This is a genomic window from [Clostridium] citroniae WAL-17108 (assembly GCF_000233455.1).
GTDB lineage: Bacteria > Bacillota > Clostridia > Lachnospirales > Lachnospiraceae > Enterocloster > Enterocloster citroniae.
In genome coordinates this window covers 115343-173013 of the sequence record NZ_JH376421.1, presented here as the reverse complement: position 1 = coordinate 173013, position 57671 = coordinate 115343, and the positions used below count along the sequence as shown (strand labels likewise).

At 50.7% G+C, this 57671-nt stretch carries 53 protein-coding genes (2 of these 53 running past the window's edge); 43 read left to right on the top strand and 10 right to left on the bottom strand.

What is annotated here, in order from left to right; genetic code table 11:
• The 5 genes from HMPREF9469_RS10800 to guaA form a co-directional block, all read left to right on the top strand.
• On the top strand, window positions 1-112 hold the 3' portion of the coding sequence (locus HMPREF9469_RS10800) for an arsenate reductase family protein (RefSeq protein WP_007861858.1). Its footprint begins 230 nt before the window's first position; 112 of the gene's 342 nt are visible here — the last part of the coding sequence; the start codon falls outside the window, past its left edge; the stop codon is at window positions 110-112.
• 102 nt (window positions 113-214) lie between these two features.
• Window positions 215-826 (top strand): 5-formyltetrahydrofolate cyclo-ligase, encoded by a 612-nt coding sequence (locus HMPREF9469_RS10795; protein ID WP_007861857.1) that lies wholly within the window; start codon window positions 215-217, stop codon window positions 824-826.
• A 309-nt stretch (window positions 827-1135) separates the two neighbouring features.
• The gene (locus tag HMPREF9469_RS10790; RefSeq protein ID WP_007861856.1) at window positions 1136-3745 is read left to right on the top strand and encodes a cation-translocating P-type ATPase; all 2610 of its coding nucleotides are present in this window, start codon (window positions 1136-1138) and stop codon (window positions 3743-3745) included.
• A gap of 89 nt (window positions 3746-3834) precedes the next feature.
• A complete protein-coding gene (locus HMPREF9469_RS10785; protein ID WP_007861855.1) occupies window positions 3835-4440 on the top strand; it encodes a cytidylate kinase-like family protein in 606 nt (201 codons plus the stop codon).
• A 162-nt stretch (window positions 4441-4602) separates the two neighbouring features.
• Complete coding sequence (gene guaA, locus HMPREF9469_RS10780) at window positions 4603-5901, top strand: glutamine-hydrolyzing GMP synthase (RefSeq protein WP_007861854.1); 1299 nt, start codon at window positions 4603-4605, stop codon at window positions 5899-5901.
• Between the two features lie 249 nt (window positions 5902-6150).
• Here guaA and HMPREF9469_RS10775 read toward each other — a convergent pair whose 3' ends face one another.
• Window positions 6151-6465 carry a winged helix-turn-helix transcriptional regulator gene (locus HMPREF9469_RS10775; protein WP_007861852.1) on the bottom strand — a complete coding sequence of 105 codons (315 nt, stop codon included), beginning with the start codon at window positions 6463-6465 and terminating at the stop codon, window positions 6151-6153.
• Window positions 6466-6585: 120 nt separating this feature from the next.
• On the opposite strand from HMPREF9469_RS10775, the gene HMPREF9469_RS10770 reads away from it, so the two are divergent.
• Window positions 6586-7134 (top strand): nitroreductase family protein, encoded by a 549-nt coding sequence (locus HMPREF9469_RS10770; RefSeq protein ID WP_007861851.1) that lies wholly within the window; start codon window positions 6586-6588, stop codon window positions 7132-7134.
• A 74-nt stretch (window positions 7135-7208) separates the two neighbouring features.
• Here HMPREF9469_RS10770 and HMPREF9469_RS10765 read toward each other — a convergent pair whose 3' ends face one another.
• Entirely contained in the window at window positions 7209-9614 is a 2406-nt protein-coding gene (locus HMPREF9469_RS10765) for an ATP-binding protein (protein ID WP_007861849.1), read from the bottom strand.
• Window positions 9615-9884: 270 nt separating this feature from the next.
• On the opposite strand from HMPREF9469_RS10765, the gene HMPREF9469_RS10760 reads away from it, so the two are divergent.
• From HMPREF9469_RS10760 to HMPREF9469_RS10710, 12 genes are all read left to right on the top strand, one after another.
• A complete protein-coding gene (locus tag HMPREF9469_RS10760; protein ID WP_007861845.1) occupies window positions 9885-10580 on the top strand; it encodes a FadR/GntR family transcriptional regulator in 696 nt (231 codons plus the stop codon).
• 295 nt (window positions 10581-10875) lie between these two features.
• Window positions 10876-12597 carry a dihydroxy-acid dehydratase gene (ilvD, locus tag HMPREF9469_RS10755; protein WP_007861843.1) on the top strand — a complete coding sequence of 574 codons (1722 nt, stop codon included), beginning with the start codon at window positions 10876-10878 and terminating at the stop codon, window positions 12595-12597.
• 109 nt (window positions 12598-12706) lie between these two features.
• Entirely contained in the window at window positions 12707-13780 is a 1074-nt protein-coding gene (locus HMPREF9469_RS10750) for an AI-2E family transporter (RefSeq protein ID WP_007861841.1), read from the top strand.
• A gap of 293 nt (window positions 13781-14073) precedes the next feature.
• Complete coding sequence (locus HMPREF9469_RS32000) at window positions 14074-14253, top strand: hypothetical protein (RefSeq protein ID WP_147329427.1); 180 nt, start codon at window positions 14074-14076, stop codon at window positions 14251-14253.
• Window positions 14254-14288: 35 nt separating this feature from the next.
• Entirely contained in the window at window positions 14289-15728 is a 1440-nt protein-coding gene (gene proS, locus HMPREF9469_RS10745) for a proline--tRNA ligase (RefSeq protein ID WP_007861838.1), read from the top strand.
• Between the two features lie 218 nt (window positions 15729-15946).
• On the top strand, window positions 15947-16501 hold the full coding sequence (locus tag HMPREF9469_RS10740; protein ID WP_007861837.1) for a cupin domain-containing protein: 555 nt from the start codon (window positions 15947-15949) through the stop codon (window positions 16499-16501).
• A 214-nt stretch (window positions 16502-16715) separates the two neighbouring features.
• Window positions 16716-18182: a Na+/H+ antiporter NhaC family protein gene (locus HMPREF9469_RS10735; protein ID WP_007861836.1), complete on the top strand. Its 1467-nt coding sequence runs from the start codon at window positions 16716-16718 to the stop codon at window positions 18180-18182.
• Window positions 18175-18939 carry an alpha/beta hydrolase family protein gene (locus HMPREF9469_RS10730; protein WP_007861835.1) on the top strand — a complete coding sequence of 255 codons (765 nt, stop codon included), beginning with the start codon at window positions 18175-18177 and terminating at the stop codon, window positions 18937-18939. Before HMPREF9469_RS10735 ends, HMPREF9469_RS10730 begins: the two co-directional genes overlap by 8 nt.
• 82 nt (window positions 18940-19021) lie before the next feature.
• Entirely contained in the window at window positions 19022-20380 is a 1359-nt protein-coding gene (locus tag HMPREF9469_RS10725; protein WP_007861834.1) for a D-serine ammonia-lyase, read from the top strand.
• 148 nt (window positions 20381-20528) lie between these two features.
• Window positions 20529-21818: a CCA tRNA nucleotidyltransferase gene (locus tag HMPREF9469_RS10720; RefSeq protein ID WP_007861833.1), complete on the top strand. Its 1290-nt coding sequence runs from the start codon at window positions 20529-20531 to the stop codon at window positions 21816-21818.
• A 152-nt stretch (window positions 21819-21970) separates the two neighbouring features.
• Complete coding sequence (locus HMPREF9469_RS10715) at window positions 21971-22339, top strand: RidA family protein (RefSeq protein ID WP_007861832.1); 369 nt, start codon at window positions 21971-21973, stop codon at window positions 22337-22339.
• A gap of 116 nt (window positions 22340-22455) precedes the next feature.
• Window positions 22456-23190 (top strand): SanA/YdcF family protein, encoded by a 735-nt coding sequence (locus HMPREF9469_RS10710; protein WP_007861830.1) that lies wholly within the window; start codon window positions 22456-22458, stop codon window positions 23188-23190.
• A gap of 160 nt (window positions 23191-23350) precedes the next feature.
• Here the strand turns inward: HMPREF9469_RS10710 and HMPREF9469_RS10705 are convergent, their stop codons facing one another.
• Window positions 23351-23980, bottom strand: a complete 630-nt coding sequence (locus HMPREF9469_RS10705; protein WP_007861828.1) for a flavin reductase family protein — start codon at window positions 23978-23980, stop codon at window positions 23351-23353.
• A gap of 256 nt (window positions 23981-24236) precedes the next feature.
• Between HMPREF9469_RS10705 and HMPREF9469_RS10700 the strand changes: the two genes are divergently transcribed.
• Genes HMPREF9469_RS10700 through HMPREF9469_RS10690 form a run of 3 tightly spaced genes read left to right on the top strand, consistent with a single transcriptional unit; the run spans window position 24237 to window position 27160 of the window.
• The gene (locus HMPREF9469_RS10700; RefSeq protein ID WP_007861826.1) at window positions 24237-25100 is read left to right on the top strand and encodes a hypothetical protein; all 864 of its coding nucleotides are present in this window, start codon (window positions 24237-24239) and stop codon (window positions 25098-25100) included.
• A gap of 22 nt (window positions 25101-25122) precedes the next feature.
• Complete coding sequence (locus tag HMPREF9469_RS10695; RefSeq protein ID WP_007861824.1) at window positions 25123-25830, top strand: gamma-glutamyl-gamma-aminobutyrate hydrolase family protein; 708 nt, start codon at window positions 25123-25125, stop codon at window positions 25828-25830.
• A gap of 1 nt (window position 25831) precedes the next feature.
• Complete coding sequence (locus HMPREF9469_RS10690; RefSeq protein WP_007861822.1) at window positions 25832-27160, top strand: MATE family efflux transporter; 1329 nt, start codon at window positions 25832-25834, stop codon at window positions 27158-27160.
• Window positions 27161-27183: 23 nt separating this feature from the next.
• On the opposite strand, the gene zwf is transcribed toward HMPREF9469_RS10690, so the two are convergent.
• From zwf to HMPREF9469_RS10675, 3 genes are all read right to left on the bottom strand, one after another.
• On the bottom strand, window positions 27184-28578 hold the full coding sequence (zwf, locus tag HMPREF9469_RS10685; protein WP_007861820.1) for a glucose-6-phosphate dehydrogenase: 1395 nt from the start codon (window positions 28576-28578) through the stop codon (window positions 27184-27186).
• Entirely contained in the window at window positions 28568-29986 is a 1419-nt protein-coding gene (gene gndA / locus HMPREF9469_RS10680; RefSeq protein WP_007861819.1) for an NADP-dependent phosphogluconate dehydrogenase, read from the bottom strand. The genes zwf and gndA overlap by 11 nt, the downstream gene beginning before the upstream one ends.
• A 91-nt stretch (window positions 29987-30077) precedes the next feature.
• Complete coding sequence (locus HMPREF9469_RS10675) at window positions 30078-31049, bottom strand: beta-propeller fold lactonase family protein (protein ID WP_007861818.1); 972 nt, start codon at window positions 31047-31049, stop codon at window positions 30078-30080.
• Between the two features lie 360 nt (window positions 31050-31409).
• On the opposite strand from HMPREF9469_RS10675, the gene HMPREF9469_RS10670 reads away from it, so the two are divergent.
• From HMPREF9469_RS10670 to HMPREF9469_RS10640, 7 genes are all read left to right on the top strand, one after another.
• Entirely contained in the window at window positions 31410-32816 is a 1407-nt protein-coding gene (locus HMPREF9469_RS10670; RefSeq protein WP_007861817.1) for a deoxyguanosinetriphosphate triphosphohydrolase, read from the top strand.
• A 47-nt stretch (window positions 32817-32863) separates the two neighbouring features.
• On the top strand, window positions 32864-33298 hold the full coding sequence (locus HMPREF9469_RS10665) for a ribosomal maturation YjgA family protein (protein ID WP_161797494.1): 435 nt from the start codon (window positions 32864-32866) through the stop codon (window positions 33296-33298).
• Between the two features lie 6 nt (window positions 33299-33304).
• The gene (locus tag HMPREF9469_RS10660; protein ID WP_007861815.1) at window positions 33305-34252 is read left to right on the top strand and encodes a sugar-binding transcriptional regulator; all 948 of its coding nucleotides are present in this window, start codon (window positions 33305-33307) and stop codon (window positions 34250-34252) included.
• Between the two features lie 216 nt (window positions 34253-34468).
• Window positions 34469-35089: a DAK2 domain-containing protein gene (locus HMPREF9469_RS10655; protein WP_007861814.1), complete on the top strand. Its 621-nt coding sequence runs from the start codon at window positions 34469-34471 to the stop codon at window positions 35087-35089.
• Between the two features lie 16 nt (window positions 35090-35105).
• Window positions 35106-36104 (top strand): dihydroxyacetone kinase subunit DhaK, encoded by a 999-nt coding sequence (locus HMPREF9469_RS10650; RefSeq protein WP_007861812.1) that lies wholly within the window; start codon window positions 35106-35108, stop codon window positions 36102-36104.
• Window positions 36105-36134: 30 nt separating this feature from the next.
• Window positions 36135-36455, top strand: coding sequence for a VOC family protein (locus HMPREF9469_RS10645; RefSeq protein WP_007861811.1), 321 nt, complete (start codon window positions 36135-36137; stop codon window positions 36453-36455).
• 12 nt (window positions 36456-36467) lie between these two features.
• The gene (locus tag HMPREF9469_RS10640; protein ID WP_007861810.1) at window positions 36468-37310 is read left to right on the top strand and encodes a class II fructose-bisphosphate aldolase; all 843 of its coding nucleotides are present in this window, start codon (window positions 36468-36470) and stop codon (window positions 37308-37310) included.
• A 115-nt stretch (window positions 37311-37425) separates the two neighbouring features.
• Here HMPREF9469_RS10640 and HMPREF9469_RS10635 read toward each other — a convergent pair whose 3' ends face one another.
• Entirely contained in the window at window positions 37426-38106 is a 681-nt protein-coding gene (locus HMPREF9469_RS10635; RefSeq protein ID WP_007861809.1) for a GntR family transcriptional regulator, read from the bottom strand.
• A 464-nt stretch (window positions 38107-38570) separates the two neighbouring features.
• On the opposite strand from HMPREF9469_RS10635, the gene HMPREF9469_RS10630 reads away from it, so the two are divergent.
• From HMPREF9469_RS10630 to HMPREF9469_RS10595, 8 genes are all read left to right on the top strand, one after another.
• Complete coding sequence (locus tag HMPREF9469_RS10630) at window positions 38571-39254, top strand: ribulose-phosphate 3-epimerase (RefSeq protein ID WP_227162123.1); 684 nt, start codon at window positions 38571-38573, stop codon at window positions 39252-39254.
• A gap of 38 nt (window positions 39255-39292) precedes the next feature.
• Complete coding sequence (locus HMPREF9469_RS10625; RefSeq protein ID WP_007861807.1) at window positions 39293-40384, top strand: TRAP transporter substrate-binding protein; 1092 nt, start codon at window positions 39293-39295, stop codon at window positions 40382-40384.
• A gap of 88 nt (window positions 40385-40472) precedes the next feature.
• A complete protein-coding gene (locus tag HMPREF9469_RS10620; RefSeq protein ID WP_007861805.1) occupies window positions 40473-40952 on the top strand; it encodes a TRAP transporter small permease in 480 nt (159 codons plus the stop codon).
• Between the two features lie 3 nt (window positions 40953-40955).
• Window positions 40956-42227, top strand: coding sequence for a TRAP transporter large permease (locus HMPREF9469_RS10615; RefSeq protein WP_007861803.1), 1272 nt, complete (start codon window positions 40956-40958; stop codon window positions 42225-42227).
• A 28-nt stretch (window positions 42228-42255) separates the two neighbouring features.
• Window positions 42256-43149, top strand: a complete 894-nt coding sequence (locus HMPREF9469_RS10610) for an SDR family NAD(P)-dependent oxidoreductase (RefSeq protein ID WP_007861801.1) — start codon at window positions 42256-42258, stop codon at window positions 43147-43149.
• Window positions 43150-43177: 28 nt separating this feature from the next.
• Complete coding sequence (locus HMPREF9469_RS10605) at window positions 43178-44200, top strand: zinc-binding alcohol dehydrogenase family protein (protein ID WP_007861800.1); 1023 nt, start codon at window positions 43178-43180, stop codon at window positions 44198-44200.
• A gap of 100 nt (window positions 44201-44300) precedes the next feature.
• Window positions 44301-45059 (top strand): hypothetical protein, encoded by a 759-nt coding sequence (locus HMPREF9469_RS10600; RefSeq protein WP_007861798.1) that lies wholly within the window; start codon window positions 44301-44303, stop codon window positions 45057-45059.
• Window positions 45056-45388, top strand: coding sequence for a CGGC domain-containing protein (locus HMPREF9469_RS10595; RefSeq protein ID WP_007861796.1), 333 nt, complete (start codon window positions 45056-45058; stop codon window positions 45386-45388). The genes HMPREF9469_RS10600 and HMPREF9469_RS10595 overlap by 4 nt, the downstream gene beginning before the upstream one ends.
• Window positions 45389-45421: 33 nt before the next feature.
• Here HMPREF9469_RS10595 and HMPREF9469_RS10590 read toward each other — a convergent pair whose 3' ends face one another.
• Together HMPREF9469_RS10590 and HMPREF9469_RS10585 are read right to left on the bottom strand one after the other, a co-directional pair.
• Complete coding sequence (locus HMPREF9469_RS10590; protein ID WP_007861794.1) at window positions 45422-46096, bottom strand: GntR family transcriptional regulator; 675 nt, start codon at window positions 46094-46096, stop codon at window positions 45422-45424.
• Window positions 46097-46144: 48 nt separating this feature from the next.
• Window positions 46145-47167: a zinc-binding alcohol dehydrogenase family protein gene (locus tag HMPREF9469_RS10585; protein ID WP_007861793.1), complete on the bottom strand. Its 1023-nt coding sequence runs from the start codon at window positions 47165-47167 to the stop codon at window positions 46145-46147.
• Between the two features lie 260 nt (window positions 47168-47427).
• Here HMPREF9469_RS10585 and HMPREF9469_RS10580 point away from each other — a divergent pair, with 260 nt between their 5' ends.
• The gene (locus HMPREF9469_RS10580) at window positions 47428-49038 is read left to right on the top strand and encodes a mannitol dehydrogenase family protein (protein WP_007861792.1); all 1611 of its coding nucleotides are present in this window, start codon (window positions 47428-47430) and stop codon (window positions 49036-49038) included.
• Between the two features lie 182 nt (window positions 49039-49220).
• On the opposite strand, the gene HMPREF9469_RS30645 is transcribed toward HMPREF9469_RS10580, so the two are convergent.
• Window positions 49221-50147 carry a helix-turn-helix domain-containing protein gene (locus HMPREF9469_RS30645; RefSeq protein ID WP_007861790.1) on the bottom strand — a complete coding sequence of 309 codons (927 nt, stop codon included), beginning with the start codon at window positions 50145-50147 and terminating at the stop codon, window positions 49221-49223.
• Window positions 50148-50313: 166 nt separating this feature from the next.
• Between HMPREF9469_RS30645 and HMPREF9469_RS10570 the strand changes: the two genes are divergently transcribed.
• The 6 genes from HMPREF9469_RS10570 to HMPREF9469_RS10545 all read left to right on the top strand — a co-directional run.
• A complete protein-coding gene (locus tag HMPREF9469_RS10570; protein WP_007861788.1) occupies window positions 50314-51234 on the top strand; it encodes a dihydrodipicolinate synthase family protein in 921 nt (306 codons plus the stop codon).
• A gap of 39 nt (window positions 51235-51273) precedes the next feature.
• Entirely contained in the window at window positions 51274-52377 is a 1104-nt protein-coding gene (locus tag HMPREF9469_RS10565) for a sialic acid TRAP transporter substrate-binding protein SiaP (protein ID WP_007861786.1), read from the top strand.
• Between the two features lie 83 nt (window positions 52378-52460).
• Window positions 52461-52958 (top strand): TRAP transporter small permease, encoded by a 498-nt coding sequence (locus HMPREF9469_RS10560; RefSeq protein WP_007861784.1) that lies wholly within the window; start codon window positions 52461-52463, stop codon window positions 52956-52958.
• 1 nt (window position 52959) lies between these two features.
• Window positions 52960-54246: a TRAP transporter large permease gene (locus tag HMPREF9469_RS10555; RefSeq protein WP_007861782.1), complete on the top strand. Its 1287-nt coding sequence runs from the start codon at window positions 52960-52962 to the stop codon at window positions 54244-54246.
• A gap of 43 nt (window positions 54247-54289) precedes the next feature.
• Window positions 54290-57382 carry a glycosyl hydrolase gene (locus tag HMPREF9469_RS10550; RefSeq protein WP_007861779.1) on the top strand — a complete coding sequence of 1031 codons (3093 nt, stop codon included), beginning with the start codon at window positions 54290-54292 and terminating at the stop codon, window positions 57380-57382.
• Between the two features lies 1 nt (window position 57383).
• Window positions 57384-57671 carry the 5' portion of a NanQ anomerase/TabA/YiaL family protein gene (locus HMPREF9469_RS10545; protein WP_007861777.1) on the top strand. 171 nt of this gene lie beyond the right edge of the window, so 288 of the gene's 459 nt are visible here — the first part of the coding sequence; the start codon lies at window positions 57384-57386; the stop codon falls past the right edge of the window.

Sequence of the window (57671 nt, the reverse complement as noted above, 5' to 3'; positions counted from 1 at the left end):
CAGGGAAGAGAAGGTGTTTGAGAACCAGAAGGTGTTGAAAACCCCCATTGTGAGAAACGCATCCCAGGCTACGGTGGGATATCACCCGGAGATATGGAAAACCTGGGAATAGGGCGTATATAAGAAATGTACAATGCTGGGAGACGGTTTTGGAAAGTGATGCCAACAGGATGATGGTTCGCAATATCGGGATGTGAGGCGGAGGTATGGGAAAATGGAACGCTGTGATGCAAAGGAACTGAAAAAGATCCTGCGAAAAGAAATCAGGGCAAAGATAGAAAGTTTGGATCCTGAATACTGTATACAGGCGGACCGGGACATTTTTAAACAGGTGACAGAACTGGAGGCATACAAACAGGGGAAGGCTATTTTCTGTTTTGTGGGCACCAAGGGGGAGATCGACACGGCCCCCATCATAAACCATGCCCTAAGCCTGGGCAAACAAGTGGCTGTGCCAAAATGCAGGTCCAAAGGCATCATGGATGCACGCCTGATCCAGTCCCTGTCAGATCTCAGGGTTGGGTTTTACGGGATTATGGAGCCGGACGAATATGCTCCCTGTCTCGGGCCGGAGAAGGTGGACCTGGCCATCATACCCTGCCTGTCCTGCAGCAGCAGTGGAAAGCGCTTGGGTTACGGCGGCGGATACTATGACCGGTACCTGGAACATGTGACAGGCCTGAAGGCTGTTATATGCAGGAGACAGATTATGAGGGATGATATTCCTGTGGAGGACCATGACCAGGATGTGGACCTGGTGATCTGCGAAGAAAATATATGGAGACTAGGGGAAAATGATCTTTTTGTGTCAGGGGGAAATAGTTAAATAGTTAAAATAGTTAAAGTTCTATGAAATCACGGATTTCCCCTTGACAAGTTGAGAAAAAAGGGATAAACTCATTAAAACTTCATAAGCATTGCGACACAGCTCGAAAGGGAGTAGTTTAGATATATTGTCAACATACTCGATTCGTAAGGAATCTGGCAATATATACCGTCATGGTTACAAGACTTTTATGTGTGGTTTGCAGATATTTACATATTCTGGCAAGCCATTCATGGAAGTCTTTTTTAATGCTGACACTAAAAAGACGGTTGCTGGCGCAGAAGATGGACTGATCAAGGAGGAGAGCATATGAAAGAATTTTATCAACAAACAAAAGAAGAGTTGCTGCAGCAGTTTCATGTCACGGGACATGGACTGTCCGGTGAGGAGGCGAAAAAGCGCCTGGTTGAATACGGGGAAAATGTCCTGGAGGAGGGAAAGCGAAAAAGCACCCTTCAGGTATTTTTTGAGCAGTTTTGCGACCTGCTGGTGGTGATCCTGATCATTGCCGCTCTTATTTCCATGGTGTCCGGCAATGTGGAGAGCACCATTGTCATCATTGCAGTCATTGTACTTAACGCGATCCTGGGAACCGTGCAGCATGCAAAAGCGGAAAAGTCACTGGACAGCCTTAAATCCCTGTCATCCCCCAACGCAAAGGTACTAAGGGACGGGCAAAAGATTGAGATCCCTTCCGCCCAGGTGGTTCCCGGTGATATCCTGTACCTGGAGGCAGGCGATCTGGTGGTGGCGGACGGCAGGGTCCTGGAAAATTATTCCCTTCAGGTGAATGAAAGTTCCCTTACCGGTGAGTCCACCAATGTAGATAAAAGCGATGGGCTGATCCATGATGACTGTGCCCTGGCCGACCGCGCCAATATGGTGTATTCCAGCGGTCTTGTAACCTACGGAAGGGCGGTGGTTCTTGTAACCTCCACCGGCATGGGGACGGAAATCGGAAAGATCGCGGCTCTTATGAATGCAACCAAGGAAAAGAAAACACCCCTTCAGATCAGTCTGGACCAGTTTGGAAGCCGTCTGGCCATGGGCATTATGGTCATCTGCGGCCTGGTATTCCTGCTGAGCCTGTACCGTGATATGCCTGTTCTGGATTCCCTGATGTTTGCAGTGGCCCTTGCAGTGGCTGCCATTCCGGAGGCCCTGAGCTCTATTGTCACCATTGTGCAGGCCATGGGAACTCAGAAAATGGCAAAGGAACACGCCATCATCAAGGAACTGAAGGCAGTGGAGAGCTTGGGCTGTGTATCGGTCATCTGCTCTGATAAGACAGGGACGCTGACTCAGAACAAGATGACTGTACAGAACATTTATATTAACCAGGAGATCATTTCCATAAACCAGCTGAATCTGCGCAACCAGCTTCACCGCTACTTGCTTTATGATGCGATCCTTACCAACGATTCCTCCATTGTGGACGGCAAGGGGATTGGCGATCCCACGGAGTTTGCCCTTGTGGAAATGGGCCGCAAAGCCACGGTGGATGAAAACCTGCTTCGGGAACTGATGCCCCGTCTGGAGGAGATTCCCTTTGACTCCGACAGAAAGCTGATGAGTACTAAATATGAGCTTCACAACATTCCAACCGTACTTACAAAGGGTGCCCTGGATGTGCTTTTGGACCGGACCGTCAAGATCCGCATGGAATCCGGGGTCAGGGACATTACCCAGGAGGATAAGGATGCCATCCTGCAGAAAAACCTGGAATTTTCCCAGGAAGGCCTTCGGGTGCTGGCTTTTGGTTATAAGGAAGTTCCTGAAAATTATACCCTGTCCCTGGACAATGAAAATGACTTCATTTTCCTGGGCCTGATCTCCATGATGGATCCTCCAAGGGAAGAATCCAAGGCAGCGGTTGCTGACGCCAAAAGAGCCGGTATCAAGCCTGTGATGATAACCGGAGACCACAAGATAACGGCCACGGCCATTGCAAAGCAGATCGGCATATTTGAGGACGGCGATATTGCCATGACAGGCCGTGAACTGGATGCCATGACAGAGGAGGAGTTAGACCGGAGCATTACCAGTATTTCCGTGTATGCCAGGGTTTCACCTGAAAATAAGATCCGTATTGTGGATGCATGGCAGAGAAGAGGATCCATTACAGCCATGACAGGCGATGGGGTCAATGATGCGCCCGCACTGAAAAAGGCGGATATCGGCGTTGCCATGGGCATCACAGGAACGGAAGTTTCCAAAGATGCGGCTGCCATGATCCTGACTGATGACAATTTTGCCACTATCATCAAGGCCGTGGCAAATGGACGTAACGTGTACCGCAATATTAAGAACGCCATCAAGTTCCTGCTGTCAGGCAACATGGCAGGCATCCTGTCCGTTTTGTACACCTCACTGGCAGCATTGCCCGTGCCCTTTGCACCGGTCCACCTGCTGTTTATCAACCTGTTGACAGACTCACTGCCCGCCATTGCCATCGGTATGGAACCGGCTGAGAAGGATCTGCTGGCAGAGGCACCCAGAAATCCAAAAACCGGCATCCTTACAAAGGACTTTATGATCACGATCCTGACACAGGGCGGAATCATTGCAGTCTGTACCATGATCGCTTTCCATATGGGACTTTCCGGCGGGGATACGGGAATTGCCAGTACCATGGCATTCTCCACCCTGACCCTGGCGCGTCTGTTCCACGGATTTAACTGCAGAAGCAAACACAATATCTTCAGGCTGGGCTTTTCCAGCAACTGGTACAGCCTGGGAGCGTTTGCAGCCGGTGTCTGTCTGCTGGGGCTTGTAATGTTCGTACCGTTTCTACAGAAACTGTTCTCAGTCACACCGCTGTCATCCGCACAAATGGGAGAGGTATGCCTGCTGGCTGTGATCCCTACCGTGATCATCCAGGTATCGAAAATCTTAAGAGATTTTAGCCATAGGAATTAACCGGTATATGTGATATAATGTCCACATAGGCAAACGCAGTGCCGGAAGTTCGGGCGCTGCAGACCAGCAGGAGAAAGGGGCGGTGCTTTATGGATAAGGTTATTACAATAAGCCGTGAATTTGGAAGCGGAGGCCGTGAATTGGGAGTAAAGCTGGCGGATAAGCTGGGGATTCCCTTTTATGACAAGGAACTGATTTCCATGGCAGCAGACGATATCAACATTGCGGAGGAAGCATTCCGCCACTATGACGAGCATATCGTGGTGTATGATCCCCTGGACAGACAGTACTACCATGCATTTTCAGATGTGTATCAGATTCCCATGTCGGACCAGATATTTGTGGCCCAGTCCAATGTGATCAGAAGGCTGGCTTCCCATGGTCCCTGCATCATTGTGGGACGCTGTGCGGATATGATCCTTACGGACAGCCTGAACCTGTTCATCTATGCCAAGATGAAGGACAGGATCAAGAGGATGCTGGAACTGGAATCAGAGGCGGAATCAGACGGGAAAGAGATGGAACGCCGGATCCGTGAGGTGGACCGAAAGCGCAAGGAATATTACCAGTATTACACGGGCAACACCTGGGGACGTGCCCAGAATTACCATCTGTGCCTGGACAGCGGTCCGGTTGGAGTGGATGGATGCCTTAAAGCTGTTCTGGCTTACCTGGGCGAAGAAGATAAGATATAGTTTAATATGGTTTAAGACGCAGTACAGGGCGTCCTGCCGGTTAAAAGGCAGGGCGCTTTTTGTGCGCGCAGCAGGGACATTCCTGCTTGTGTCCCAGGCCTGTGCATAGTATAATGTAGGAAACAACGCTCTATTCTATAAAATACCATTAGGAGGCAAAAGATGAAACAGGATATGATAGTGATTCTGGATCTGGGAAGCTCTGAGAACACCAAGCTGGCCAGAGACATCAGGGAGATGGGAGTTTACAGTGAGATTTATCCCCACGATATTACAGCAGAGGAACTGAAGGCACTGCCCAATGTCAAGGGTATCATCATCAATGGAGGTCCTAACAATATAGTGGATGGAACAGCTATTGACGTGCTGCCGGAGATTTACGGGGCAGGCTATCCCGTGATGGCGGCAGGTCATGGGCCTGCGGCCTGTGAACGTTCCATTGGCAGCTGGGATGAGAATGGTGATCAGGTGCTCCGCTCCTTTGTCTTTGACACATGCGGCGCCCAGCCTAACTGGAATATGAAAAACTTCATATCTGACCAGGTGGAACTGATCCGCCAGCAGGTGGGAGACAGGAAGGTCCTCCTGGCGCTTTCGGGCGGGGTGGACAGTTCTGTTGTGGCCGCTCTTCTGATCAAAGCCATTGGGAAGCAGCTCACCTGTGTCCATGTAAATCATGGCCTGATGAGAAAAGGAGAATCTGAGAGCGTGATCGAGGTGTTCAAGGATCAGATGGAGGCCAACCTTGTGTATGTGGATGCCACAGAACGTTTCCTTGGAAAACTGGACGGAGTAGCTGACCCTGAACAGAAGCGCAAGATCATTGGCGCCGAGTTCATCCGCGTGTTTGAGGAGGAGGCCAGGAAACTGGAGGGAATTGATTTCCTGGCACAGGGGACCATTTACCCTGATATTGTAGAGAGCGGAACCAAGACCGCCAAGGTGGTCAAGTCCCACCACAATGTGGGCGGCCTTCCCGAGGACCTGGATTTTACCCTGGTAGAGCCGCTGCGCCAGCTGTTTAAGGACGAGGTCCGTGCCTGCGGCCTGGAACTGGGACTTCCCTATGCCATGGTATACCGTCAGCCATTCCCCGGACCGGGACTGGGCGTGCGCTGCCTTGGGGCCATCACAAGGGAACGCCTTGAGGCAGTCAGGGAATCTGATGCCATCCTTCGCGAGGAATTTGCAAATGCAGGCCTGGACAAGAAGGTATGGCAGTACTTTACCATTGTTCCCGACTTTAAATCCGTGGGCGTAAGGGACAATGCCCGCTGCTTTGATTATCCAGTGATCATCCGGGCTGTAAACACGGTGGATGCCATGACAGCCAGCATTGAGCGGATCGATTATGAGGTTCTGCAGAAGATTACGGACAGGATCTTAAATGAAGTAAAGAATGTGAACCGGGTGTGTTATGACTTGAGTCCGAAGCCAACGGCTACGATTGAGTGGGAATAATTATTCATCGTCCCTATCCCCTTTATTTTAAGCAATGTTATTAACAGGTGAGATGCCAGTATTCAGTATTGGATATATGGCATCTTTTCTAAAATACAACCGTTGGGGAGTATGGGTTGGCTTAAGCACATTGTCGGCACCAGGGAACAGCACCCCTTGCCTTTGCTCCGCCCGCTCGTCCCTGACAGGGAGTCATCAGTTGGCAGGAAAGAAACAGGGAACAAACGGCCCTTTACAATGGACCTAAGTTCATGGATGGATCGTATGATAAGCCTGTTCCCCCCACTGGCCTAACTCCTTCAGGGCAGGGTGGATAGCTTTTCCCAGCGGGGTGAGGGAGTATTCTACCCTGGGTGGGATCTCATTGTACTGTACCCGGTTTACCAGCTTGCTTTGTTCCAGCTCCTCCAGGCTTTTGGAGAGCATGACGCTGGAGATACCGGTCAGGCGCCTCTGTAACTCATTGAAACGAATGGTTTCCTGCTGGTTCAGTTCCCAGATGATTCGTAGCTTCCATTTTCCGTTTAGCAATCCTAAAGCATACTTTACAGGACACTCTTCCATTATAATACCCCTTTACTTAGTTTTTGCTTAGTAAATTAATAAAAATTGCGTACTTGAACTTTATTTACCATTATTTATAATCATAAGTATAAACTGAAAAAAAGTAAAGGAGATCTGCTTATGAATATTCTAAAAGCAATTGAAATGAGAAAAAGTGTGCGGTCCTACACGGAGGAGAGAATTGAAGAAGAAAAGTTAAAGGCCATGATCCGGGCAGGTAATCTGGCGCCGGTATTTGGCCGGTTCCATATCACTGTGATCGAAAATCAGGATCTGCTCCGGGAAATCAATGATATTACTCTGGATATGATGAAACACTCCGGAAACGGGTTCATGGAAAATCAGGCAGCCATAGAGGGCTATCAGCCTCTCTACGGCGCCGGGGTAATGTTTGTCCTGTCAGTGCCTGGCGGTAATGATGAACATGGTTTTCAAATGGCTAATGCTGCCTGTGCGGCGGAGAATATGATTGTGGAGGCCACGGAACTGGGTTTGGGTTCATGCTTTATCATGGGCCCTATGATTGCCTTTTCCAAGGATGAAGTGGCTGAAAAAGCTCAGATTCCTGAAGGGGATGTTCCTCTTGTGGGCATACTGGCAGGTTACCCGGCGCAGCCTCTCTCCGTAAATGAGCGGAGGGAACCTGACAATGTGACCTGGCTGAAATAAAGAAAACAGTATCCCTCAACATGCAGAAATCTCCCGCATACGCCTGCGCATCTCCCCGGAATATGTTAGTGCAGCTACTGTACCCGGTTTTCCCGCTTCCAAACAAGACATCTGGAAAGGGCCTGCTTCAGCTGGTCGATGGAAACAGGCTTGGCCAGATGACCGTCCATACCGGCCAGATGGGCCCGATTTGCATCCTCGGCAAATGCGTCCGCTGTCATGGCGATAATGGGGAGTTCATTGATGCGTTCCATTCCTGAACTGCGGATCTCCCTGGCGGCATCATAGCCGTTCAGTACAGGCATTTGTATGTCCATGAACACGATATCGTAGTACAGGGCGGGGTGGGAACACACGGCATCCACGGCCTGGCGCCCGTTCACAGCAATTTCCACGGTGGCGCCCAGCATTTCCAGCATCTCTGTCGCGATCTGGCGGTTGATCTCATTATCTTCCACCAAAAGCACACGGAATTCAGGGAAGGATTCCACGGGGGGAATTTCCTTTTTCCGGGTCAGGGAATAGCCTGTACCGCATTTGGCCAGGTAAAGTGTTATGATAAATCGTGATCCTTTTCCATATTCGCTTTCCACTGAAATCTCTCCGCCCATCATGGAGATGATATTCTTTACAATGGTCATCCCCAGCCCGGTTCCGGGAATTTTACTGGTCCTGCTGTCATCCGCCCGGCTGAAGGGTTCAAAGATATGCTTTAAATACTCGGGTTTCATTCCGCTGCCCGTGTCCTCAATAACAAAGCGGTAGGTTCCCGCGTGCTGGTCCAAAGGCTTGATCTCACTTAGGAAAATGGAGATTCTGCCGTTTTGCCCTGTGTATTTGGAGGCATTTTCAAGGATATTGACCAGTACCTGTTTGAGGCGCATCTCATCCCCTGTTACATGGGGATAAAGTTCTTTATCTATATGGACGGACAGGGTCTGATGTTTGTTGTCCATGGGAATGCGCACGATTTCCACCGCATTCATCACAAGGCTTCTCAGGTCAAGTTCACGTTCCGCAAGTTCCGCGGCGCCGCTTTCAATCTTGCTCACGTCCAGCACCTCATTGATCAGGCTGAGAAGATGGGCTCCGGAGCTGGCTATTTTTTCAAGGTAATCCCGTATCTTTTCTTCCTCATCCGCATGGAGGCGGGCCAGCTCGGTCATTCCTACAATTGCGTTCATGGGGGTGCGGATGTCGTGGCTCATCTTAGACAGGAAGTCGCTTTTGGCCTGGCTGGCTTTTTTTGCCTTTTCCAGGGCCTCCTCCAGAAGCTGTTTGGCCTGACGCTCTTTTTCCAGGGCTTCCTCCTGCATACGGCGTTCATCATCAATATTCCTGGAAAGAGTGATTTCAATGATGTCGTCCGTATAAGGACTGATCACCCGCACCACCTGGGTGAAATTCCAGTGATAGATTCCGTCCTCACCCAGATGGGGGACTTTCATGGAGACAATGCGTTCGCCCTGAAGAAAGGTCCGGGTCAGATGGCTTCGCAGGAATTTGTCCAGGAATTCCTGGCGGTAATCCGGATGGACCGTGGCACATTCAGATTGGATCAGATCATCAAAGCAACCGTGGCTGCCGGGGCGCTTTACCGGAAAACGGTTGTACTCCAGCATTTTATATGTATTCTGGGTCAGGTTCACAGCGATCAGCATATGATAGGCAGCCCGGGCAGCTGTGGCCAGCTGGCTGACTTCAAGATTCCGCTGTATTTCCAGCAAAAATTCGTCCTGTATGTCCCGGAAGACCAGGACACACCAAATGTCCCGGTTCTCCTGCCGGTCCTCCTTTGAATCAAGGAGAGCGGCTGAGAATTCTACCATGTGGTAGGTCCCGTCACTGAGTATGCGGCGCAGCCGTCTTGTAATATGTCTTTTTCCTTCCCCGAATAACTTAATCATTGCTTCCCGGGAAAACGCCTGGTTAAACGCCTCCAGATCATCGGGATGCAGGGTTTTCTGGGCATATTTTCTGTTTTCGGCGCCAAAATTCCCCTGTTCCGGAATATGGCTCCACATAGCGTCCTTTTGGCAGTTTACATAATAGTCCGCGGTCAGGTTGGCAATGATGCACTCGTCAAAGACGGTCACAAGGCTTTGGGCATACATCTGCCTTATCTTATGGACGCCCTGTTCCTCCTCAAAGTTAAGGCGGTGGGGCGTGGCGGTCACCACCACGGCGGGGATACGGCCATCCCATGCGATCCGGTTGGCAGTAACATCTACCGTGGATCCCAGCAGGGGGTCGTAACATACAATATGGCTGGACGGACCGTCCTTCAGGGCATCCAGGGGACAATTGGCGCATACCTCGGGCCATACCTCATTGCACCTCATTCCAAGGGCAGCTTTCCCGCGCCCGGTATCCTTACATCGCCGGTTAAAATACAGCAGCTGGTGGTTCCTTTCATCGATGACATAAACGCTTGTCTCAGTCAGCGCATTTAGCAGATTCATCAGATTGTCAGCAGACATAATTGCCTCTCCTCATTATCATAGGGCCTGATACATACAGCCCATTGGCCGGTCCGTTGTATGTGCATAAATTACATTCATTATACAACCAACAGGAAAAAATAGAAAGAGGGTGATTGTGGTTGGACTTGTACCAATGGGTAATTTTTGGTACAATAGTCTGGAGAGAATTTAGAATATGTAAAATTGCGGCGTACAGCCGGCGGGGGACAATTTTTAAACATATTCTAGGAAAGGATTGCTGCAGTAATTGCACCGGTACATAACGTTATGGGAGAACTGTCTCACTTAAAAAGCAAGCTGCTTGCGGAGCAGGTTCAGGAACAGATATACCAGTACATACTGAATACCCCTATTGCCATAGGGGCCAAGCTGCCGAATGAGTTTGAACTGGGGGAAAAGTTTGGGGTTGGCAGAAGCACGATCAGGGAAGCGGTAAAGCTTCTTATATCAAGAGGAATCCTGGAGGTGCGCAGAGGCTCCGGTACTTACGTGGTCAGCACCACGCCCATGGATCTGGATCCTTTGGGGCTGGGGGCGGTGGAGGATAAGATGGCCCTGGCCATGGATCTTGTGAATGTCCGAATGATATTAGAGCCAGGCATAGCGGAGATGGCTGCCATGAATGCAACAGCCCGGGATGTGGAACGCCTCAGGGAACTGTGCGCCGTCATTGAGCAAAAGATTGAAACAGGGGAAAACTATATTGAGGAGGACATCGCTTTCCACACAGCGGTGGCAAAGTGTTCCGGCAATATGGTGGTGGAACAGCTGGTACCTATCATTGATACGGCTGTTATGATGTTTGTAAATGTAACTCACAGAAAACTGACCCAGGAAACCATCATGACCCATCGGGCCGTGACCGATGCCATTGCGGAAAGGGATCCCATGGGAGCAAAGTCGGCCATGATGATGCATATGACATTTAACAGGAATATGATAAAGGACATGATGAAGCAGTAAATAAATACGTGCTGTGATAAAAAGCAGTCTGATGACATCTATGGATAAAACCTTGAGAGCGGCTTAAGGCCGGCAATGGGGAGTTTATCTGTGGATGTTTTTTATTCTAAGGAAGTTTGGTAACTGTTCACGCCGTCCTGAACTGTTACGAGGTTTGTATAAAATGCACAATCTAAATAGGCATATTTTAATGAAAAAATGGAAATGTAGTCTGATGACTTGAAAAAAATAATGAATAATGCTACTATAAAACCAGAAAACATCTGATGAATTATTATACTGAGGAGGTATGATCATGGAATTGAACAGCCAGAAAGTGAGAGCGCTTGCTCCTGAGAATGATCCATTAAAGATTGGAATGGGGTGGACGGTTGAGGATCTGGATAAACCGCAGATCATGGTGGAGAGCACCTTTGGAGACAGCCATCCGGGAAGCGCTCATCTGGACCAGTTTGTAAACCAGGCACTGAAAGGGATTGCTGACGCCGGAGGAAAGGGCGCCCGGTATTTTACCACGGATATCTGCGATGGTATTTCCCAGGGGCATGATGGGATCAACTACTCCCTGGCACACCGGGATATGATCGCCAATATGATTGAAATACATGGAAAGTCCACTGGTTTTGACGGCGGTGTGTTTATTGCCAGCTGTGATAAATCCGTTCCCGCATGTCTCATGGGGCTTGGCCGCCTGGACATGCCATCCATTGTTGTCACCGGAGGGGTGATGGATGCAGGCCCTGACCTGCTGACCCTGGAACAGATCGGCGCCTACTCTGCCATGTGCCAGAGAGGGGAGATCACAGAGGAAAAACTGACTTACTACAAACACCATGCATGTCCCTCCTGCGGCGCCTGTTCATTTATGGGGACTGCTTCCACCATGCAGGTGACGGCAGAGGCCCTGGGCCTTATGCTTCCCGGCTCCGCTTTAATGCCGGCCACCTGTGGGGACTTAAAGGAAATGGCTTATAAGGCAGGGATACAGGTGATGGAGCTGGCACGAAAAGGCATTAAGGCCAGCGATATTGTGACTATGAAGTCATTTGAGAATGCGATCATGGTACACGCAGCTATTTCCGGTTCCACCAACTCACTGCTCCACATTCCCGCTATTGCCCACGAGTTCGGCCTGGAGATAGATGGGGATACCTTTGACCGCATGCACAGGGGCGCCCACTATCTGCTGGATATCAGGCCCGCGGGAAAGTGGCCGGCTCAGTTCTTCTATTATGCAGGCGGTGTTCCTGCGGTGATGGAGGAGATTAAATCCATGCTTCACCTGGATGTGATGACCGTAACAGGCAAGACCCTGGGAGAAAACCTGGAAGAGCTGAAGAACAACGGTTTTTATGATAAATGTGAGGGATACCTGAAGCAATGGGGGCTAAAGCGCACGGATGTGATCCGTACATTTGACCAGCCCATTGGAGCAGACGGGACCGTTGCCATATTAAGGGGCAACCTTGCGCCGGAAGGGGCTGTTGTAAAGCACTCTGCGGTTCCAAAGGAAATGTTCCAGGCAGTTCTCAGGGCAAGGCCCTTTAACTGTGAGGAGGATGCCATTGAGGCTGTCATTTCCAAGAGGATCAAGCCGGGGGATGCTGTATTCATCCGCTATGAAGGACCTAAGGGCTCCGGCATGCCGGAAATGTTCTATACCACAGAGGCTATTTCCTCTGACCCTGAACTTGGCAAGACCATTGCCCTGATCACGGACGGACGGTTCTCAGGCGCATCCAAGGGGCCGGCCATCGGTCATGTATCACCGGAAGCAGCCCAGGGAGGTCCCATTGCCCTGGTGGAGGAGGATGACCTGATCCGCATCGATATCCCGGCCCGGGTACTGGAGATCATTGGCGTTAAGGGAGAGGAACTTCCCAAGGAGGAGATCGGCCGGATCCTGGCAGAGAGAAAGAAAGCCTGGAAGCCAATGCCGCCTAAGTATACAAAGGGTGTGCTTAAGATCTTCTCTGAACATGCAGTGTCCCCTATGAAGGGCGGATACATGGTTTAATGAAGTTACTTTTGATTGAATATTAGAAAAAAGTGGCTGGTATATTTTCCAACCATCGGCTCATACTAAGAGGGTACAAAGGAAGTACGAATCAGAAACAGGTGAGTCCATGGAAAAGCCCGGTAAGAAACTGAAGAAATTATTAATCATAACAGGAACCACGGGAGCGGTGTATGCCGGGTTTAAATACCTGCTGCCCCTCGTGGCTCCTTTTTTCGTGGGTTATATTTTTGCATTGCTCCTTCGCCCGTCCGCCCGTTTCCTGGCATACCGGATGAGGGTTACTGTGAAGGGAAAGAGATACCACATGCCTATTGGAGTGATCGGAGGCGTGGAATTTCTCATATTGGTATCTATCCTGGGAACAGGACTGTATCTGGGAGCAGTGAAGCTGTGTGCAGAGGGAAAAATGCTCATGATGCGGCTTCCTGTGTGGATCGACCGCTTTGACATATGGCTTACAGGCAGCTGCCACCGGGTGGAGACTGCCTTTGGACTGCGGTATGACTGTGTGGCGGACATGGCCGGGGAAATGCTTTATAATCTGGTAGACACGGGAAAGGCTGCAGCCATGCCCTTTCTTATGACCAATTCCCTGTCCATTATCAGCTGCCTTGCAAAGGGGGCAATTGTCAGTCTGGTGGTGTTCCTGGCAGCTATCTTAAGTCTTCAGGAGATGGAGGATCTGAGGGTGAGGAGGGATCAGTCCACCTTCAGAAAGGAGTTTAACCTCATAGGCGGAAGGCTGGTACAGACAGGCAAGGCGTGGTTTAGGAGCCAGGGAATTATACTGTTCATAACCACCGGACTGTGTATCGGGGGAATGTTCCTGATCAAAAATCCTTATTACATCATGGCCGGTATTGGGATCGGCATACTGGACGCCCTGCCTATATTCGGCACGGGTACTGTTCTGATCCCATGGGCCGTGCTGGAACTGCTCATGGGAGACTGGAAACAGGCCGTCATTCTCACGGCCCTGTATCTGGTATGCTACTTTGTCCGCCAGATTATGGAGGTGCGTATGATGGGCGGACAGGTGGGGCTGTCGCCCCTTGAGACCCTGGCTTCCGTGTATGTGGGACTGGAACTGTTTGGATTCTTTGGCTTTATACTGGGTCCTCTGGGTCTGCTTTTGGTGGAGGATCTGGTAGAGGTATGGACCAGGGAGCCAATGGGGTGATGAAAGATGGGGATAAGAGACGTCCTGCATATTGTTTGCTTTTAAGCATTGACAAAGTAGTGTTTCTGGCGTAAAATCAACAATACGTGAAAGAAATGATCCGGAGCGTGTTCTAAACACGCCCTACCATGATGTTATATGAATAGATGACAGACAGCGTTGAAGGGGAATAGTAAGCCTGATGCACGTCACAGAGAGAGGACTCACGGTGGAAGGTCCTTACGCCAGCACATGCCCAACCAGCCCTGGAGCTTTGTATGATGAATGCAACGTAAGTCCGGCGTTAACGGATTATGAGAGAGCGGTTCGTGTTTAACGGCTGCCGGGGACAGACCCTGGGCAGTGATGGACAGGACGCTAACTTGGGTGGTACCGCCGAGTCATTCGGTCCCTTGCACAATATAATGCATGGGATCGGATGGCTCTTTTTGCGTAAAACAGTGAATGAAGCATTGAACCAGCTGATCAGGTGATAAACTGATCAATGATGAAGAAAAGGAGAAAAGTCATGGCAGACAATAAGAAAATGGTGGAAGCCATCACATCCATGGATGAGGATTTTGCCCAGTGGTATACGGATGTGGTAAAGAAGGCTGAGCTGTGCGATTACGCCAGCGTTAAGGGATGTATGGTGATCAAGCCCGCAGGGTATGCAATCTGGGAGAATATCCAGAATGAGCTGGACCGGAGATTTAAGGAGACAGGTGTACAGAATGTATACATGCCTATCTTTATTCCCGAGAGCCTGCTTGAAAAGGAAAAGGATCATGTGGAGGGATTTGCGCCTGAGGTTGCGTGGGTGACCCACGGCGGTCTGGAGCCCCTCCAGGAGCGTATGTGTGTAAGGCCTACTTCCGAAACCCTGTTCTGTGATTTCTATTCAAAGGATATCCACTCCTACCGTGACCTGCCAAGGGTATACAACCAGTGGTGTTCCGTTGTGCGCTGGGAGAAGACCACCCGTCCGTTCCTGCGCTCCAGGGAATTTTTGTGGCAGGAAGGCCATACGGCCCATGCAACCGCTGAGGAAGCGGAGGCCAGAACCATCCAGATGCTGAACGTGTACGCGGATTTCTGCGAGGAAGTTCTGGCAATCCCTGTGGTCAAAGGACAGAAGACCGACAAAGAGAAGTTCGCAGGCGCTGAGGCGACATATACCATAGAATCTCTGATGCATGACGGAAAGGCCCTTCAGTCAGGGACCAGTCATAATTTCGGAGATGGATTTGCAAAGGCCTTTGACATTCAGTTCACGGACAAGGACAATACACTGAAGTACGTACACCAGACATCCTGGGGTATGACCACACGTATGATCGGCGCCCTGATCATGGTACACGGTGATGACAACGGGCTGGTGCTTCCGCCCAGAATCGCTCCGGTCCAGGTGATGATCGTGCCGGTACAGCAGCAGAAGGAAGGGGTCCTTGACAAGGCGTTTGAACTGGAGAACCGCCTTAAGAAGGCTGGTTTCTCTGTAAAGACGGATGATTCCGAGAAGAGCCCGGGCTGGAAGTTTGCCGACTGCGAGATGCGCGGGATCCCCCTTCGTGTGGAGATCGGACCAAAGGATATGGAAAAGAACCAGGCGGTTCTGGTACGCCGTGATACCCATGAAAAGACCTTTATTTCCCTGGATGAGCTGGAGGCAAAGGTTTCAGAAATGCTTGAAGCCATTCAGAAGGCCATGTACGAGAAGGCAAAGGCCCACAGGGATGCCCACACGTATGCGGCAACAGAGTGGGATGAGTTTGCAAAGACAGTGGACAGCAAGCCGGGCTTTGTAAAGGCCATGTGGTGCGGATGCCAGGAGTGCGAGGATAAGATCAAGGAAGAGACAGGGGCCACCTCCAGATGCATGCCATTTGTACAGGAGAGCCTGTCCGGCCACTGTGTGTGCTGCGGAAAAACTGCCAAGAAGATGGTTTACTGGGGACGGGCATATTAATGACTGGCTGTATGCTGTGAAACAGACTTTATAAGGCAGACATTGTGATGCAGGCATTAAGAAAAAGGCATTGTCAAAGGGAAGGGCATGGGGAATGATACCTCATGTCCTTTTTGGCGATAGTTTTAAAGAATAGATAAATAGTACAATAAAATAGGAAACTGTGATATGATAAAGCAAGACCAATGTTTTACAAGTGAGTCACGGGGAGTTATTGAATGATGGAAGATATTAACTTAGGAAAAAAAGTCCAGGATTTCCGCAACATGAGAGGCATGAGCCTTCGGGAACTGGCTAAACGCGCTGGCATGACTGCCTCTATGCTCAGCCAGATAGAAAGGGACTTGGTAAACCCTTCCATAAGTACGCTAAAGGCTATAGCCCAGGCGCTGGAAGTGCCCATGTTCAAGTTTTTTAAGGAGGATCTGCCACAGGTACAGATGATTGTAAGGCGGGGGGAGAACAAGACGATCGGACATCCGGATGCAGATCTGGCTTATACTCTTTTGACCCCGGATGTAAGGGGAAGCATTGAATTCTGTATGATGTCCATACCGCCGGGGTTAACTTCGGGAAGAAATCCTCAGGAACATGCGGGTGAGGAAGTGGCATATGTCATCAATGGCAGTGTGGAGATTACCGTTGCCGGGGTTCCTTACCGGCTGGAGGAGGGAGACAGTATCCGTATACCTCCTTTAACTCCTCATCAGTGGAACAATCAGGGAGGGACCATTGTGCAGGTAATATTTGCGATCACACCTCCCAGTTTTTAAATGCAAGTTGATATAAGCAAAATGTAATAATATGCGTTAAGCTGTGATTAACTATGATCGCAGCTTTTTTGTTGCATATATACATTAAATGGCTAATATCATAGTAAAAATATAAAAAATAGATAAAAAGTACTTTACAAAATGTAAAGTATATATTAATATATGGTTAAGTTACAATTAACAATCATTAAACAAAAGCGAAAGGAGAAGCGGTATGGAAAAGGCTAAAAAATTGGAGTTTTACGGAGGCAATGGGATGTCATTGGTGCCCTTCATTGTATTCATTGTGATTACAATCGGGTTATCATTTATCAACGCGGCGGATCTTAACATGATGATCGCCTCTGGTGTAATCGGTCTTATTGTTGGTATGCTGCTGGTAAAGGACAAGCCAAGATACTGGGACATTGTGTTGGAAGGCCTGGGGGATAAGATGGCCATGACAGCGGTTCTTATCTGGCTGATAGTGGGCATTTATGGCTCTGTACTAAAATCAGGGCATTTGGTAGAGGGACTGGTGTGGCTCAGTGTTAAGCTGCATTTATCAGGAGCAGGCTTTTGTGTGGCAACCTTTTTATTTTCAGCTACATTTGCCCTGGCCACAGGCGCTGCTTTTGGTACCGTGGCAGCCATGAGTTATATTTTGTATCCTGTTGGCATCCTTATGGGATGCAATCCTGCAGTGCTGGGAGGCGCTATTATATCGGGAGCTATTTTTGGAGATAATATTGCACCTGTCTCAGACACGACCATTGTATCTACCACAGGCCAGACTTACACAAAAAAGTCAGGAAGTGCGGAAATCGGCGGCGCTGTTAAGGACCGTTCCAAATACGTTATAGTCACGTTCCTTATTTCAATTGTGCTGTATGCCATATTCGGGGGAGCCAAGTCGGGACAGGGACTGGACACTGGTGTGGCGGCGGCCCTGCTTGCTGATAACCAGAATCCTGCCGGACTTCTTATGTTGGTCCCCACTGTGATTGTTATCGGAATGGCGGTTATGGGGAACAACCTGTTTGTTACCCTTCCTGTAGGGATTATCATTGCAGTAGCTGTAGGTTTGGGAGGAGGATTATTTGGATTTTCAGACCTGTTCCGTATTGAAAATGGAGCAGCTATGGGAGCATTTCCGGACGGCGTGGCTGGAATGCTTAGCGTGTGTATTCTTTTGATGGTTGTAGTTTCCATGGGTTCCTTGCTCATTTCCAGCGGATATATGGAAGAACTGGTGGAGCATCTCAGCAGGAACATTAAAACCACCAGGGGGGCGGAGCTCCTCATCTTCCTGTTCAGCAGTGTGTTCTCCGTTCTGATCAGTGCGATCAACACCATTCCAAACATCTGCGCATCGCCACTGGTAAATGCAGTGGGACAGAAGGCAAAGCTTCACCCGTACCGCAGAGCCAACTTCCTGGCTGTGGCGTGTGATTCCTTTAACGCCTGCATGCCCTTTGGCGGCAGTGTACTGCTTTTGCTGGGAATCATGAAGACACTGTCCACAACCTATGATTTTGTGGAAGTGTTGTCTCCTAACGCATTTCTTTTTACCTGCTTCTATCCATGCATCCTGTGGTTTGTGATGCTGTTTGCAATCCTGATTGGTTGGGGTCGTATTTTTGAGGGAGAGAATGGAGAGCCGGTGAAGGAAGAACCAAAGGAGGGAATGGTTTATGATTGAGGCATTTACATTAAAGAGCAGGGGAAAGGATATGGTCTGCCTGCTGGAATACAAGGACCCGGCTGCGCGGGGGAAGAAAGTGATCCTTTATAAACATGGATTTTTTGGAAACAAGATAACGCCTCACCGCATCATGGTGAATGCTGGCCATGAGCTTCAGGAGGAGGGCTATACCATCTGCCGCTTTGACTGTGTGGGCGCAGGGGACAGCGAAGGGGACAGCCATTACACTACCATTTACGGGGAGATTGAAGATACAAAGGTGGTCCTGCATTGGATTGAAGAGCAGGTGAAGCCGGATAAATTTATGATACTGGGCTACAGCATGGGAGGCATTGTCACATCTGTTCTGTGCAATGAGGTTCCGTTGGATGGTATTTTGCTGTGGAGCCCATGCAGTGAACCCTATGCCAATTTCCGCCATCTGCTGGGGGAGGAATTATTTGAAAAAGGACTTCAGGGAAATGATGTGGACTTTATGGGCGACTTGGTTTCCCATGAGTTTTTTGAGGGGCTGGACGCACCGCAGATTGACCCTCTGACCGCCATACGGAATTTTAAAAAGCCATTGAGGCTGATACAGGGAGATGGCGATAAAGACGTGCCGGTATATAATTCCCGCAGATATCAGGAGACAGTGCCAAAGGCTGTGCGCCATGTGATCTCCGGCGCAACCCATGGTTATGACAAGGTATCCTGGCAAAGGGAACTTTTGGATTATACAAAAAGGTTTGTAAAAGATATAATGGGAGATTAGGCTTTCCCTGCATTAATAGGTCCGGCCCTGCGGCGCATCCCGCCTCAGGGCGGTCCGGTATTATTGAAAGGACGAATCTGATATGGTGGTAAATGTACAGGAGTTAAAAAACAAGTATCCTTTAATAAAGGATATGGAACAGGCCAAAGCGGTCATATGGATGAATGAAGGCCTGATGGATACGAAATCTGCCATGGAGGGGCTGACCCTTTCCGTGGATGATATAGATGATGCAGAGCGCAGATGGACACGTTTTGCCCCTTTTATTGAGAGGGAATTTCCTGAAACAGAGGAGTGGGGAGGATTGATCGAATCGCCCCTGAAGGAAATCGGTAAAATGAAAGACTGCCTGAACACACAATGGAGGGCCGGGCTGGAGGGCCGTCTGATGTTAAAAATGGACAGCAACCTGGCAGTGGCCGGTTCGGTAAAGGCAAGAGGCGGTATCTATGAAATACTGAAGCATTCTGAGGACCTGGCATTGGAGCAGGGAATGATCACAAGGGAGGACAACTATGAGAAATTTGCCCTTCCCCGGTTCCGGGAATTTTTTCACAGGCATTCCATCCATGTGGGATCCACCGGAAATCTGGGGCTGTCCATCGGAATCATTAGCGCTGCCCTGGGATATAATGTGACTGTACATATGTCCATGGATGCGAAGCAGTGGAAAAAGGATCTGCTGCGGCAAAAGGGTGTCCACGTGATGGAATATGCTTCCGATTACAGCGAAGCTGTAAAACAGGGGAGGAAATTGGCAAAGGAGGATCCCATGAGCTATTTTGTGGATGATGAGAATTCCGTGAATCTGTTCCTGGGGTACTCCGTAGCAGCCAAGCGCCTGAAAACGCAGCTGGACGGGACAGGTGTGACGGTGGATGGGGAACATCCTCTGTTTGTATACATTCCCTGCGGAGTGGGAGGCGCCCCCGGAGGCGTGGCATTTGGGTTAAAACAGGTTTTTGGGGATCATGTATACTGTTTCTTTGAGGAACCGGTGCAGGCCCCATGTATGCTTCTGGGGGTTATGACAGGGCTTCACAATGATATTTGTGTCCAGGACATCGGGCTTTCCGGTCAGACTGCGGCGGATGGGCTGGCAGTGGGGCGGCCGTCCAAATTTGTGGGAAAGACCATTGCACATATGCTGGCAGGAGAGTTTACCATAGGGGATGACAATCTGTACCGGTTCATGGGTGCGCTCATGGACGAGGAGGGGATCTTCATAGAGCCCAGCTCCTGTGCTGCCTTCCAGGGACCGGCCAAACTGTGTTCCAGTCCTGAGGGAAGAAAGTTCCTGAAGGAACACGGACTTGAGGGTCAGATGGCGCAGGCCGTTCACATCGCCTGGGCCACAGGAGGAAACCTTGTACCCCAGGATGTGCGCAGACAGTACTACGAGAAGAGCAGGAAACTCAGGGCACAACAAGACACACAGTAAGACACACAGCAAGACACACAGCAAGGTGCACAGCAAGACACACAGTAAGATGCACGGCAAAATGCTGCATAATCCGGACTGGAAAATGCAATAAAAAGCTGGTAAAATAGAGCAGGTAGAGACAAACTATAAGGAATGGAACCATAATATGAAGATTAGCATACCTGCTCCCGCAGAGGAGATCATCGGTAAACTGAATGAATATGGATATGAGGCATATGTTGTTGGCGGCTGTGTCAGGGATATGATGCTGGGGCGGGAGCCGGGAGACTGGGATATCACCACCAGTGCCCTGCCTGACCAGGTGAAGCAGGTGTTCCGCCGCACGGTGGACACAGGGATCCAGCACGGCACTGTGACTGTGATGATGGGGAATGAGGGCTATGAGGTCACCACATACCGCATTGACGGGGAGTACTCTGACGGACGCCATCCCAACCATGTGGAATTCACCCCCAACCTGGCGGAGGATCTAAAGCGCCGGGACTTCACGATCAATGCCATGGCATACAACAGCCGGACCGGTTTTGTGGATGAATTTGGCGGTGCGGAGGACCTGAAGAAAGGGATCATCCGATGTGTGGGGGAACCCATGGACCGCTTTACAGAGGATGCCCTGAGGATCCTGCGGGCCATCCGTTTTTCCGCCCAGTTAGGGTTTTTAATTGAGGACAGGACTTATGAGGCCATCAGGAAGATCGCTCCCAACATGGTCCATGTGAGCAAGGAGCGTATCCAGACCGAACTTACAAAGCTGCTTTTAAGCAGCCATCCGGGGCATATGGAGCTGGTGTATGAGACGGGGATCAGTTCCTATGTGTCTGACGCATTTCACCGGGCATACTGGAGGGAAGAGGAAGCCGGAAAGGTTCCGGCCTCTTTTCAGAGCGCAGTGGAACGGACGGACCGCAGGGTTCCCCTGATCCCCGCGTCCATTGCTCCTGAAAAGCACATGCGCTGGGCAGGCTTTCTGCGCAGATGCACGCCGGACCATGCGGAGGCCGTGCTAAAAGATCTGAAACTGGATAATGATACTATAAACAAGGCAAAGACCCTTGTTCACTGGCAGGGAACCAGGATTACACCGGACAAACATTCGATCCGGGTTGTGATGAGCCGGATGGAACCGGATTTGTTTGATGATCTGCTGTCGCTGAAAATGTGTCTGGCCGAACCGGATCTTAAGACAGGGGAACCCCGGCCGGAGACAGGGGAGGAACTGGAACTCATTGCCCGGCTGGCGGAGGAGATCCGCTGCCGGGGGGACTGCATCAGCCTGAAAACTTTGGCAGTCAGCGGACACGATATCATGGAGGCGGGCGTGAAGCCGGGAAAGGAAGTGGGCGCAGCGCTGGCCGGGCTTCTGGAGCTTGTGCTGGAGGATCCAAAGCGGAACACAAGGGAGATTCTTTTGCAGTATCTTGGATCCGGGCAATAACAGATCCGCCATAGATAACAAAGCTATTGCAACATTTTCAATAATTGGATATAATGGCTATGGGGTTCGTGTGAACGCGTAAGAATGAAAAATAATAATATGGGGAATATATGAACGTACGGACATTTCCCCTAAATTAAGGAGGATTTACAATGAACGTAATCAGTACAGAAAAAGCACCAGGCGCAATTGGACCATATTCTCAGGGATTTGAAGTAAACGGAATGGTTTATACTTCCGGGCAGATTCCTGTAAACCCGGCAGACGGCACTACTCCTGAGGGCATTGCAGCACAGGCTGAGCAGAGCTGCAAAAATGTGGGCGCCATCCTGGAAGCAGCAGGCAGCGGCTTTGACAAGGTATTTAAGACCACCTGCTTCCTGGCAGATATGGGTGACTTTGCTGCATTTAACGAAGTATATGCTAAGTATTTCACTTCCAAGCCAGCCAGAAGCTGTGTGGCTGTTAAGACCCTTCCAAAGGGCGTGCTGTGTGAGATCGAAGCAATCGCTGTTAAATAAGGGATTACCAGATAAGATCATAAAAGCCGCATTTTCCCGTAGTCATGCACGGGAAGTGCGGCTTTGCTGATATATAAACATGCCGGGGGAGATGGCGGGAAAGGAAGGCTTGCGGGATGAAGATAAGGTCATTTGTGAGGAAGACGGTCAGAGTGCTGCTGGTTTTGGGATTGGCAGGATGCCTGGTGATGTTTTTGGTGAATCTGTATATGATCCGCAAAGAGGAAACGTATATCCTGACCGCGGACCAGGCCGGGGAACTGGAGGATGTGGACTGTATTATGGTGCTGGGCTGCGGCGTCAGGCCTGACGGTACTCCATCGGGTATGCTGAGCGACCGGCTGGATCAGGGGATCCGGCTTTATGATGAACATGTATCGGACAAACTTCTCATGAGCGGTGACCACGGAAAGGTCAACTATGACGAGGTGAACCTGATGAAACAGTTTGCCATTGACAGGGCGGTTCCCTCTGAGAATATTTTTATGGACCATGCAGGTTTTTCCACCTATGAGAGCATGTACCGCGCCAGGGACATTTTCCAGGTGAGGAAGATTGTGATCGTGACCCAGCGCTACCATATGTACCGCGCCCTCTATGTGGCTCAGTCCATGGGCATGGAGGCATACGGCGTGGCCTCGGATCCCAGAACCTACGGGGGGCAGCGGATGAGGGATGTGAGGGAACTTCTGGCACGGCCAAAGGACCTGATCTACACCATTGTGATGCCAAAACCCACCTACCTTGGAGACTCCATTCCGGTGAGCGGGGACGGCAATGTGACCAATGACAAGGATGAGAACCGTAAGCGGGCAGTTTCCGCAACAGCGGTTCCCCAGGAGAATGAGTAAGGGATTTCCGTTTATCTCATCATAAAATACCCCCATACCCTGCTATATTTGGGGAGCAGGATATGGGGGTATTGGTCTGCTCCGGTCCGTAATGGTCCGAAGCAATGCACAGGCCGTGCACATACCGTTTTATCTATATGGTAAAAGAAATATAGCAATATTATAATTTTACAAAATAGCTGGCGTCCTTGCCGCATACCGGGCAGATAAAGTCATCGGGCAGCGTGTCTGACTCCAGGATGTAGCCGCACACGGTGCAGCGGTAGCCCGCCGCCTTTTCGGTATTCTCCTGGTAGGAAGGGGCGTTAGGCGGTGTGGTTCCGTTTTTCTTTATATGATAGTTGGCGTAGGTGAGAGATGGGGAGGCAGAATCCATAACCTCCGCTTCCACTACTTCACCAATGACGATCACATGGGTCCCCACATCCAGGGTGGAGATCACGCGGCAGGCAAAACGGGCGCAGACCCCTTCGGTGGGGTATGGATTGCTCAGGCTGTCGCGTCCCTGGGGAATGCCGTCATACTTATCCACATTCTTGCCCGACTGGAAACCGAACCGCTTGATCTGCTCCATCTCCACATCCTCGGACAGGACAACGCCGGAAAATGTACCGGACGTCTCGATCAGCTTCAATGTATAATTGTTTTTGTTCAGCGCAATGGAAAGCCTGGCCGGTGATGATGTTACCTGGGCCATGGTATTGATCACGCATCCGCCGTCCTTTCCGTCAGCACTGCTGGATACAATGTAAACCCCATAATTTAATTTGAAAAATGCTTTTGGATCCATAAATATAACCCTCCTGTTTTGGATATGATGCACTTGGTACATTCTGTTTGCTATCCTCAGCGGACAAGGGGCGTGTGTCCCCCTTGTCCGTTGAGGGTATAGTTTGATTTTACCACGTTCATTTGATAATATGTATATGTTTATATTATATCACATAAAATGAATTAAATCAATAATAATTACTATTATTATAACATCTTTTTAACACAAAATGGCATGTTTAGCAGAAATGTAAACAGTAAAGAGAAGGGAGATAATGGCTGCCGTGGAAAATAGGAAAAAACTGGTTATTATGAACTTTTCCGGGGTGTACGAAAAAGAGGATTTCTATAAGGACATGCAGCACCTGTGGATCGACTGCAGGGATATACTGGGGACAAACTGCTACTGTGATGAGGAGGCAGAAACGCGGATCGGGGAACGGATCAGGGATAAACAGCTGAAAGAGGGGATCCATTTCCTGGATTCAGGCAATTACCATTATCTGAGCAAGATCTGGCTGGACCAGGTGGAGGAAGATATGGAACTTCTTGTGTTTGACCATCACACGGATATGCAGCTCCCCATGTTCGGGGATATCCTGTCCTGCGGGGGATGGATCAAAACAGTACTGGAGCATAATCCCAGGGTGAAACGCGTGTGGCTGGCAGGGCCGCCTGCCCAGGCCGTGAGGGAGATTGCAGGGGAGAGCTGGGCGGCATCAGGGCAGCGGTCAGGGCCGCTGCCGGGGCCATTGCCGGTTCCGCTGCCGGGGCCGGCATCAGGGATGGCAGAGGTCAGGGTGGTGTGGATCAGCGAGGATGATATGACGGATCTGGGCTTTTGGAAGAAACAGATGGGCAGCTCCTCCCTTCCCCTGTATATTTCCGTGGATAAAGACGTGCTGAGCCGGGATCATGCCAGGACGAACTGGAACCAGGGGAGTACAAAACGTTCCGTTTTATTGGACTGTATCAGTGCGGCCGCCTCCTGCCGCCGGATCATAGGCATGGACGTGTGCGGCGAAGATCCGGAAGGAGACAGGGAGAGTGCAAAAGCCAGGGAGGACATTTCCATTAATAATCAAACAAACAGGGAACTTATCTGTTGCTTTATGGAAAAATGTGGTATAGTGTCATAAAAAAGGAATGGAGGCAATGCGGATGAAGCCTGTAATTGGAGTCATACCCCTGTTTGATGATAAAAAAGACAGTATCTGGATGGTGCCGGGATACATGGAGGGAATCCGCCGGGCGGGAGGTATTCCCATGATGCTTCCCCTGACATGGGAAAAGGGAGATTTAGAACAAATCAACAGCATGTGCAGGGGCTACCTGTTTACCGGGGGACATGATGTGGCGCCTAAACTGTACGGCGAGACGGAAAGCAGCCTTTGCGGCCCTGCCAACCGTCAGAGGGATCAGCTGGAAACATATATTTTTCATTTGGCATGGAACGATGATAAGGCAGTTCTGGGCATCTGCCGCGGCCTGCAGCTTATCAATGTGCTCATGGGAGGAACCTTGTACCAGGATCTGCCGTCACAGTTTCAAGGGTCAAAGGAGATAGAGCATCATATGTGCCCTCCTTATGACAGGCCCTGCCATCAGGTGAAACTGACAGAGGAGGGACCTCTTTTCCGGCTGCTGGAAAAGAGGGAACTGGGAGTAAACAGTTATCACCATCAGGGGATCAAAAAGCTGGCGCCTGGACTGGGAATCTCGGCCGTGGCCGAGGACGGGCTGGTGGAAGGAATCTATGCCCGGGATAAGAGATACATACAGGCCATTCAGTGGCACCCGGAGTTTATGGGTCGGGAAGACCGGGACTCGGGAAAAATATTCAGAGAATTTGTTGAAGGATGTAAGTGACATGCATAGAGACTTGACAGTGGGAAGCATTACAGGAACCATGCTGCGGTTTGCACTGCCCATGATATTGGGCAATCTTTTGCAGCAATTTTATAACATAGCGGATACCCTGATCGTAGGGCGTTATCTGGGGGCGAATGCATTGGCTGCCGTGGGAGCGGCCTATGCGCTGATGACATTTCTTACCTCTATCCTTCTGGGACTGAGTATGGGGAGCGGGGCCGTGTTTTCCCTCCGGTTCGGGGAGAAAAATTCGGATATGCTTAAGAACAGCATATTTGTCTCCTTTGTTATGATAGCGGCAGTTGCATTGGCGGTAAATGCAGGTGTGTTTCTGTTCATCGACCCGATCATGAGGCTTTTGTGTGTGCCGGGTGAACTGTATGCCCTGATGCGGGAGTATCTGTGGATCATATTTTATGGGATATTTGCAGTATTCCTGTATAATTTTTTTGCATCCCTTTTGCGCGCGGTGGGAAATTCCTTTATCCCGCTGGTGTTTTTAGGCATTGCGGCAGTGCTCAACGTAATCCTGGACCTGGTCTTTGTCCTGGTATTCCACTGGGGCGTTGGGGGCGCGGCCGGGGCAACGGTGATCGCCCAGTTTGTGTCAGGGGTCGGTATCGGAATCTATACGTTTGTAAAAATGCCCGAGTTCAGGATCGGAAAAAGCCATATGAGAATGGACCGCCGTGTCCTTGGGGAAATATCCCAGTTTTCATTTCTTACCTGCGCCCAGCAGTCGGTGATGAACTTCGGCATACTGATGGTGCAGGGCCTTGTAAACAGTTTTGGGACCGTGGTAATGGCTGCATTTGCGGCAGCTGTAAAAATAGATTCCTTTGCCTATATGCCGGTGCAGGACTTTGGAAATGCCTTTTCCACATTCATAGCCCAAAATTACGGAGCCGGCAAACGGGACAGGATCAAGGCCGGGATCAAAAGCGCGGTTATTGTATCCATTTCCTTCTGTCTTTTTATATCAGCCATTGTATGGATATTTGCAAAACAGCTGATGCTGATCTTTGTCCAGCCCCAGGAGACGGAGATACTGGCCGTGGGCGTGGGATATCTCAGGATCGAGGGGGCATTTTATTGGGGCATCGGATGCCTGTTCCTTTTGTATGGCCTGTACAGGGCTGTCAGAAGGCCGGGGATGTCCGTGGTCCTCACCGTGATCTCCCTGGGAACCAGGGTGGCGCTGGCTTATGCGCTGGCATCCGTCCCATCCATTGGGGTGACCGGGATCTGGGTCTCGGTTCCCATTGGATGGATCCTGGCGGATCTGGCTGGATTTTTATATTATGGGAGGGTACGCAAGGAACTGTAGGAAGGAATGCCGCGTATCCAATCCTACAAAAGCCAATGCTCCCCCTGCCCAAGCATCCTCTCAGCTTCCCCGGGCCCGGGGGTTCCCGGAACATAGGAGTACAAAGGCAGGTCCGTATCTGAATACAGCTTCTTCAGCCTGCTCACATAATTCCAGCAGAGTTCGATCTGGTCCCACTGGGAGAACCAGGAGCTTTCACCCTCAATGCAGGCAGTGATCAGGCGCTCATATGCCTCAGGCGTGTTAAGCTGATGGACCAGGTTGCAGTTCTGGCAAAAGTCCATTTTGGTGGGAATGATATCGTCCGTATCCCCGGGCCGCTTGATATTAAACTGCAGGTAGACGCCCTCGGTGGGCTGGATCTTGATGATCAGCACATTGGGCTCCACCTGGGCGTATGGCCGGCGGAAGATCACGGAAAGTTCAATCTCCCGCATCCCTGTCTTTTTGCCCGTGCGTATATAAAATGGGGTCCCTTTCCAGCGGGTGTTGTCAATAAACAGCTTTAAGGCCGCAAAGGTTTCGGTTTTGGAATCCGGTTTGACAAGCGGTTCCTGCCGGTAGCCGTCATACTGGCCAAGTACCAGCATGTCGCTGATGGACTCCTCATCAGCCTGACGCAGGGATGTGAATACATCCAGCTGGGCATCGTGCAGCCCCTTTGGGGTCATTTCACCGGGTTCTTCCATGGCCATGATGGACAGGATCTGCAGCAGATGGTTCTGCACCATGTCCTTTAGCGCGCCGCTGGCGTCATAGTATCCGCCGCGGGTCTCCACGCCCATATCCTCCAGGGCTGAAATCTGTACGGACTCAATGTAACGTGAGTTCCACACATCTGTGAAGATGGGGTTCGCAAACCGGATAGCCTGGATGTTGCGGACCATTTCCTTGCCCAGATAGTGGTCGATCCGGTAGATCCCCCTGGCTCCGAAGTGAGCTTCCAGTTCCTTGTTCAGGGCCGCTGCCGAGGCCAGGTTTTCGCCAAAGGGTTTTTCCAGGATGACCTTGCCGTTCTCAGAGCCTTTTACTTCCTTGAGTCCCTGGGTGATGACGCTGAAAAAGCGGGGAGCCACCGCGTAATAAAAGATGTGGGAACCAATATCCTGCTCCCTGTAATATGCATCCAGGCCCTGGTAGGCATTGATATCAGAAAAATTCATTTGATAGTAATACAGTTTTTCTGCAAACTGCAAAAAGCTGTCTTCCTTAAAGGGGAGCCGGGTGAATTTCTCCACCCAGTCCCTGGCCGCCCTGCGGTAGCTGCCGCTGTCATAATCCCGGCGTCCGATGATGACGATTCGGCTGGCATTCGGAAGCTTGCCCGTGAGAACCATGGTGTACAGCGCGGGAAGAAGCTTGCGGAACGTCAGGTCTCCAGTGCCGCCGAAAATGGTAATATTTGTGTCAATTTTCATCTGTTTTCCTCCATTGGTGGTGGAATGTGCCTTGGCGGTCCGTCCTTTCATAGGTGTGGGCGCCAAAACAGTCCCGCTGGGCCTGGATCAGGTTGGCTCCTGCAGCCTTTGCCCGGAACGCATCCAGATAGGATACCGCGTTGCAGAGGGCGGGAACGGGAAGTCCGTTTAACACGCCTGTGGATACCGCTGTGCGCAGGCTGTCCTGGTGCTCATTGACCCTGGACAGGAAAAAGGTGTCGAATATCAGGTTCTCCGGCTTATCCTCTGCCTCAAATGCGTGGGTGATATCATTCAGGAAGGCGGCCTGGATAATGCATCCGGCCCGGAAAATGGCAGCGATCCTGCCTAAGTCCAGATTCCACCCATACTGACTGGAAGCATCCTGCATCAGGGCAAACCCCTGGGCATATGCGATGATCTTTCCGGTATATAAGGCTGCGCGGACCATGTGGGCAAATGCTTTTTTGTCCTGTGCAATCCGCAGATCAGGGGAAGGGATCAGCCGGGCGGCCTTTTCCCTTGATTCCAGGTGGTTGGACATGATGCGGGCCGCGCAGGCGGAGGTGATCATGGAGATGTCCACACCCTGCTTTAAGGCTTCTATGCTGGCCCATCTTCCTGTGCCCTTCTGCTTGGCGCTGTCCAGGATGGAGTCGATGAGCCGGCCCTGGCCCAGGTCATCCTGCTCCCTGAAAATATCAGCGGTGATGCCGATGAGATAACTGTGCAGTTCACCCTGATCCCAGGAATGGAAGGTGTCCGCCAGCTCCTCGTTGGTAAAGCCGCCCACATATTTCAGGAGAAGATAGGATTCCGCGATCAGCTGCATGTCGGCGTATTCAATGCCGTTGTGGACCATTTTTACATAATGTCCGGCGCCATCCGGCCCGATGTAGGCGCAGCAGGGTTCTCCCATTGCCCTGGCCGCAATGGCTTCCAGGATGGGACGTACGGACTCATAGGCCTCCCCATTGCCTCCGGGCATGATGGATGGACCGAATCTTGCTCCTTCTTCCCCTCCGGAAATGCCCACACCCAGATAGTGGATCCCTTTTTCTTCCAATTCCCTGGCCCGTCTCACGGTATCCCCGTAAAAGGAGTTGCCTCCATCCATAATGATGTCACCCTGCTCCAGGAGCGGCGCCAGCTGGCCGATGACCGCGTCCACAGGTTTGCCGGCCTGGATCATCAGCATGACCCTTCTGGGAGGGGTGAGGGAGGATATAAGTGCCTCCAGGTCATAAAATGGGACCAGGTTCTCATGGGGATGCTCTTGCACCACCTGTTTTGTGACAGCAGCGCTGCGGTTGTAACCTCCAACTTTAAATCCATGGTCCGCCATATTAAGGGCAAGGCTGCGCCCCATAACGGACAGGCCGATAATTCCAATATCAATCTTTGTCATGTTAATTCCTCCATATTATTTATTTGTACTCTCGGGGGCTCCCAAGCATCTGTCTTTGCGGCTGTTTTTCAGCCATCAATGCAGCGGCATCTTATGCAAGCACCACGGATACTGCCTCCGGGGCGGGAACACGGGAACACAGGCCAAGGATGCGTCCGCTTTCAGGGTCAAGGCCAAAGCATACAAGGCCTCCCCTGGTACGGTTCACGGAAAGCAGGTACCTGCCGTCCGGTGTAAGGATGATATCCCGGGGATGGACCCCGCCGCAGCCGGCCTGCTGGATTTGGTGCAGTCCGGATCCGTCTATGGAATAGACAGTGATCAGGTCGGCAAAACGGGTGGATACATACAGGAAGCGCCCGTCCGGGGACAACCGGACTGCTGCTGATGCAGGGGGGTCACGGTATACTGCTCCCTGGGGCAGGATGGGGTATACTTCCCGTGGATCGGTTTCTCCTGCCTGGTACAGGAACACCTGATTGCTCAGTTCGCTGACCAGGAACAGTCTATGATGGAAGGGATCAAATATTCCATGGCGGGGGCCTGTGCCCCTTGGAAATGTCAGCTCTCCCACAAGGGAATAGTCCCTGTCGCAGTCATATATTTTCACTGAGTCAAGTAACAGACAGGGAACCAGCATATAATGGTCATAGAGGAGAATCTGGTGACAGCCGGCTTTGGGTGCAATATGGATACGCTTTGCCAGCTTGATCCCCTCGGGAGATCTGTCATATACCAGAACAGAGCCTTCGTGGTAATTGGCAGTGTACAGGTGTCCGCAATCCTGTGTTACATAACAAGCAGGCGCTGTTTCGTGGAAGGCTTCCCCTATAAGAACAGGCTCCTTAGCGCTGATGTCCAGCAGGCAGACCCCTGCAAGGCCGCCTCTTTTCTCCGGGGCGGCCAGCATTGTGCCGTCCAGGGACAGGTACTTACAGTCCGGGGCATTATAATAGAGTTCGGGCCGGGACAGGGAGCCATCCTTCAGGTCAAGGGAGAAACGGTATATGCCCAGACTTTCAGGTGAGGCGTAAGTGCCCAGATAACCGGTGAGTTTATTCATGTGAGATCCTTTCTATGCTATCTGTTACTGATTACTTTACAGTTACTAATTGTAATTATAAAAGTTACAGTAACATATGTCAAGAGCCAAATGAAATATTAAAAATGTAACATTCAGCCGATAATCCAGTATTCCCTGATATTTACAGGGTTATGTGCCTTTTGCACGGAGTCCTGTTGAGAAATTTTCTGAATAAAAGCATTACCCTGAGGATGAGATGCTGCTGGTAAAGGAAGGGGAGTGCGGCAGGGAGAACCGGTATCCGCTGTTTATGGAAAGTTAGAAATTCTTTTCCAATACTATTTGCATTTTTCCTTAATTTGTTGATAATAGAGATAGAAAACAAAAAGGAGACAGGCCATGAACTGGAATACACTGCTCTGTGATGACAGAATCCGGAGTTATAAAAAAATATCATCCGCAGACCTGCGCACGGAGTTTGAGAAGGATTACCACCGCATCATCGGAAGCGCCTCCTTCCGCCGCCTTCAGGACAAGACCCAGGTGTTTCCGCTGGACAGGAGTGATTTTGTGAGGACAAGGCTTACCCACTCCCTGGAGGTGTCCTCTCTGGCCAAGTCCCTGGGACAGAATATTTCCGAGAGCATCCGTACCAGGATCAAGGACGAGACATTTTTGCCTGAACACAAGGCCGCTGTGTGCGACATACTTCAGTGCGCCGGGCTGATCCATGACATTGGAAACCCGCCCTTTGGACATTTTGGGGAGACTTCTATTCAGGACTGGTTTAAACAGAATCTGAGCAGGCTCAATTTTAAGGGAAGACCCATCAGCCAGATACTGGAACCCCAGATGCTCCTTGATTTTTTTAACTTTGAGGGCAATACCCAGGCGTTCCGTGTGGTTACGCGGCTGCATTTTTTGGTGGATGAGCACGGTATGAACCTGACAAAGGCCCTGCTGGGAACCATTATCAAGTATCCGGTATCTTCCCTGGAGATCTGTAAGGACAGCGGCGATATCCGGACCAAGAAAATGGGATATTTCTATGCAGATAAAGACAACTTTGAGGACGTGCAGCAGTCCACGGGTACCTGCGGCAGGCGCCATCCCCTCACCTTTCTTCTGGAAGCGGCGGATGATATTGCATATAAGACAGCGGATATAGAGGATGCGGTGAAAAAGGGCTGCATTTCCTATGACCGCCTTTTGGCGGAGCTGAAGGGATTCTGTGCGGACAGGCAGACGGACCGGTACCGGCAGATCGTATCCTGGCTGGAGGAGCGCTACCACAAGGGTGTGGAACGGGGCTACAGCGGCCCGGACCAGTATGCGGTACAAAACTGGATCATAAGCGCCCAGGGACAGATGATCGCAGGGGTAACGGACTGTTTTACGGAGCATTACGGGGCCATCATGGATGGAACCTATGGAAAAGATATGTTTGCGGGAACCGATGTGGAGCTACTGATGGAGGCATTGGGGGACATTGCCTACAGGTATGCCTTTGATACCAGGCCCATCCTGAAGCTGGAGATCGCGGCACAAACCATCTTTAGCTTCCTTTTGGACCGGTTCGTGGACGGGGTGATCCCGTGGGATACGGACCTGGCCATGACACAGGTGCAGAGAAAGATGGTTTCCCTTATTTCCGATAATTATAAGAAGATATACTCCCTCTGCTCAAAGGGCAGGAGCGAGGAGGAAAAACTGTATCTGCGCCTGCTGCTGGTCACGGATTATATTTGCGGAATGACAGACAGCTATGCCAAGGATATGTATCAGGAACTGAATGGGATCGTTTAGATAGCAAAGCCTTTTGGGTCCCGCTGGCATACGGAGAGGAGATAGTGATGGAGAAACACAGGGGAAATGGGAGGGGACGCTGGATGGCTGCATTTGCGGTCCTGTTCCTCATAGAAGGGGCGATTGCCATATGGGTCCACGACCGGTTTGTGCGGCCTTATATGGGGGATGTGCTGGTGGTGGTCCTGGTCTACTGCTTTGTGCGGATCTTCCGGCCGGAAGGGATCCGGCATCTGCCGGCCTATGTATTCCTGTTTGCAGTCTGCGTGGAGGTACTGCAGTATTTCCGCCTGGTGGAGATCCTGGGACTTGAGGGATGCGGAGCGGCCAGGATCATCCTGGGTTCTGTGTTTGACTGGAAGGACATTGCCTGCTATGGGGCGGGATGCCTGATCCTGCAATGGATGGAGCACATAGGACCAAAATACAGAGATACAAAACAGGGGGATCCGGATGACATTAGATTGGGAGATAGGAGCTGACCGGGTATGAGTACTGCAGAATCGGAGAAAAAGATAGAACGCCTGGTGGATGTGGCCAGGATGTACTACGAACAGGACAGGACCCAGAGTGAGATCGCGGTCCGGTACGGCATATCCAGGCCCATGGTCAGCAAGCTTTTAAAGGAAGCCAGGGATGTGGGGATCGTGACGATCCGCATCCAGGCGCCGGGGGCAAAGGACAGCGGCCAGATATCCCTGATGGAGCAGGTGGGCAGAAAATTCGGCATTTACGAGGGAGTGGTGGTGCGGGACGGACCGAATGACCATACCACCAATGATGCGGTGGCTGAGACGGCTGTCCGCTATCTGGAAAACCTGGGAGAAGGCACTCTTGGAATCGGATGGGGCCATGTGATCGGGGATGTGGTAAGGCATATTGAGCAGAGAAACCGACTTGTCCCCGTGTGTCAGGCTGTCTGCCCCCTGATCGGAAACGGCGGTGTGGGGCTTAAGAACTATCACTCCAATGAACTGGTCCGCACCATAGCGGAGCACAGCGGGGCCCAGCCCAAATTTATCTATTCGCCCGCCTGCGTGCTGTCGGAGCAGGAGCTGAAGCTGATGAAGGCATTGGACAATTACCATGAGATCCTTCGGGCATGGGAGAAATTGGATGTAGCCCTGGTAAATATAGGAAACTTTCCGTCCACGCCGGATTTTGCGTCCGAGGCCAGGTACGGCGACCAGCTGATGAAGCAGAAGGCGGTGGGCAGGATCCTCAATTATTATATTGATGTGGAAGGCCGCGTGATCCGGTCAAAGACGGATTATGCCATACAGATTCCCCTGGAACTGCTGGCCCGGGTAAAACATGTGGTGGGGATCTGTTCGGCCAATACCAGCCCCAAGGCCTTAAGGGGAGCCCTGAAGACAGGGTATTTGGGCCATATCCTTGCCCCGGAGCATGTGGTAAGGGATATGCTGGAGCAATAGGCAAAGGCCCGGGAAGGCGGCGCCGGGTGTCATACGTAAGAAAAATAAAGTTACATATGTAACTTGAAATGCGCAGTTTGTCATAGAACCTGCGCATTTTTTGTGCAGTATATTAAAAATATAGAATCGCAGACAGATTAAATTGACAAGAATGTCAGAAAATGATAATCTAAAATCATGGGTAATGTGGAAAAAATGCGTGAAAGGAGGTTACATATGTTACTAAGCAAACCGGAGATTATACAAATGTTCACAAAGATCGCCCAATTGTGGAACGAGAACAAGGATTATCTCAGTGAGATCGATTCCAGGTTTGGGGACGGGGACCATGGCGTAACCATTGGGAAGATTGCCGGACTGATGGAAAAAAGCATGAATGCCTGGGAAGATGACGACATGGAGACGTTTATCGAGGACCTGGGGGACAACACCATGGAGATCGGCGGGGGCAGCGCAGGTCCCCTGTATGGGACCATGATCGGAGGCCTTTCAGGACCATTGGAAGGCAGTAAGCCCATTGATGCAAAGACTTTAAAGGAAATGTTTACCGAGTGCCAGTCCGCCATGGAGGATATCACCACTGCGGGCATTGGCGATAAGACCATGATGGACGCCCTGATCCCGGCGGTGGAAGCCGCGCAGAAGGCGGAGGACGATATCATGTCCATCCTGGAAGCTGCAAAGGAAGCGGCCGTCAGGGGAGCAAAGGAGAGCGAACAGTACATTTCCAAATACGGAAGGGCCAGAAGCTATAAGGAACAGACCATTGGCACACCGGACGCAGGTGCAGTGAGCACATCGCTGTTCTTCACCGGTCTGTGTGACGGATTAAAATAGGAGAGAGGTATCATGTATGAAAATGAAAAAATTTATTAACAATCCCGAGAACCTGACACCTGAGCTTTTGGAGGGCTTTGTACTGGCAAACAAGGATCTTGTTTCCCTGGGGGAGAGCCGTATGGTCATCAATAACAAGCTGGCCCAGGCGGACCGTGTGACCATTGTGACCCAGGGCGGCTCCGGTCATGAGCCGGCCATCAGCGGTTTTGTGGGGGAGGGTATGGTGGATGTGTCGGTTGTGGGCGATGTGTTCGCTGCTCCCGGGCCGCAGGCATGCCTGGATGCCATCAAGCTGGCTGACAAGGGAAAGGGCGTACTTTATATTGTACTGAACCATGCGGGGGATATGCTGACCGGCAACCTGACCATGAAAAAGTGCGCCAAGGAAGGCCTAAACGTGATCAAGGTAGTGACCCAGGAGGACATTGCCAATGCGCCCAGGTCCAATGCGGATGACAGGCGCGGCCTGGTTGGCTGTATCCCCACCTACAAGATAGCGGGAGCGGCTGCCGCCGAGGGCAAGAGCCTGGAAGAGGTGGCGGCAGTGGCACAGCGCTTTGCCGACAACATGGCCACCCTGGCAGTGGCTGTTTCAGGTGCGACCCATCCTGCAACCGGAAGCCTGCTGGCAGATCTGGGTGAGGATGAGATGGAGATCGGCATGGGGCAGCACGGGGAGGGCGGCGGAGGACGCCAGCCCATGAAGTCAGCGGATGAGACAGCGGTCATCATGCTGGACGGCCTGATCGCTGACCTGGATATCAAGGAAGGGGAGAAGGTTATGCTGATCCTCAACGGTACCGGGGCCACCACCCTGATGGAACTGTTTATTATTTACCGCAAATGCGTGGAATATCTCAAGGGTAAGAATATAGAGATCGTTGCCAACCATGTGGGTGAGCTGCTGACAGTACAGGAGCAGGCCGGATTCCAGATGTTTATGGCAAGGATGGATGATGAGCTGCTCCACTACTGGAATGCACCCTGCAACACCCCTTATATGAAAAAATAATACAGGTGTCCGCACCAAGGAGGATATGATATGGCGGCTGAATATATGCACATTGGAATTCCGGTCCTGAACAAAAAAGAGGGAATGACCTATAACGAGGCCATGAAATTCTGGGTCAGCAATGTGGATGACTATGATTTTAAAATCGAATACCTGAAATTTGAGGAGGGGACTCCCTTTCCTGAGATCCTTTCCAAGCAGCCTCATGTGGCTTATAAGGTAGATGACCTGGACCACTATGCGGCCTTGGCACAGCAGGTGATATTTGGTCCCATGGACCTGGGGTCCGGGGTGAGGCTTGCATTTGTGATTTGGGATGATGCCATTATTGAACTTTATGAGGAAAAGTAAGGAGATAGCCGGATGTTAGTTAACATGAATCAGGTCCTGCAGTATGCAGAGGACCGCCGGTGCTGTATCGGAGCCTTTGACACACCTAATCTGGAGATACTGATGGCGGTATTGGGGGCGGCCGAAAAGCGGAACGAGCCCGTTATTATCCAGCACGCCCAGCTGCATGAGTGCGAGACGTCCATTGACGTGATCGGCCCAATTATGGTGCGTATGGCAAAGGATGCCCAGGTACCCGTGTGTGTAATGCTGGACCACGGCGAGGATATAGAGTATGTGAAACGGGCCCTGGACATTGGTTTCAGCGCTGTTATGTACGATGGATCCTCCCTTTCCTATGAGGAAAATGTCCGTATGACAAAGGAGGTAGTGGCCCTGGCAAAGGCAGCGGGCGCGGATGTGGAGGCGGAGATCGGGATCGTGACCGGGCATGAGGGGCGGGAATTTGGCCTTAAGGAAGTGAGCGAGGCGTATACGGATCCGGACCTGGCTGCAAGGTATGTAAAGGATACGGGGATCGATGCCCTGGCGGCATCCGTGGGCACGGTACACGGCTTTTATACCACCAAGCCCAACCTGGATTTTGAACGGATCGTAAAGATCAGAGAACTCACAGGCATTCCTCTTGTAATGCACGGCGGATCAGGGATCAGCGTGGAGGATACCCAAAAGGCCATCCGCTGCGGTATCAGGAAGATCAATTACTTTTCCTACATGTCAAACGCAGGCGTTAAGGCGGTAAAGAAGCTTTTGGAGGAAAAAGAGGTGAAGTATTTCCATGACCTGGCCAAGGCGGCAGTGGATGCCATGGAGGCGGACGTACTTAAGGCCATGGCCATGTTTGCACTGGAGTGAGGGGATGGGATCCATTGCCGGAATGGAGTGAATAAACGCATATGTGATAGAACGTATGGTTCCTTGGAGACAACAACCGGGGAACCATACGTTTTTTTGTGCGCGGCGTCTGTCTTTAATTTCGGCAGATGTACTGCTCCAGATCAGGCTGAAGGGTATTAAACATGATATTCACATTATTCAGATGACCATAAATTGCCTTTTGAAGTCCGATCTCATCATGGTTTTTAATGGATTCCACAATGGCGCGGTGCTGATGGGGCATCATAATGGGATTTTCCAGGCGGAGAGCAAGAAGACGGGCCCGCATGTAGTGGATATCCCGTTCACCGGTGTGTTCCAGCACAAATTCCTTATGTGTCATATTATAAAATATCTTATGAAATTCCGTATCCAGCTGAAACGCCAGTTCATATGCGGATGCATTCAGAAGCTCCTCCTGACGTGCTACCAGGGACTCCAGATATGGGACAATGGATTCAAAACATCCAGTGTGGTAGCCATCCATCATGATCTTGTATTCCAGAGCTTCACGCAGATAACGGATTTGTTCCAGCTGCTGCACATTGATCAGGGTCACGTAGCTGCCTCTCTGAGGACGGGCTTCCAGTGCGTTTTCAGCTGCTAAAAGATGCACTGCTTCCCGGACCGGAATACGGCTGCAGTTGAATTCTTTTGCCAGTTTAACCTCGCTGAGCTTTTCTCCCGGCATCAGGTGAAGGGAAGCAATCTCATGCCACAGATGCTGGTAAATGATTTGGGTAAGGTTAGACGGTGTCTGAATGGTTTCGATCATAGTTACTCCTGTCTGTCAGATGAATCAATATTTTTGGTATTTGGTAATATCCAGATGACAATATCTAGTATACATTCTATAACATAACCCCAAATAATTCAATATATTATACTGTTAAAAATTGGTGTTATACGTAAATATGCCATAAAATTTCATTTGAAACAGTCGTCCGAAATTCAAAAAATGTATACCAGATTGAATGGAATAAAATATATTATTAGTAAATAAATGTAATAATATGTAAAAAAATATGGAGTTAAACTAAAAATATTTTATAGTGAAAGACATGATGAGCAATTAAATGTGTTAAAATAGCACTATAAGGGAGCGATAAAGTTGTAAAAAACATAAAAAATCACAAAACCCATTGACTTTATATATACATCGTATTATACTTGCCTCAGATGTTATACTAGTATACATTTTGAGAGCGCAAATAAGGAATCATTAAAAAGGAGCTTATCATGATGGAAATGAGGCCGAAATTATTGTGTCCGTCCATATTAAATCTGGCCATCGACAATATCAGGGAAGAGGTTGAGAAACTGGATGCCACGGATATGGATATTTATCATGTGGACCTGATGGATGGGACATTTGTTCCAAACTTTGGAATGTCTGTACGTGAACTGGAGATGATCCGGAGGGTTACGGACCGGGGGGCCCGCAAATTAATTGACTGCCATATGATGGTCATGAATCCGCACAACTACATAGAAAAGGTAGCCCAGGCAGGAGCTGATATCATTTATATCCACCCGGAATCAGAACTGATTCCGTCCGCCACCCTTGAACTGATCCAGATGCAGGGCAAGAAGACCGGTCTTATCCTGAATCCCTGTACCGCGCTGGAACGTGTGAAGGATATGCTTCCGATTACGGATTATGTCATGATCATGGCGGTAAATCCCGGATTTGCAGGCAGGGAATTTATGCCCTATACCCGTCAGAAGTTTATTGAACTCAACAGCTACAGGGAGGAACATGGACTTGATTATCACCTTCTGCTGGATGGGGGAGCCACAAAGGAGATTATCAGCGACCTGTACCATAACTGCGGAGTGGAGGGGTTTGTATTGGGAAAACAGGAACTGTTTTTCCAGGAGGAGGATTATGCGGCCTGCATAGACAGGATCCGGGCTTATTAAAACAGTAAAAACAAACATAAATACAGGAGGATCATTGAATGAAAAAAAGATTAGCAGTCATTATTTCCGTGGTATTAAGTGCAAGTATGCTCTTTGGATGCGGTTCGGGTTCGGGCGCCACGCCTGCCACCCAGGCGGCAGAGGCAGGGGGCAAGGACACTCAGGCAGCGGCTGCCGGCAGCAAGGAAGCGGCTGCCGCAGGGGAGACCGTAAAGCTGAAGTATGATCTGACCGTATCCCTGGACCATCCGTGGGGGCAGGCGGCGACCGAGTTTAAGAAGCGTCTGGAGGAAAAGTCAGGCGGACGCTTTGTGGTAGAAATCTATCCCTCCAGTTCATCCGGTTCAGAGGCGGATTCCCTGGCAGGTATGCTGGTGGGCACAACGGATATGACCATGTCCGGAGGATCCTTTAACGGATATGCGCCCAGCGCCACTCTTTTGGAAGCGCCCTGGGCTTACAACTCGGAGGAAGATGTACAGAACATGGTTGAGAGTGAGATCGGAACTTCCATCAAAAACGACTTTGAGACAGCGGGCTTTCATGTGCTGTGGTATCAGCTGCGCGGCGCCCGCCAGCTGACTTCCAATGTGCCGATCAACACCCCCGCTGACCTGAGCGGACGAAAGATGCGTATGTCCGGCAACACGCTGCACACCAATATGTGGAACAGTGCAGGCGCTGTGTGCTCATCCATTGCCCTGGGAGAGACCTTTAACGCATTGAGCCAGGGGGTTGTGGAGATGCAGGAGAATCCTTATGACATGATCTATGACAACAGCTTTTATGAAGTACAAACGTATGTGAATGAGACAAACCATGTATATTCAACGATCCTCAATCTGATCTCGGCCGACCTTTACAATGGGCTGGATGATGAGATGAAGGGCTGGCTGGAAGAGACATCCCGGGAAATGCAGCAGTGGACCAATGATTACTACTATGAGCACAAGGATGATTACCGCCAGAAGTGTATAGACGCAGGCATGATAATTAACACAGAGGTGGACCGGGAGGCCGTCAGGGAAGCCATGAGCCCGGTGATCCAGTCCTATCTGGAGGACCAGGGGGCAGAACTCTGGGATATGTATCAGAAGATCTGTGAAATGTCCGAGGCCAATGCAAAATAACAGGATGGTTTTAGACGCCGCTTGCGGGCAGCAGGCGGCGTTTTATAAAAGCGCAGCTAATAAATTTGATTTCAGTCGGGGGATAGCGATGAAGAAAATTACTGACATACTGGATGAGATATTCCACTACCTTACGGCCCTCTCCTTTGGCCTGGTAAGTATCTGCGTTCTGGTCCAGGTCATCACACGGTATACACCGGGGATCTCGGCTCCCTGGACAGACGAAATGACAAGGTTATTTTTTATGTACACAATTATGTTCGGTGCGCCCATGGCCATCAAATACAGCGAGTACGCGGTTATCGATATTGTGACAAACAATATGCATGGCCCGTTCAGGCATATCATAAACATTTTGGATTATGTGTTCATATGCGTTGTGGGTGTGGCAGGCACAAAACAGGCCCATATATTCTGGAAAACAGGTCTCAGGACCGTATCCACTTCACTGAGGATCAACATGGGCATCTTCTACCTGGTTCCGGTAGGGATATTCGCCCTGACATCCGTATACTGTGTCTCCGGAATCATCAGGGAGATCCTGGAAATGGGAAAGGGGGAAGAATAAAATATGGTTGCAATGATGTTTATCATATTTCTTGTACTGCTGATATTGGGAGTGCCCATTGCATTTTCACTGGGGTTTTCATCCCTGTTTTATCTGTTTGCAAACGGAATACCGCTGACCGTCATCGCCCAGAAGTTTTATGCCGGCATGGACTCCTTTACCCTGCTCTGCATTCCGGGATTTATGCTGGCAGGCGCATTGATGAACGGCGGAGGGATCACAAAGCGCATCCTGAATTTCTGTAACTCCTTCCTGGGGCATTTCCGCGGAAGCCTTGCACTGGTAAACATTGTGGCAAGCATGGTGTTTGCCGGCATTTCCGGCACCGCCATTGCCGATGTGTGCAGTCTGGGAAGCATGTTGATCCCGGCCATGGTGGAGGATGGTTATGATGATGATTTTTCCGTGGCGGTGACCGCGGCATCTTCGGTGGTGGGTCCCATTATCCCGCCCAGCGTGCCCATGGTCATAGCTGGTTCCTGCGTAAGTATTTCCGTGGGGAAAATGTTCCAGGCAGGTATCATTCCGGGAATACTGCTGGGCCTGGCCCTCTGTGTACCCACCTATATCATTTCCGTAAAGCGCGATTATCCAAGGCATGAGAGGGCTGACTGGAAGGTGCGTGCTCAGACGACCAAGGACGCGATTTGGGCCATGTTGATGCCGGTCATCCTTCTTGGGGGGATCCTTTCCGGTGTGTTTACACCCACGGAGGCATCCATTGTCACCTGCGTATACGCACTGATCGTAGGAGTCTTTGTATATAAGGAGATCAAGATCACGGATGTGCCCAGGATTGTGTGGGAAAATATAAGGGCCTGCGCCAGCATTATCGTGCTCATTGGCCTGGCCAATGTATTTGCCTATATCCTGACAGCGGAACGCATTCCGCAGATGGTGGCCAACAGCATACTCAGCATCACGGATAACCGCATTGTGGTGATCCTTCTCATCAATGTGGTGCTGCTGTTTGTGGGTATGTTCATGGAAAGCCTTGCGGCGATCCTGATCACCTTTCCGGTACTGCTTCCAGTGGCAACCGCGGTGGGGATGGATCCGGTCCACTTTGCGCTGATGGCGATCCTGAACCTGATGCTGGGGCTGACAACACCGCCGGTGGGCATGTGCGTGTGCACAGGCGCCCAAATAGGAAAAATTTCTGCTTTTAAGGCTTTCAGGGCCACGATTCCATTCCTGGCCACGAGCCTTTTTGTACTGATGCTGGTATCATTTGTACCCCAGCTTACCCTGTGGATACCAAGCATTTTAAATTAACACTATAAGTAGTTGGAGGATGAGGAAAATGGGACAGGTTGTTGTTATAACCGGCGCAGGCGGCGGCCTTGGCAGTGTGTTTGCCGTGGAGCTTGCCAAAGACGGTAAGCTGATCGCTGTGCTGGATTATGATATGGAGGCTGCCCAAAGGGTGGCGGCAAAAATCAGGGAACAGGGCGGGACTGCGGCTGCGGTCCGCTGTAATGTGGTGGACAAAAATTCCATGGAACAGGCCCGCCGGGAGGTGAGGGAAAAACTGGGAAAGTGCAATGTGCTGATCAACTGCGCCGGAATCCAGGACCCCCTTGCCAAGACGACTGTGGAAGCATACAGGCAGGGGGAGGAGATGGATACGCAGGTATCAAAGGCTGATCCGGACAGCCCGGACAGCAGGGGAGCTGCCCGGGAACTGCTGGGAAAGAGCCGTACCCTGTTTAACATTGACGCTGAAAAGATGATGGGGGTCATGAATGTGAATTGGCTGGGGACTGTGATCGCCAGCCAGGTATTTGCAGTGGACCTTGTAGGAGTGGAGGGAAATTCCATTATCAACATCACCTCCATGGCGGCCTATGACGCCCTCAGCATGGTGCCTGCCTATGCGTCCAGCAAGGCTGCCGTGGATATGTTCACCCGGTGGCTGTCCAATTACCTGTCCAATGAATTCGGTAAGGTAAGGGTCAATGCAGTTGCTCCCGGATACTTCCTCACACCTTTAAACCATGACATGTACGTGAATCCTGACGGAACCTACACCCAGCGCTACTACAATGTGATCCACCGCACGCCCATGGGCAGGCTGGGGGATTCCAGGGAACTGGTGGGAGCGCTGCGGTTTTTTGCAGATCCTGATATGTCGGGCTACATTACGGGGCAGGTGATCGCAGTGGACGGAGGATTCCTGTCCTGCCCCGGTATTTAAGGACAGAATGGATGGAAAGGACGGAAAAATGAAAGCAATTACGGTAATTGGACCAAACCACATGGAGATGCTGGACATAGAGAAGCCTGTTATCACCGAACCGGACCAGGTCCTGGTGCGGATCCGTGCCGCGGGGATCTGCGGGTCCGATGTGCATGTGGCCCATGGAAGCAATCCTTATGCGGTATACCCAAGGGTGATCGGGCATGAGGCGGCCGGAGAAGTGGAGGCGGCCGGAACGGCGGTGAAGGATATTAAGGTGGGAGATGGGGTGGTATTTGAGCCCATTACATACTGCGGAAAATGTTATGCCTGCCGCAGCGGCCACCACAATGTGTGCAGGGACCTTAAGGTTCTGGGATGTATTGTGGACGGGACATTCAGGGAGTATGCAGTGGTAAAGCGGTCCCAGGTGTACCAATATGATAAACGTAAAATGAGTTATGTCCAGGCAGCCCTGTGTGAACCCTACACCATTGGATCCCAGGCCAATTGGCGCGGCAATGTCAGGCCCGGGGACGTGGTCCTGGTCCACGGGGCAGGGCCTATCGGCCTGATCGTAGCGGATGTGGCTAAGAGCCGGGGAGCGGTGGTGATCGTATCCGAGCCAAATGAAAACAGGCTTGCCATGGCAGCCGGGTTTGGGGCGGATCACATGGTCAATCCCATGAAGGAGGATCTGGACGCACTGATCATGGAGGTGACAAAGGGAGAGGGGGTCAATGTGGTGTTTGAGGCAGCGGGGATCCCGGCTCTTCTGGAACACGCCGTAAAGATCCTGTCACCGGCCGGCCGCCTGGTGGCCATGACATTTGGCCAGATACCCATTGCAATCGACTTTAAGGCGGTCAATGCAAAGGAACTCACCATCCTGGGGACCAGGCACCAGATGGAAAAATTCCCGGAAACGCTGGAACAGCTTCCAAACCGCCTGGACCGGATGGACCGGCTTATAACCCATGTGTTCCCGGCTGAAAAATACGAGGAGGCATTTGCCGTGCTGGCTGATAAGGGCAGCGGTGCGGGCAAGGTGGTCCTCACATTTGACTGAGGTTGGAACGACCTAAAAACCAACATTGCTGGTTGCCCGCTGACATGGTATAATAAACAGATACTGGCTGATAAATAAGTTTTGAGAGAGGAGTAATACCATGCAGGATAGTTCCACAGGGCAGATTGTATTGATCGCAGTAATAGCGGCCCTGTTTTTGGTCGTGCTGCCAAGGATACAGTCACGGACAGGAAAGAGTATGTCGGAGCTGTTATTGGGCATTAACAAGAAGAAGGAAAAGCAGGGGGAAGAGGGGCGGACTGCGGAGAAAAGCAGGGGCCGGGAGCCAAAACAGAAGAATGGCACCCAAGGCGACCTCACCATATTTGTTTCCCAGCTTTTGAAGTTTGCAGGCAAGAACGGTATGAGTGTTGTGGCGCCAGGTATGGTGGAATACCAGGGAAAGACGGCCCTTCTGGTGGCTCTCCTGGTGGCGCCTCACGGTGTGACGGGCATCCACTGCGTGGGATTCGGAGGCACCATTACCCCTGGGGAGGGATCCAAACCCTGGAACCAGCATATGAACGGAAAGGACCTGATGTTCACCAATCCGCGGGTGTTCTGCCAGGAGCAGTATGACCTGGTGCGCGCTGCCATGGATGAGGAGGGGATCAACGGGGATCTGAACATTGTAACCGTGTTTACCAATCCACGTGTGAACCTTTTGTACGGCCCTTCTGATTCTGTCTTTACCCAGAAGCAGTTTATGGAGTATCTGAAAAACACGGAGCTCCTTAAAACAGGGGACCTGGATGTGGCTGATACGACCAGGATCCTTGCAAAGCTGGCCAAAATCCAAGAGAAAAGGGCATCAAGGGGAAGGTTATCTAAAACGCGTAAGGGGGAGAAAAGGGAATGAAAGCGGGGATCATAAGATGTATGCAGACCGAGGATTACTGCCCGGGAACCACGGATTTCAGGATGATACGGGAGAAAAAGGGGGCGTTTGAGGGAATTGACGAGGAGATTGAGGTCATTGGTTTTATCAATTGCGGCGGATGTCCGGGGAAAAAGGCCGTGCTCAGGGCGCGGGAGCTTGTGAAGCGGGGAGCGGATACCATTGTATTTGCATCCTGCATACAAAAAGGGACACCCATTGGATATCCGTGTCCCTTTGCAAAAAGAATGAAGGAAGTCATACAGATGGATCTGCCGGATACGGTAAAGTATCTGGATTTCACACACTGAGATCCCGAATATGGATCGCGGCAACGTTCCGGTTCACGCAAAGTAGCCGGGATAACGCTTCACCAGTTCTGATTTTTCCACCCGGTGCCTTGTAAGGTGCCGGGTCATGAGCATTTCGGCCAGTTCGCTGTCGCGGCGGCCAATGGCATACAGGATATTTTCATGGTCCTCCACGATCTTATCCGGCTTAAGGGATTTCAGGGACAAGGCCCTGAGCCGGTCAAAATGCACCATCTGGGAATGGATGACCTCGTAGGTGCGTCCCTTGCCCACGGACAGGAATAACAGCCTGTGAAAGTCCGTGTCCAGTTCAAACAGCCGGGTATAGTCGGCTGCGTTCAGATACCGTATCTCATCCTCCAAGTTTGCTTTCAGCAATGTCTCATATTCCTGGGAAATGCCTTCGCACACAAGCTTTAACACCGCGTTCTCCAACACCAGGCGCATGAAACGGGACTCCTCAATGAGTTCGTAGTCAATTTTGGCAATGTAGCTGCCGCGCTGGGGCTGTATGTCCACCAGGCCCATTTTACTCAGCTCAATAAGGGCCTCCCGCACCGGAGTGCGGGAAAGCTTTAACAAAAGGGAGAGCTCGTTTTCGCTGACAGCGCTGCCCGGCGCCAGTTCAAGGGTGATGATGTTGTACAGAAGAACACGCAGCGCATAGGAGCGCGCGTTTTCAGATGGCTGCCTGTCTAATAGTTCCATATCATATCCTCGCTGATCTATTACATATTCTGGTTCATTTCCATTATTTTAAAAATCAAAGGTCAGTACGATCTTGCGGATGGATGGGTCGTGGCTGTCCACAAAGTCAAACGCTTCCTGGGCTTTGGTCAGGGGGAAGGTGTGGGAGATGGAGTTTGTAAGGTCCAGCTTGCCCTCATTTACCAGCTCAATGGCTTTGCCGAACATTTTGTTCTGAAGCCTGGAGCCCCTAACGTCCAGCTCTTTGGAGGTGATCAGGAACTGGTTGATCTCTGTGGGAGCAGTGGAAAAGCCCATGGTCATAACGCGGCCCGCATTGCCTGTGGCCTGGAGCAGATTGATCAGGGAATCCTTGTTGCACACCGCATCGATGGATACAGTGGCGCCGTGGCCATAGGTGTATTCCTTTACTTTTTCGATCAGGTTTTCCTTCAGCACGTTGATGGTGTGGGTAGCTCCGTTGGCCTTTGCCGCTTCCAGCTTATCATCCACCACATCGGCAACAATGATGTGGTCGCAGAGAAGGCGTGCGATCTTTAAGATAGAGCTGCCCAGGGCGCCGGAACCATAGATCAGCAGCAGGTCGTCCTTTTCAAGATCCGCTCTGGTGCAGGACTGGATACCGATGGTGGTGGGCTCGATCATGACAGCATCCTGGTCGGACAGGGATTCAGGAAGGATATAACAGTCTGATTCCGGAACAGCAATATATTCCCTGTAACCGCCGTCAATATGCACGCCCCGTACAGCCAGGCTGTCACATACATTTCCTCTGCCGATCTTACAGGGGTAGCAGTGCCCGCAGCTGGTGACCTGATTGATGATAACCCTGTCGCCTACTTTCAGGTTGGCTACGCCAGGGCCCGCTTCCTCGACCCTGCCCACCATCTCATGACCAATGATCCTGGGGTAAGTGGCTGCCGCGTTGGTCCCGTGATAAATACCCACATCGGAACCGCAGATCCCTGCAGCGGTCATCTTAACAAGAACATTGTCCTTTTCTGTGATCACGGGCTTTTCAATGTCGATCAGCTTTAATTCATTGGGTTTCACAATCTGTACGGCTTTCATAATCATTCTCCTTTAATTCATTGATTTTCTGTGTTATTGTATCACATCAACTACCATACAAGTATACTAATACCCCTTGACGGAATTGTCAATGGCGGAAAATAAAATGGAAAAATGTGAGCGTTTTTCATAAAAATACATAATAAATATTGTGAAAAATTACATATTGAAAATAAAGCTTCCATATACTACCATACTAGTGAGACTTGCTTTATTTGTAATCTATCAATATTCTTATTTCAAAAGGAAAGGGTAATCAGATGAAACTAACATTGGAAGGATTAAAAGACAAGAGTTTGTGGGAAGCAGCCGGTATCGGACTTCCTAAATACGATACCCGTGCAGTGGCGGAAGAGACAAAGCAGGCGCCTGTGTGGGTGCACTTTGGAGCAGGGAACATTTTCCGTATATTTATCGGCGGACTGGCGGACAGGCTGATCGAGAGCGGGGAGAGCAGCAAGGGCATCACCTGCGTGGAAACCTTTGATTTTGATGTGATTGATCAGATATATAAGCCCTACGACAACCTGGTGCTGGCAGTTACCTTAAAGGCTGACGGTTCCACGGACAAGAAGGTCATCGGATCTCTTACCGAGGCCCTGAAGGCCCAGTCAGGGGTGAAAGAGGAGTGGGACCGTTTAAAGGAGATTTTTATCAATCCGGTGCTTCAGATGATCTCCTTTACCATAACGGAAAAGGGCTATGCCCTGAAGGGATCGGACGGAACTTATTTCCCATTTATACAGGCGGACATTGACAATGGTCCGGACAAGGCTGTATCTGCCATGGCAGTTGTATGCGCTCTCTTATATGAGAGATATAAGGCATGCAAGGCTCCGCTGGCAGTGGTATCCATGGATAACTGCTCCCACAATGGTGAGAAGCTTCAAAGCTCCATCCTTACCATGGCAAAGGAATGGAACCAGAAGGGATATGTGGAGGACGGATTCATTGCCTATCTCTCTGATGAGAACCAGGTTTCCTTCCCCTGGTCCATGATCGATAAGATCACCCCACGCCCCGCGGATTCCGTATGCGCTGAGTTGGAGAAGGCCGGTGTGGAGGATATGGCCCCGGTCATCACCTCCAAGAAGACTTATATTGCTCCATTTGTAAACGCAGAGGGACCTCAGTACCTGGTGATCGAGGACAAGTTCCCCAATGGCAGGCCTGCCCTGGAAAAGGCCGGCGTATATATGACTGACAGGGATACGGTCAACAAGGTGGAGCGGATGAAGGTAACCACCTGCCTGAACCCTCTTCACACAGCTCTGGCCGTATACGGCTGCGTGCTGGGATATACCTTGATCGCGGATGAGATGAAGGATGAGCAGCTGAACAGGCTGGTCCATGAGATCGGTCCGGTGGAGGGAATGCCTGTTGTGACAGACCCCGGCATCCTGTCCCCTGAAGACTTTGTAAATGAAGTCATCAATGTGAGGATCCCCAACCCCTTTATGCCTGATACGCCACAGAGGATCGCCACCGACACCTCACAAAAGGTTGGGATCCGCTATGGCGAGACCATCAAGGCTTATGTTGAAAAGTATGGCGATGCAAAGAAGCTGAAGGCCATTCCCCTGGCCCTTGCGGGCTGGTGCAGGTATCTGCTGGCAGTGGATGATGAGGGCAATGCATTTGAGCTTTCAGCCGATCCCATGGTGCCTGAGCTGACAGCTGCGTTAAAGGGAATCCAGGTTGGAACGCCTGAGTCCTACACGGGACAGTTAAAGCCCATCCTTTCCAATGCCAATATCTTTGGAATCGACCTTTATGAGGCCGGCATCGGCGAGACGGTGGAGGCAATGTTCCAGGAGGAGATTGCAGGCCCGGGGGCTGTGAGAGCCACACTTAAGAAGTATGTTGGATAGTTTCAGATACCATAGGGAAATATTATAGGCATACACCATAAGGAAATCAGTCCGAGGGGCTTTCCCCTCGAACCCTAAAACAAAAATTAGTTTGTCTGCATTCTGCGGTCCGGGCGTTCTGCCGGGCCGTTTTTTTGCCGTTTCTTCCTTTTATATTATTGCTGCACTTTCCATACCACGTTTTACAGTGTATGTTTGGAGGCATAGTTTTGCAGATAAGAGTTAAAATTCTTTCTATATTCCATTGGATTACAGTTTAACAGCTTTTTGAAAACTGAGGAAAAATAATTGCTGGAGGAAAAGCCCAGTTCGTAAGCCAGCTTTGTGATCTGGATATCGCTGGTTTCCAGCATGTGCTTGGCCTGTTCCATTTTCTGGAGCAGGATATATTCATTGGGGGTGATGCCCACCTCCTCCTTAAATTTTGTCTTAAACCTGGACAGGGAATAGCCTGAGGCTTCAGCCAGTTCCTGAAGGGACAGGGACCTGCTGATGTTTTCCCGGATGTAATCAATGGATTGCTGGATGTTAGGGTTAAAGGGATGGATCGCTCCTTTTTCCACTGGAAGCATATAGCACAGATTGGAGAGGAAACAGCTTAAAAATAAAACCCCGTTTCTCACATCCTGTATATTTTCACTGGAAAATAAGTTGAAGGCCATGCGTATGAGCTGGATTTCGGTGGTTGACATCTGCAGATGGCGGTGCTTGATGGAAAGCAGATAGTCACAGAGAGCGTTGCTGTACTCCTTGTTCAGACAGAGAAGGTTATTGCGCTCCTTCATATCGATCTGGAACGCGTAGAACTCACAGGGCATCTGGGGCAGGTTGCCGTTCCCATGGAGTTCATAGGGGAAGGTGATAAAGGCTTCGTTTCCGGTGATGGTGTAGGAGACACGTCCATCCATCTGTTCTAAAAAGGAAATCCTCTTTCCTTTGATCATACAGTGGATTTCCCATATATCCGAGTGGTAATGGGTGGGGCTTGGGGGGATGGATGAATTCATACGCCAGTGGGCAAAGTTCGCCAGGCCTGGAATATGATGCTTTTCCCGTGTTATGACCTGCTTATGCTTCTGCCAGCAGTAATCATCAAAAATTTCAGGCATTGTTGGGACCCTCCTTTGCTTTAGTGAGACTATTTCTGAAAACACAATAAGAATTTGATCCAGTTCACAAAAAGTATGAAATAGTACTAGATATTATATTGGATGCAATTCAAACCTAAAAACATTATACTATGTCTGACATAAAAAATCAAAATGGAGGAATGAGATGAAAGAAATAGCAAGTGGCGTATGGCCGGTCATGATCACGCCTTTCACTGCCGACAACAAGGTTGATTATGATGCGGTCCTGAGGATCATCCAGTGGTATGAGAGGATGAATGTAACAGGAATTTTCGCGGTTTGCCAGTCCAGCGAGATGTTTTTCCTGGATAAGGAGGAGCGGTTAGAGCTGGCAAGGTTTGTGATCCGTAATACACCAAAGCATATGGGTGTCATTGCCTCCGGACATGTGGCTGAAAAGATGGAGGATCAGGTTCGGGAAGCCCAGGCGATCATTGATGCGGGGGCGGAGTCTTATGTGTTTATCTCAAACCAGTTTGCAAAGGAGGGGGAGAGTGAGGACATAGCAAAAAAGAACATTGAATATCTGCTGGACCATGTTGAGGCTGACAGCTTTGGGGTTTACGAATGCCCGGCCCCCTATAAGCGCCTGCTCTCCCCTGAATTATTAAGGTGGTGCGCTCAGACAGGAAAATTTGCGTTCTTAAAGGATACATGCTGTGACCTGAAACAGCTGAAGGCAAAGTGTGAGGCAGTAAAGGGAACCGCTCTTAAGATCTTTAACGCCAATGCGGCAACCCTGTTGGAAAGCCTGAAAATGGGGTGCGCAGGATATTCTGGAGTCATGGCCAACTTCCATGGGGATCTGTATGCATGGATGTGCAGCAATTACCATAAGGAACCGGAGCGGGCAAAGGAGCTCATGGATTTCCTGGGAGCCGCCTCCATGGTGGAGTGCCAGGTTTACCCTGTCAACTGTAAGTATCACATGCAGCTGGAGGGCGTGGATATGAGCCTGGTGACCCGATCAAAGGATGCATCCCTTCTGACAGAGAGCAAGAGGATGGAGATTGAACAGTTTCATGCCATTACACAGGTGTACAGGAACAGGTTTTTTGGAGTATAAGTCACGTTAACAATGGAAATGTATAGGAGGATTACATTTATGAAGAAGAGATTGATAGCAATGGTACTTTCAGCATCACTGGCAGCAGGCGCTTTAACAGGCTGCTCAGGCAGTTCAGGAAAAGAGACAGCACCGGCCCAGGCACCGGCGGCTGATGCGTCAAAGGAATCAGAGGGACAAGCCGGTTCCCAGGGGACGGCGGACGCCTCGGCGGATCCGTCCGTGGATCTGATCTTTACCTCAGTGTCCGTGACAGGCGATTCCCATACCATTGCCATGACGGCATTTGCAGAAAAGGTAAAGGAACTGTCCGGAGGCTCCGTCACCTGTAAAACATACTCAGACGGTACTCTGTTCTCATCTGAGAATGAATTTGATGCCCTGCTGTCCGGGGATGCGGATCTGGCCTACATATCCTTCCCCACACTGGCCACACAGTCGGGACTGGAATGGTGCTCCATGGTGGCGTCAGGGTATTTCTGGAGCTCCTATGACCATATGACCAATACGCTGAACGGAGAGCTTGGGGAGGAGATCTTTGGAAACATCCAGAGCCAGATCAACTGTATCCCAATGTCCGCTTTTTATCTGGGAAGCCGTGTGGTGAATACAAGAAATAAAGAGATCAACACCTACGAGGATATGAGCGGGATACTGCTCAGGATGCCCAACTCCGAGACTTGGCTGAACCTGGGCGAGGCCCTGGGAGCCAACCCCACCCCTCTTTCCTTTTCCGAACTGTATACCGCGCTGCAGACAGGCGCAGTGGATGCCCAGGAGAATCCCCTTCCCACGGATGTCAGCGCCGCGTTCTATGAGGTGGCGCCCTATATAGCCATCACCAATCATGTGATCGATTCCATTCTTCCCTGTATCAATACGGATACCTGGAACAGCATGACCGATGCACAGAAGGCAGCGGTGACAGAGGCCATGGAATACGCAAGAAGCGTAAATGATGATGCCAGGATTGAGGAGGAGGAAAAGGACATTGCCTTCCTTGAGGAAAAGGGCTGTACCATCACATACCCTGACCTGGTGGAGTTTAAGGAAAAGGTTCAGGCTTACTATACAAACCATCCGGAACAGACGGAAACATGGGATATGGATCTGTATGACAGGATCCAGGCAATGGCCAACTAGGAAGCTGTGCTGATTTCTGACCATGTGCTGATAGGCAGGGAGTAGGCCATACCTATTCCCTGTTTGTGAAAGGAGGATTTATTTTGGATAACTTGAAAAAGGCGGGAAAAGCCGTGGTGGATTTCATGGGGATCGTTGTGCCCAGCATATCGTTTATAATGATATTCATCACATTTATGATCTCCATCTGTTCCAGGTATTTTTTCAGAAGCGCGGTGACCTGGAGCTATGAGGTATCCGTTCTGGGATATATGTGGACCATGTTTTTCGGCGTGGGTAAGGCAATTGAAGCGGACGAACACGTAGTGTTTGGACTGGTCTACGATACATTAAAGCCCTTTGGGCAATTCATGTGCAAAATGGTCTATAACATTTTCCTGCTGGCCCTTCTGCTGTTTTGTTTTGTCCCGTGCGTACAGGCCCTGCTGGGCAGGCAGATGGTGACAGGAGTGCTTAAACTGCCCTACACGGTAGTATTCGCTCCCTTTGTGTACATGCTGGCAGAGGTGATCGTGCGCACTGTCATCAATATCGTAAAAACCGTAAAGGATTATAAGCAGATCAAGGAAGGGGCGGCATAAAATGAATATTCCTATTATCATGTTATTTGTTGTACTTGCAATTTGTTTCATTATCCGTATGCCGGTATCATTTTCCATGCTTGCAGCGTCAATTACCTATTATCTGCTTGCAGCGCCTGATAAGGTTGGGCAGGTATTTACCGTCATAACCGGAAATATGTTTTCCAATTATACCATGCTGGCGGCTCCCCTGTTTATCTTTATGGCCAATGTGCTTAACGAGGGGGAGGTCACCGACAAACTGTTTTCATTCTGCAACGGCCTGCTGGGGCGCCTGAAGGGCGGTACGGCCCAGGTCAACGTATTTATCTCCCTTATCTTCTCGGGAATGACAGGATCGGCCATAGCGGATGCTTCCGGCATCGGCCTGATGGAGATCGAGCAGATGAAAAAAGAGGGGTATGACCCGGAGTTCAGCTGCGCCATTACCGCGGCGTCCGCCACCATCGGACCCATTTTCCCGCCGTCCATTCCCATGGTCATCTACGCCATGCTGTCCGGGGCATCGGTGGGCAAGCTTTTTATGGGAGGCATGGTTCCGGGGGTACTGCTGGCAGTTTTACTGATGATCTATGTGGCATACATTTCACACAAGCGCAACTATCCTGCCGGTGTGGTGATGACCCTGCGCCAGTTTGGGAAAGCCACCATTATTGCGTTTCCGGCCCTGTTTACAGTTGTACTCCTTTTGGGCGGTATCTATACAGGCGTGTGCACACCCACGGAAGCCGGCGCCATCGCCTCCGCCTACGCCCTTCTTATCTCCCTGCTGATTTACCGCACCCTTGGTCTTAAGAAACTGGTCGGTATTGTGAGGAAATCCGCAGCCAATACAGCTACCCTGGCGCTTTTGTGCGGAACCTCCATGCTGTTCTCCTATATCATTTCACTGGAGCAGGTTCCGGCAGCTGTGGCAACGGTTGTTACAGGGATCACGGACAACAAATACATTTTCCTGTTTGTGGTCAACATTGTCTTTTTGCTCCTGGGCTGTGTGCTGGATGTGAGTACGATCCAGCTGGTATTTGTCCCCATGGTGCTTCCGCTGGTCAAGGCGTTTGGGATTGACCTGGTCCACTTTGGCGTTGTGATCTGCCTGAATATGATGATCGGGCTTTCCACCCCGCCCTTTGGCATGCTGCTTTTTATCGTGTCAGGACTGGGAAAAACAAAGATCGTGGGTGTCATAAGGGAGATCCTGCCCATGGTGCTGATTATGATCGGATTGCTGTTCCTTGTGACCTATGTACCCGATATCATACTGTTTATTCCAAATACATTTATGTAGACGAACGGCTGTTTGGAGATGAAGCCGGGGAGGCATAACGCAGATGAAAATAGCAGACTTACATACGCTCCTGGCTCAATGGGAACATCCGGACAAAGAGTTCAGGAGCGCCCCCTTTTGGGGGTGGAACGCCTTCCTTGACCGGGAGAATCTGGAGTTTCAGATCGGTGAGATGAAGAAAGAAGGAATGGGCGGTTTCTTTGTCCATTCCAGAGAGGGGCTGGAGACCCCATATCTCTCCGGGGAATGGATGGACGCGCTGGCACTGTGCGTGGACAAGGCATCGGAGGAGGATCTGGAGGTCTGGATCTATGATGAGGATAAGTGGCCCTCCGGTTCTGCCGGGGGAATGGTCAGCCACAGGAATCCGGACCAATACGCCGCCAAGGGGCTTACCCTGGAGATCCTGCCCCCGGAGATCCTGCCCTGTAAAGAGGCCGGAAGCCTGGGGCTTTCCGGGGAAGAAGCAGCTGTGGACGGGAAGATCCTGGGAATCTATGACAACGTGGTGGAGGGGATGGTCCTGGTCCTGAGGATGGAGCGTTCCGGCGCCAGCGAATGGTACAACGGATACGCCCCCACGGATAACCTGAACCCCCAGGCGGTGAGTGAATTTATGCAAATGACCCACGGCCGGTATAAGCAGCGGTTTGGAGCAGAATTTGGAAAACGGATCAAAGGTTTTTTCACAGACGAGCCCAACTGCTGTGATTTTTTCAGTGTATTTACAAAGGGACGGCCCTGGCTTGTGTGGACGGAAGATTTCCCACGGGTATTTGAGGAAAAAAGGGGTTACAGCCCCATGGAATATCTGCCCTATCTGTTTATAGAAGGCAAGGAGAGCAGCAGGATCCGCCACGATTACTGGCGCACGGTCACGGAGCTTTTCTCCGAGAGTTACATGAAGCAGCTGTATCAGTGGTGCGATGAAAACAGCCTGTCCATGACAGGGCATGTGCTGTATGAAAATGATCTGGGCTATAACATCCGGGTCTGCGGCGCGGCCATGCCGTTGTACCGGTTCATGCATTGCCCGGGGATCGATATCCTGGGGGAACAGACCCGGGAGTATCTCACCGTAAAGCAGTGCACCAGTGTGGCGAACCAATATGGACGCTCCATGGTTCTCTCAGAGACTTATGGCTGTACGGGGTGGGAGTTCACCTTCGAGGGTCAGAAGTGGCTGGGAGACTGGCAGTTTGTAATGGGAGTGACCAGAAGGTGCCAGCATCTGGCCCAGTATTCCATCACAGGATGCAGGAAAAGGGATTATCCTCCTGTGTTTAACTACCAGACAACCTGGTGGGAGTACAACCATCTGATGGAAACATATTTTGCCCGCCTGTCCGCATGTGTCACCACGGGGGAGGTGGTAAGGCATGTTTTGGTACTTCATCCCATTACCTCGCTGTGGACCATGTGTAAAAGCAGCCCGGAGGAGGATCTGGACCACATAGAGATGAATATGGGATGGCTGGACAGCCATATTACGGATCTGAACCGCTTGGGCGAGGAGTATAACCGGCTGGCAAACATGCTGTTGGGAGCCCATTGGGATTTTGATTTTGGAGATGAGATCATCCTGGGGGAAAATGCATCGGTTGACAACAAAATGCTGCGGGTGGGCATCCGCAGGTATGACACAGTGGTGGTGCCCGGGGTTTTGTCCCTGTTTAAGACCACAGTGGATCTTTTGGAAGAATTTGTAAAGGCGGGAGGCCGTCTCATCTGGGTGGGAGCATTTCCGCGCATGATTGAGGGAAGGCCCGGCTGTCTGGCGGAACATGTATTTGGAAACGCGCCCATTTTCAGGTGCACATCCTTTGAAGAACTGTTAGGAGTACTGGAACAGGTACAGCCCAGGGAAGTGCGGGTGGAAAAAAAGGAGGGCGGGGAGGATACGCAGATCCTTACCATGCTGAGGAAAACAGAGGACGGATACCTGGTGTTTGCGGTCAATCATGACCGGGAGGGGGAACATCCCGTCACGTTTTCCTTATCAGTCCGGGGCAAAGTGGAAGTGTTAGATTTATGGACCGGGGAAAAGTGGGAAAAAGAGGTGGAACGATCCGGCGCCGGCATGGCGTTTGTGGATACATTCCGCCCCGCCTTGAGCAGGATCTATCTGATCCATACCAAAGAAGCGCCCAAAGAGGGGAAACAGGCATTTCCATACCGCCATCCCCATTATACGGATCCTGTTTTTGCCGCACTGGGGCCGGAGGCGGCGTTTTCCCGGACCGCTCCCAATGTACTGACCCTGGACCGTTGCCGCTATTGCCTGGACCATGGAGAGTGGTCGGATGAAATGGAGGTGTGGCAGGCCCAGCGCCGGATCAGGGAACAGCTTAACATGCAGCAGGTATATTACAACGGAGCGCCCCAAAGATACATGTGGATCAATGATCCCTGCAAAACGGACGGTACTGCATTTGCCCTGCGGTTTGAGTTTTCAGTGGAAGCCCTGCCGGAAACGGTATGTTATGGGGTGATCGAAAAGCCGGAGGGCTATTTGGTAACCTGCAACGGTATGGGATGTGAATTGGCAGACGGATATTTTATGGACCGTGATATGAAAAAGATTCGGCTGAATGGATTAAAAACCGGAAAAAACATCCTTGAGATAACCGGGAAATACAGCCGGAAGGTGGAACTGGAGGACAGCTATATCATAGGTGATTTTGGTGTGAATCCACAGAGAGCCATTACCGCAGAACCGGAACGGATCCATTTTGGAGACTGGTGTTTCCAGGGATATTACCATTATGCAGGCAGCATGGTCTACCATTTTGACCTGCCGGGGAAAATGAAAGACAGCAAACGGATCATACTCCATCTGGGCCAATACAGGGGAACACTGGCAGGAATACTGGTAAACGGTAAAAAGGCAGGATATCTCATGGGCAAGTGCTACAGGGATCTGGATATCACGGATCATCTGGAGGAAAAGGAAAACCATCTGGATATTGAGGTGGTGGGAAGCCCCAGAAACATGTTTGGTCCTTTCCATCAGGCATACACCGGCTGCACCAGGATCAGCTGGAAGGATTTCCGGACAGAAGGAATGTACCACTGCAGCGGCTATGTGCTGGAACCCTACGGGCTGATGGAACAAATAACATTATATGAGGTGTAAGATGGTGACTGATAAGATTGAAAACCTGGGAAGCTATCCGCAGCTTGAAAAATACCAAAAGGAAATTGAGGAGTTTATCAAAGCGCTGGATATGCAGGAGTTGGAGGAAGGACGGTATGTGCTGAGGGAGGACACACTCATTGCCCTTGTCCAGAAGTACCATACCAGGGACAAGGATTCTTCACGCATGGAATCACATAAAAAATACGCGGACCTGCAGTATATCCACAAAGGGGAAGAGATGATCTATACGGACCGTGTGGAGGAGCTGGTGCTTGCGGAGGACCGT

Excerpts from the sequence above, each read along its gene's own strand:
- HMPREF9469_RS10600 (WP_007861798.1), top strand. The coding sequence starts at position 44,301 with ATGCAGGATAGTTCCACAGGGCAGATTGTATTGATCGCAGTAATAGCG.
- HMPREF9469_RS10665 (WP_161797494.1), top strand. The coding sequence starts at position 32,864 with ATGGAGAAACACAGGGGAAATGGGAGGGGACGCTGGATGGCTGCATTT.
- HMPREF9469_RS10655 (WP_007861814.1), top strand. The coding sequence starts at position 34,469 with ATGTTACTAAGCAAACCGGAGATTATACAAATGTTCACAAAGATCGCC.
- HMPREF9469_RS10650 (WP_007861812.1), top strand. The coding sequence starts at position 35,106 with ATGAAAATGAAAAAATTTATTAACAATCCCGAGAACCTGACACCTGAG.
- HMPREF9469_RS10555 (WP_007861782.1), top strand. The coding sequence starts at position 52,960 with ATGAATATTCCTATTATCATGTTATTTGTTGTACTTGCAATTTGTTTC.
- HMPREF9469_RS10785 (WP_007861855.1), top strand. The coding sequence starts at position 3,835 with ATGGATAAGGTTATTACAATAAGCCGTGAATTTGGAAGCGGAGGCCGT.
- HMPREF9469_RS10710 (WP_007861830.1), top strand. The coding sequence starts at position 22,456 with ATGAAGATAAGGTCATTTGTGAGGAAGACGGTCAGAGTGCTGCTGGTT.
- HMPREF9469_RS10735 (WP_007861836.1), top strand. The coding sequence starts at position 16,716 with ATGGAAAAGGCTAAAAAATTGGAGTTTTACGGAGGCAATGGGATGTCA.
- HMPREF9469_RS10760 (WP_007861845.1), top strand. The coding sequence starts at position 9,885 with ATGGGAGAACTGTCTCACTTAAAAAGCAAGCTGCTTGCGGAGCAGGTT.
- HMPREF9469_RS10775 (WP_007861852.1), bottom strand. The coding sequence starts at position 6,465 with ATGGAAGAGTGTCCTGTAAAGTATGCTTTAGGATTGCTAAACGGAAAA.
- guaA (WP_007861854.1), top strand. The coding sequence starts at position 4,603 with ATGAAACAGGATATGATAGTGATTCTGGATCTGGGAAGCTCTGAGAAC.
- HMPREF9469_RS32000 (WP_147329427.1), top strand. The coding sequence starts at position 14,074 with ATGAGAGAGCGGTTCGTGTTTAACGGCTGCCGGGGACAGACCCTGGGC.
- HMPREF9469_RS10695 (WP_007861824.1), top strand. The coding sequence starts at position 25,123 with ATGAAGCCTGTAATTGGAGTCATACCCCTGTTTGATGATAAAAAAGAC.
- HMPREF9469_RS10635 (WP_007861809.1), bottom strand. The coding sequence starts at position 38,106 with ATGATCGAAACCATTCAGACACCGTCTAACCTTACCCAAATCATTTAC.
- zwf (WP_007861820.1), bottom strand. The coding sequence starts at position 28,578 with ATGAAAATTGACACAAATATTACCATTTTCGGCGGCACTGGAGACCTG.
- gndA (WP_007861819.1), bottom strand. The coding sequence starts at position 29,986 with ATGACAAAGATTGATATTGGAATTATCGGCCTGTCCGTTATGGGGCGC.
- HMPREF9469_RS10565 (WP_007861786.1), top strand. The coding sequence starts at position 51,274 with ATGAAGAAGAGATTGATAGCAATGGTACTTTCAGCATCACTGGCAGCA.
- HMPREF9469_RS10595 (WP_007861796.1), top strand. The coding sequence starts at position 45,056 with ATGAAAGCGGGGATCATAAGATGTATGCAGACCGAGGATTACTGCCCG.
- HMPREF9469_RS10700 (WP_007861826.1), top strand. The coding sequence starts at position 24,237 with ATGGCTGCCGTGGAAAATAGGAAAAAACTGGTTATTATGAACTTTTCC.
- HMPREF9469_RS10585 (WP_007861793.1), bottom strand. The coding sequence starts at position 47,167 with ATGAAAGCCGTACAGATTGTGAAACCCAATGAATTAAAGCTGATCGAC.
- HMPREF9469_RS10715 (WP_007861832.1), top strand. The coding sequence starts at position 21,971 with ATGAACGTAATCAGTACAGAAAAAGCACCAGGCGCAATTGGACCATAT.
- HMPREF9469_RS10675 (WP_007861818.1), bottom strand. The coding sequence starts at position 31,049 with ATGAATAAACTCACCGGTTATCTGGGCACTTACGCCTCACCTGAAAGT.
- HMPREF9469_RS10725 (WP_007861834.1), top strand. The coding sequence starts at position 19,022 with ATGGTGGTAAATGTACAGGAGTTAAAAAACAAGTATCCTTTAATAAAG.
- HMPREF9469_RS10790 (WP_007861856.1), top strand. The coding sequence starts at position 1,136 with ATGAAAGAATTTTATCAACAAACAAAAGAAGAGTTGCTGCAGCAGTTT.
- HMPREF9469_RS10550 (WP_007861779.1), top strand. The coding sequence starts at position 54,290 with ATGAAAATAGCAGACTTACATACGCTCCTGGCTCAATGGGAACATCCG.
- HMPREF9469_RS10795 (WP_007861857.1), top strand. The coding sequence starts at position 215 with ATGGAACGCTGTGATGCAAAGGAACTGAAAAAGATCCTGCGAAAAGAA.
- HMPREF9469_RS10660 (WP_007861815.1), top strand. The coding sequence starts at position 33,305 with ATGAGTACTGCAGAATCGGAGAAAAAGATAGAACGCCTGGTGGATGTG.
- ilvD (WP_007861843.1), top strand. The coding sequence starts at position 10,876 with ATGGAATTGAACAGCCAGAAAGTGAGAGCGCTTGCTCCTGAGAATGAT.
- HMPREF9469_RS10645 (WP_007861811.1), top strand. The coding sequence starts at position 36,135 with ATGGCGGCTGAATATATGCACATTGGAATTCCGGTCCTGAACAAAAAA.
- HMPREF9469_RS10720 (WP_007861833.1), top strand. The coding sequence starts at position 20,529 with ATGAAGATTAGCATACCTGCTCCCGCAGAGGAGATCATCGGTAAACTG.
- proS (WP_007861838.1), top strand. The coding sequence starts at position 14,289 with ATGGCAGACAATAAGAAAATGGTGGAAGCCATCACATCCATGGATGAG.
- HMPREF9469_RS10730 (WP_007861835.1), top strand. The coding sequence starts at position 18,175 with ATGATTGAGGCATTTACATTAAAGAGCAGGGGAAAGGATATGGTCTGC.
- HMPREF9469_RS10570 (WP_007861788.1), top strand. The coding sequence starts at position 50,314 with ATGAAAGAAATAGCAAGTGGCGTATGGCCGGTCATGATCACGCCTTTC.
- HMPREF9469_RS10705 (WP_007861828.1), bottom strand. The coding sequence starts at position 23,980 with ATGGATCCAAAAGCATTTTTCAAATTAAATTATGGGGTTTACATTGTA.
- HMPREF9469_RS10620 (WP_007861805.1), top strand. The coding sequence starts at position 40,473 with ATGAAGAAAATTACTGACATACTGGATGAGATATTCCACTACCTTACG.
- HMPREF9469_RS10690 (WP_007861822.1), top strand. The coding sequence starts at position 25,832 with ATGCATAGAGACTTGACAGTGGGAAGCATTACAGGAACCATGCTGCGG.
- HMPREF9469_RS10740 (WP_007861837.1), top strand. The coding sequence starts at position 15,947 with ATGATGGAAGATATTAACTTAGGAAAAAAAGTCCAGGATTTCCGCAAC.
- HMPREF9469_RS10615 (WP_007861803.1), top strand. The coding sequence starts at position 40,956 with ATGGTTGCAATGATGTTTATCATATTTCTTGTACTGCTGATATTGGGA.
- HMPREF9469_RS10590 (WP_007861794.1), bottom strand. The coding sequence starts at position 46,096 with ATGGAACTATTAGACAGGCAGCCATCTGAAAACGCGCGCTCCTATGCG.
- HMPREF9469_RS10770 (WP_007861851.1), top strand. The coding sequence starts at position 6,586 with ATGAATATTCTAAAAGCAATTGAAATGAGAAAAAGTGTGCGGTCCTAC.
- HMPREF9469_RS30645 (WP_007861790.1), bottom strand. The coding sequence starts at position 50,147 with ATGCCTGAAATTTTTGATGATTACTGCTGGCAGAAGCATAAGCAGGTC.
- HMPREF9469_RS10670 (WP_007861817.1), top strand. The coding sequence starts at position 31,410 with ATGAACTGGAATACACTGCTCTGTGATGACAGAATCCGGAGTTATAAA.
- HMPREF9469_RS10640 (WP_007861810.1), top strand. The coding sequence starts at position 36,468 with ATGTTAGTTAACATGAATCAGGTCCTGCAGTATGCAGAGGACCGCCGG.
- HMPREF9469_RS10610 (WP_007861801.1), top strand. The coding sequence starts at position 42,256 with ATGGGACAGGTTGTTGTTATAACCGGCGCAGGCGGCGGCCTTGGCAGT.
- HMPREF9469_RS10625 (WP_007861807.1), top strand. The coding sequence starts at position 39,293 with ATGAAAAAAAGATTAGCAGTCATTATTTCCGTGGTATTAAGTGCAAGT.
- HMPREF9469_RS10750 (WP_007861841.1), top strand. The coding sequence starts at position 12,707 with ATGGAAAAGCCCGGTAAGAAACTGAAGAAATTATTAATCATAACAGGA.
- HMPREF9469_RS10765 (WP_007861849.1), bottom strand. The coding sequence starts at position 9,614 with ATGTCTGCTGACAATCTGATGAATCTGCTAAATGCGCTGACTGAGACA.
- HMPREF9469_RS10605 (WP_007861800.1), top strand. The coding sequence starts at position 43,178 with ATGAAAGCAATTACGGTAATTGGACCAAACCACATGGAGATGCTGGAC.
- HMPREF9469_RS10580 (WP_007861792.1), top strand. The coding sequence starts at position 47,428 with ATGAAACTAACATTGGAAGGATTAAAAGACAAGAGTTTGTGGGAAGCA.
- HMPREF9469_RS10630 (WP_227162123.1), top strand. The coding sequence starts at position 38,571 with ATGATGGAAATGAGGCCGAAATTATTGTGTCCGTCCATATTAAATCTG.